Here is a 57,671-nt window from a genome sequence, read left to right as displayed (position 1 = left end):
GGGTGCGCTTCGCGGAACGTCTTGCTTGGCTTCCTTGAGGTTGCCACAGGCGTTCATCAGGTGCCCGAACGGGGGAGGGCGCGGCGGCTGGCATGTCTCATTGCAGGTGCCGTTGATGTTCCTGTGAACTCTGGCAGAGCAGGTGCTCGCTACGGATGACGCTTCAATCTGCGCTTGGGTGGCAGAACGAACATGAAATCGTCAGCGCGCTCGGTCAGGAGCGCCTCGACTTTGCTCCCGTAGGTCACATGATCGAGGGCAGTGCGGCGAACTTCCAGGGTCTCGGGGTCGAGGTAGTGAGCTTCCTCGACGGTTTGCCTTCCCTTGTGGCCAACGATCTGATTCCGCAGCAGCGTTTCGACGCCCGCTCGCTTCATCTGGGTGATGACGGTGCGGCGGAAGGAGTAGAGATCCAAGTCCTCGGACAGGTGCACGTCATCCTTGATCCGGTTGACGTGCTTGGAGATCGTTACCGAACGCTTTCCGTCCACGCCGGAAGCCTCAAGGCCGGGAACCAGCCACCCGTTTGTGGATGTCTCAAGTAGACGCTTCACGATCGGCTGCAGAGTGGGATGCACCGGCACAACGCGCCCGGTGCCAGCCTTGCTCTTCGACTTGACTACGGTGAACGACCAGCGGTTACGGTCCACATGCTCGCAGCGGAGCGCGGCTGCTTCGTTGTTGCGCATGCCGGTGAAGGCCATGATCGCGACGAACGGCCATGCGTTGTCTGTTGGCGGGATCGCCTGAAGTAGCTGATGGACTTCCTCAGGTTTCCAACTCCGTCGGTTCAGCGCCTTGCGACCCGCTGTCGTGTCTTGCACGAGCCGTCCGACGTTGGTGAAGGGATTAGTGTCGGCCTGTCCTCGCAGTTCGGCTGCGATGAAGAAGCCCTCGATTACCTGCAGCGCGCGTAGCTTCGTCTTCCGCGTGACCTCCCACGGCGTCAACACCCTGTCCACGAACTCGACTGCCTTCTGGCGGGTCACATCGACGAGCCGAGCGTCACTGCCGACGAAGTCGCGCAGCATGCTGAGGTAGCGGGTCTTGTCCTGCAGGTCTCCGCGGGTGATCTTCTTGGCGCCCTCAAGTTCCAGCCAACGCGAGACCGCCACGTCCAAGAGCGCCGCTTCGCTTCCACCTAGAATGGTGTGCGCGCGACGTACCTGAGACAGTTCTGCGGGCGGCAGGATGGGGTCGCCCTCCGCATCCTTGGGGAGCGCCTTCCCACGCCGGGTCAGGAAGCCTTCGAAGGTGGCGTCGAAGTCGATCTCTGCCTGATCGCGATCGACGGTGCCTGCACTGATGCCAGCAGCCAGCCGGCGAGCGTAAGCCTCAAGGTCCGCGGCTTCCCACCGAGGCTCGGGCTTGCCAGCACTCGCGATCTGTCCGTGGAACTCTGCAATGACGCTATGGCGCCCCCGGTGCGCAGTCTTCTCGCACCCGGTTCGTAGTGAGCGTTGAAGAGTCTTGGCGCCGATGACGGCTTGAGCATGCTTCGGCACTGGCACTTGAACGTACCAGGTGGAGCCGCGTTTCTTGAGATACGAAGGGGGCACGTTAGGTCACTTGCTGGGTCATCAGCTAGGCCATCGTGCCCACTGAAAGCCTTGATTTCAAGGCCTTCAAGGGGTTGCGACCTCTGGAAGGCCGCGGCATGCCGGAAGTGGGACTCGAACCCACACACTTTTAACGGTGGCGGATTTTGAGTCCGCTGCGTCTACCGATTCCGCCATTCCGGCGCGGCCGCGCAGTATAGCCGACGTCGCGCTCCGGTAGCAGGGGGCCGGCTCAGAGCCCGCCGTAGCGGGCCATGGCGGCGGCAAACACGAAGATCGCCGCGATCAGGATCAGCTCGAAGCGGACGATGCCGCGCAGCTTGCCGACCTCCGCGGCGTCCGGGAGGAACGACGGGTTGGCGGCCAGGGCCTTGCGCCAGCGCAGGAGGCGGACCGTCGGCAGGATCGACAGCAGGCCGACCAGCACGAAGGCGGTCATCTTGGCGTGGAACCAGGGGTTGTGCAGATAGAAGTCGTAGCCCTTGATGCCGAAGGTGATGCGGCAGATGCCAACCACGATCAGCAACATCGCGCAGATGCCGTAGCCCCGGTCGAGGCCGGCCAGTCGCTGCAGGGTCGTGCGGTCGACGCCTCCGCGCAGCAGCACCGATTCGCCGACGAGCATCGCGATCAGGGCATAGACCAGCAGGTGGTGCAGGGAGGCGAGGGCGAAGTCGGTCTGCATCGGGGGAGGCTCCGGCGGAAAGCGCTCACCCTAGGGGGTTTCAACCTGCAATGTAGTGCCAGAGGTCAGGTTGTGGGCGGCCGCGGGCGGGGAGGGGCCCAGGACTTATGCCGCTTCGTCGGTCTGCAGCGTCTTGGCGACGCGCGCGAACCATTCGCCTTCGTTCGGGACGAACATCGAGCACGCTTCCATCGGCGCCTTGTAGATGTGCAGCGAAACGGCGACCGACTCGCGGCTGGCGTTGCGGATGGTGTGGTACTCGTGCGGCGGGATCAGGCTGCCGGCGCTGCCGGGACCGGCGTGCATGCCGCCGGCGGCGCGGAACCGGAAATTCTCACCGTCGCGCTCGAGCAGTTCGTACTGGGTGATCTCCAGTTCGCCGTCCCAGACGCCTTCCACGCACCACAGGCCACAGTGGTCATGCACCGGCGTGCCCTGGCCGGGACCCCAGGTCATGGCGACGACGCTGTAGCCCAGGCGCGGGCTGCGGTAGATCTCGCGGCGCGCGTAGTGGTCGTCGATCGCGTCGTGCACGCACGAAGGCAACTGCACGTCGCGGTCGCGGATCATGCCGCACAGGGTCGTGCGCAGCGCCGCGGTGACGGCGTGCTCATCGCCCGCCACCACGGCAGCATCGATGGCGGCGACCAGCTTGTCGTGGCCGGGGAAATCGAGGTCGGGCAGTGCGTCGGTGATCGTCATGGCGCAATTCTATCGCGCGCCCGGCGCAGCGAATCTTGCGCCGCATCAATCTACGGCGGTACGGGCGCGCTGCGGCGTTCAGCCAAGCCCGTTCAGGAAGTCGGCGACGGCCGGTCCGAAACGCGCGATGTCCACCAGGAACGCGTCATGGCCCTGTGGCGACGGCAGCGGCAGGAACCGCGAGTCGGCGCCGCCGGCGCGCAGGCCTTCGGCGATCTCTTCCTGTTGCTGCAGGGGGAACAGGATGTCGGTGTGGACACCTATCGCCAGCGCCTTCTCCACGCGCAGGCTGGCCAGCCCGGTGCGGGTGTCGGCATCGCCGTTGCCGTGGCGGTCGGGGCAGTACTCGCCCAGATCGAACCAGTCCATCGAGCGGCTGAGGTAGAGGTAGCAGTTGGGGTCGAAACGCCGCACGAAACGGCGGGCGTGGCCTTCCAGGTAGCTTTCGACCTCGAACTCCAGGCCGAACGGCTCGTCGTCGCTGCGATCGGAGTCCAGCCGCACGCGGCCGAAGCGGCCGTCCCACTCCAGCGCGGAGCGGTAGGTGATCACGCCGAGCTTGCGCGCCATGCGCATGCCCGCTTCCGGGTAGCGCTCGTCGTCGTACTGGCCATGGTTCCAGTTCGGGTCCAGGCGGATGGCTTCGCGTTGCAGCGAGCGGATCGCGATGGAGAACGGCAGCGCCTTGGCCGCGCCGGAGATGTTGATGTGGCTGCGCGCCAGGCCAGGATGCAGGTGCAGGAACGCCAGCGCGGTCATGCCGCCCATCGAGTTACCGATGATGCAGGCGAGGTTGTCGATGCCCAGCTCGCGCACGACATGCGCGGCGGCGTGCGCGCCGTCCTCGACCGACAGGTCGGGAAACGCGAGCCGATAGGGCGCGCCGGTGTCGGGGTTGATCGATGCCGGGCCGGTCGAGCCTTTGCAACTGCCCAGCGAATTGACGCAGATGACGAACCAGCGATCGCTGTCGATCGGCTTGCCCGGGCCGAGCATCTGTTCCCACCAGCCCGGTTCGGCGTTGCCTCCGTTGCTGGCCGCGTGGGCATCGGGCGACAGGCCGGTGACGATCAGCACGGCGTTGTCGCGGGCGGCATTGAGCGTGCCCCAGGTTTCGTAGGCGACGCGGGCATGGTTGAGTGCACCGCCACGCTTCATCGGAAACGGCGTGGGCAGGTCGAACCAGCGGGTACCGGGCGGGATGAATTCCGTCATGGGCGAACCTGGTCGATCAGCAGTTCGATCGTGCCCGCATCCTTGCCGGCAGGCTTGGCGACGGCTTCGAAGTCGCCCGCCTGCGGAATCGCGTTGCCGCTGGCCGAGACGCGCGCCAGCACTTCGACGCGATCAAGCTGCGAAAGCTTCATCGTCGGCATCGGGCTGTCGCCGTCGTCGAGCGTGACCTCGACCGGGAACTTCGCCGCCGCCAGCTTTTCCACCGCAACCGGCATCGGCGGGCCGCCGGGCTGGCGCGCGATGACGAACAGGCTCGCGTTGGCCGGCAGTTTCGCCAGCAATGCCGGCGCCAGCGCCACCTTCACCTTGAGGCCGGCGCTGGCGGTCTGCGCCGAAGCGGCGGCAGGCGGCAACGGCGGCAGGCCGGCTTCACCGCGGGCGGCGTTGATCTGCTCGCGCAGGCTCTCGCCGGTGCGTCCGTCGACCAGGGCCAGCAACGGCTCCCAGGTGCGGGCCGCTTCCGCCGGTTGCTTGGCCTGGCGCTGGGCGATGCCGAGGAACCAGCGTGCGCGCTGGTGCATGGGCTGTTGTTGCAGCGCATGTTGCAGCATCGCCACGCCCTCGGCATCGAACTGTCGACCCAGTGCGGCGATCGCGCGCATTTCGGCGGCTTCGGCCAGCAGGTCGGGGTCGTCGGGCATCAGCTTGAGCGCGCGCATCAGCGCGTCGCGTGCCTTCACCGGTTCGCCTTCGGCGACGTGGGCGCGGGCCAGCAGGCGCCAGCCTTCGACCTGGTTGGGGTCGCGCTTGAGCTCGGCCTGCAGCTGGGTGATGGCGTCACCGAGCGTTTCGGGCGCGCGACGCTGCGCCACGTCCAGCGCGGCCGGCGTGCCGATGGCGAAATAGACCAGTCCGGTGGCCAGCGACAGGCCGGCAATCACCGCGAATCCGGCGATCGGTCGCGCCTGCCACAGGGGGCGAAGCACATAGGCCAGCACCAGCACGGCCAGCACGAGGCCGGCAATCACGAAACCGACCATTACCACTCCTGCTCTTCGTTGCCGTCGTTGCCTGTGGGCGGGGTTGGCGCCTGGCGGCGCTTGCGCACCGCGCCGGCCACGACCACGCCGCCGGCCAGCAGCACCAGCGCCGGGCCGAACCACAGCAACCATGTCTTGGATTCAACCTGCGGCCGGTAGAGCACGAACTCGCCGTAGCGGTCGACCAGGAACTGCTTGATCTGGTGGTCGTCCTTGCCCTGTCGCATCAGTTCCAGCACTTCGCGGCGCAGGTCGACGGCGATCTGCGCGTTGGAATCGGCCAGCGACTGGTTCTGGCACATCACGCAGCGCAGTTCGCTGACGAGCGCGTGGAAACGCTGCTCTTCCGTCGCGGACTGGAACTTGAGCGGGGCAGGGTCGGTGGCGGGCTGGGCGAATGCGCTGAAGGAGGAGAGCACCAGCGCGACGCACAGCAGCAGCGCGAGCTTAAAGTTCCCGCCATTGCCGCGAATGACGGCACGCTGCTGATCGCGCGTTCTGCTCATCGCGCGCCCTTTTCGATCTCGGCCAGCTTCGGCAGCAGCTCGTCGCGGATCACCTCATCGGTCAGCGGGCCGACGTACTTCCAGCGCACGATGCCCTTGCCGTCGACCAGGAACGTTTCCGGTGCGCCATAGATGCCCCAGTCAATGGCAACCTTGCCGTCGTAGTCGACCAGGACCATGAAATACGGATTGCCGAACTGCTCCAGCCAGCGCATCGCGTCGGCGTGTTCGTCTTTCCAGTTGAAGCCGATCACGCGCAGGCGCTTGCTTTCGGCGAAGCGCGTCAGCACCGGGTGCTCTTCGCGGCAGGCCGGGCACCAGCTGCCCCAGACATTGAGCAGGTACGGGGAACCGCGCAGTTCTTCCGACGACACGGCGCGGCCGGCTTCGTGCAGCACCGGCAGGCGGAAGGCGGGCGCGGGCTTGCCGATCAGCGGCGACGGCAGCGCCTCGCGGTTCGGGTTGCGGCTGAGCATGACACCTGCAAAGAGCAGTACGCCCAGCGCGGCGACGATCAGCAACGGCACCCAGCGCATCGTGGACCTGCGTGGCTGCGGTGACGGTTCGCTCATCGTGCGGGCTCCGGACTCGGGTGGGCGACGGTTGCAGCGGCGACCGCCGGATTTCCCGCAGCCGGGCGTGCGACGGCCGGATCAGTCGCGGTGCTGGTCCGGCGGAAACGCCTGTCCGTCGCCGTCACCAGGCCGCCGAGCATCATCAGCAGCGCGCCCGCCCAGATCCAGCGGACAAACGGCTTGACGTGCACGCGCACGGCCCAGGCGCCGTCGCCCAGCGGCTCGCCCAGCGCGACATAGAGATCGCGGGTGACGCCGTTGTCGATGGCCGCTTCGGTCATGACCTGGCCGCCGCTGGCGTACGTGCGCTTCTCCGGGTGCATCACGGTCAGCTGGCGCTGGTTCGCGAAGACGGTGACCGTGCCGCGGTCGGCTTCGTAGTTCGGGCCCTGCGAATGGGCGACGCCGTCGAAGCGGAACGCGTAGCGACCCAGCTCCACGGTCTGCCCCGGTGCGACGGCGAGTTCGCGCTGCTGGCTCAGCCCTTCGACCAGCAGGGCGCCGATCAGGAACACGGCGACGCCGAAGTGGGCCAGGGTCATGCCGAGCATCTCGGCGGTGAAGCGCGAGCCGCTGCCCTGGCTGCGCAGGCGCGTGACGACGAAACGGATCGTGCCGAACAGCACCCATGCCGCGCCGAACACGCCGGCAGCCACCTTCCACGGACCCTGCGGTGCGAAGAAGTAGGCGATCACGCCCAGCACCAGCGCCAACGCCGCCCACGGCAGCAGCATCGCCAGCGGCCTGGACACCTGCTCACGCTGCCAGCGCGTGACCGGACCAAACGGCAGCAGCGCCACCAGCGGCGCCATCAGCAGCGTGAACATCAGCGCAAAGTAGGGCGGGCCCACCGAAATCTTGCCCAGTTCCAGCGCATCGGCAAGCAGCGGATACAAGGTGCCGAGCAACACCATCGCGCAGGCGGTGGTCAGCAGCAGGTTGTTGGCCAGCAGCAACGTCTCGCGCGAATTGACCTCGAAGGGTTTGCTGCCGCCGTCTTCGGCCGAGGGCGCGCGCAGTGCATACAGCACCAGCGAGCCGCCGATGACGATGCCGAGGAATATCAGGATGAACAAGCCGCGCGCCGGATCGGCCGCGAACGCGTGCACGCTGGTCACCACGCCCGAACGCACCAGGAAGGTGCCCAGCAGCGACAGCGAGAACGTGGCGATGGCCAGCAGCAGCGTCCAGCCACGGAAGTTGCCGCGCTTCTCGGTCACCGCCTGCGAGTGCAGCAACGCAGCGCCGGCGAGCCACGGCATGAAGCTGGCGTTCTCGACCGGATCCCAGAACCACCAGCCACCCCAGCCAAGCTCGTAATAGGCCCACCACGAACCCAGCGCGATGCCGAAGGTCAGAAAGGCCCAGGCGACATTGGTCCACGGCCGCGTCCAGCGCAGCCAGCGTGCGTCGATGCGGCCGTCGAGCAGGGCCGCGATCGCGAACGCGAACGGCACCGCGAACCCCACGTAGCCCAGATACAGCATGGGCGGGTGGATGATCATGCCCGGGTCCTGCAGCAGCGGGTTGAGGTCGCGGCCTTCGGCGGCGGCAGGCAACAGGCGCTGGAACGGGTTGCTGGTGAAGATCAGGAAGGCGAGGAAGCCGGTGCTGACCAGGCCCATCACGCCGAGCACGCGCGCGATGACCTGCTCGGGCAATGCCTTGGAGAACAGCGCGACCGCGCCGGTCCACAACGCCAGGATCAGTGCCCACAACAGCAGCGAACCCTCGTGCGCGCCCCACACCGCGGTGTAGCGGTACATCAACGGCAGCAGCGAGTTGCTGTTCTCGGCGACGTAGAGCAGCGAGAAGTCCTGGGTGACGAAGGCGTGGCTGAGGATGACGAAGGCGATGGCGATGAGTACCAGCTGCGCGTACGCGGCCGGGCGCGCCACCGCCATCCAGCTGCCGATGCCGCGCTGCGCGCCGGCCAGCGGCAGTGCCGCCTGCAGCAGCGACACCAGCAGGGCGAGGATCAGGGTGATCTGGCCGATTTCAGCGAGCATGGCGTGCCCTCACCCGGCAATGCAGTGTCGTCGTCATTGCGCCGAACCTGCCGCAGGCGGCGGCACGTCGTGCTTCTTGTGCGCCATGCCCATCTTGTCGGCGACTTCCTTGGGCATGTAGGTCTCGTCGTGCTTGGCGAGGATCTGCTCGGCGACGAAGGTGTCGCCGCGCATGCGGCCGGTGGCGACCACGGCCTGCTTCTCGCGGAACAGGTCGGGCAGGATGCCGGTATAGACCACCGGCATCAGCGCGTCCCCATCGCTGACCTTGAAGTGCGCTTCCAGCGAACCGGGTGCGCGCGTGAAGGAATCGGCCGCGACCATGCCGCCAAGACGGAACCGCGCCTGCCCGCCGGCTTCGCCGCGAAGCACTTCGCTGGGCGTGTACAGGTAGGCGATGTTGCGCTGCAGGGCCATGGCCACCAGCGTGGCGGCGAGGCCTGCGGCCACGACCAGCGCGATGACCCAAAGCAGGCGGCGGCGACGTACAGGGTTCATGGATACGCTCTCATCGAACAGGCACTCATCGAATCAGTTCATTGGTCGCGCTGCCCTTGCCAGGGCGCGCGGCTTCGCGTTCGGCACGCAGGCGCGCGCCACGCAGTTCGCGGCGGATCTGCAGGTGCGTGGCGACGAAGTCCCAGCCCAGCACGATCACGAACACCGCGTAGGCGGCAATCACGTAGTTCAGGTAGCTCATCGCGCCTTCCCCCGGGCCAGTTCGGCGACCCAGCCCTTGCCGCTTTCGCGACGCAGGTTGTCGGCGCGGGCGCGCGTGAGCAGCGCACCGACGAACCACAGCTTGGTGCCCACGATCATCCAGATCAGCGGCGCGTACATGCTCGAGTCCATCTTGGACTGGCCGAAGATGCTGATGGTCTGGCCCTGGTGCAGCGAGTTCCACCACACCACCGAGTAGCGGATCACCGGCAGCAGCACCACGCCGACGATCGCCAGCAGGCCGGCGGCGCGCGCAGCGGCGCGGCGGTCGTCGATGGCGTTGTACAGGCCGATCACGCCCAGATACAGGAACAGCAGGATCAGTTCGGTGGTCAGGCGCGGGTCCCAGTCCCACCACGTGCCCCACATCGGCTTGCCCCAGATCGAACCGGTCAACAGCGTGATCAGGGTGAAGGCGGCGCCGATCGGCGCGCAGGCCATCGCCAGGACCTCGCACAGCTTGATCCGCCAGATCAGCGCGATCGCCGCGTAGATGGCCATGAGTCCAAACACGGCCATGCTCATCCAGGCGCTGGGCACGTGGATGTAGAGGATGCGGAAGCTGTCGCCCTGCTGGTAATCGGCCGGCACCTGGAACAGCGCGCCGTACAGGCCCCAGGCCATGACCAGCAGTCCCAGGCCGTAGCCCCAGGGTGCCCAGCGCGCGGCGAAGCGGTCGAAGTAGGGCGGTGAACCGAGTTTGTGGAACCAGCGGACGATCGGATTCATCGTGTTCTCGGCCTGCTTGCGGACCGCGGTCCGGTTGCTGGCGTGGGGGAGCAGTGGTTGCGGCGATGGTTGCGGCAGTGGGTCGCGGCGGACATTAAAGGACGGGGCCGGGGCGCGGCATTTGATCTGGCTCAACAGTCTGGTGACTAGCTGAGCGCAATCCGTATCGCCGCGGCGGCGGCAACCGGTGCCAGTACCAGCGCCACGGCCAGGCCCGCGCCCAGCAACAGCAGCGCGCCGACGGGATTGAGCCCCTGCGCCGCGGCAGCCACGCTGCCGGCGCCGAACACCAGTACGGGCACGTACAGCGGCAGCGCCAGCAACGCGACAAGTATACCGGAGCGCCGCATTCCGACCGTCAGCGCCGCCACCACCGCGCCCAGCAGGCTCAGCAGCGGCGTGCCCAGCGCGAGCGAGGCCAGCAGCACCGGCAACTGCTCGCGTGGCAGGTACAGCAGCTCGGCCAGGAACGGGGTGGCGATCAGCAGCGGCAGCGCGCTGGTGGCCCAGTGCATGAAGGTGCGCACCGCGACCAGCCAGGCCAGCGGCACCGGCGCGAGCATCCACTGTTCCAGCGAGCCGTCCTCGGCATCGCCGCGGAACAGGGTGTCGAGCGATAGCAGCCCGGCCAGCAGCATCGCCAGCCACAGCACCGCGCCGGCGACCTTGGCCAGCGCCAGTTTCTCGCCACCCAGGGCGAGGGCGAACAGCACGATCACGAGCAGGGCGAACAGCGCCGGCTGCAGCGCATCGCCGCGGCGCCGCCAGAGCAGGCGCAGGTCGCGCGCGAGCAGGGCGCGGGCGGCACCGGCGAGGGTGGCGGTCTGGGCGCTCATTGCATGCCTCCCTTGGCCATCACCAGCATCCGCGTGCGCACCGGCGGTGCGGCGTAGGCGCCGTGGGTGGTCACCAGGGCGGCCCCGCCCTCGCGCAGGTGCGCCTGGACCATGCGGTTGACCAGCTCGATGCCGTCCAGGTCCAGGTTGGCGTAGGGTTCGTCGAGCAGCCACAACGGCGCCGGGGACATCCACAGGCGCGCCAGGCTGAGGCGCTTCTTCTGCCCGGCCGAGAGCTGGCGGGCCAGAGTGTCCTGGAAGCCGGCGAGACCGACGATGGCCAGGGCATTGCCCGGCAACTGGGCGCGGCGGCGGCCGTGCAGGCCGCACAGGAAATTGAGGTTCTCCAGCGCGCTCAGGTCCGCCTTCAGCCCGGGCAGATGGCTGAGGTAGGCAATGGCGCGGGCGCGCCGGGCGGTGCCGGCCGGCTGGCCGTCGAGGTCGACTTCACCCTCGTCGGCGCGCAGCAGGCCCGCCAAGACCCGCAGCAAGGTGGTCTTGCCGGCGCCGTTGTCGCCCTGGACCAGCAGTGCCTCGCCGGCGTCGACACTGAAGTCGAGCGGGCCGAACACGGGCTCGTCGTTGCGCGCAAAGCGTAAGCCGCGGGCTGCGAGCAGCGGCGGAGCAGGTCGGTCGGTTGGCGTCATCGGCTGGGAGGCTGCGGCCCGGTGGCCGCGAAGGCGTCAGTTTATGCGAGTCGCCGGGGGACCGGTTTGTCGGCGTCGGGCGGGGGTAGCCGGCGGTCTTCCGCCCGGGATGGGCGGGCTGCGACTGTCAGCCCGGGGACTCAGCCGGTGACCCAGTCGGTATGGTCCACCGGCGCCGCCGAAGCAGGCGCGGGCGGCCTGGGCATCAGCATCCGCAGGCGAACCGGTTCGCCGGGCTGCCAGGCCAGGACCGCGGCCTGGCCGAACTCGAGCGCAAGGCGCAGCAGTTCGGCTTCGTCGATGCCGCCCAGCAGCCAGCCCGGTTCGCGCCAGTGCCCGGTCGGGTCCTGCGCCCAGGCGGGGTGGCGGACTGCGCCGGCGGCATCGAGCTGGTTCACCAATAGCGCGTCGGCGGCTTGGTTGGCCGACTCCGAACGCGGCTGCGAGGCCGGGTTCCAGGCGGTGATGAAGGCGTAGCGCGAGGCGGGCCAGTACGCTTCCAGGTCGCTGGCCGGCAGGCCGACCCGCAGCGGCAGGGCGTCTCCGTCGAGCACCACCACGTACTCCGCGGCAGCGTAGGCGATGGCCAGTTCGACGGCATTGACGATCCGCAGCTCGCGCATGGCGCGCAGTGTGAGTGTGGCCACGCGACAGTGCAATCGCATGGCAGCGCCAAGCCCGCCGGGCCGATGGGGTGATGACCACTCGTCATAACGCCGCCAGGCGCGCATCCTTACACTTGTCCGCCTCGACGGTTTCCCTGTTGTCCAGCCTCTTGCGAGCAAGCCCCCACCGATGACCCTGCAAACCAAGCTGCCGAAGGTCGGCACCACCATCTTTACCGTGATGTCCCAGCTCGCGGTCGAGCACAAGGCCGTGAACCTGGGCCAGGGCTTCCCTGACTTTGCCGTGCCCGAGCGCCTGATCGAGGCCCTGGACCGCGCCATGCGCGACGGCCACAACCAGTACGCGCCGATGACCGGCATCCCGGCCCTGCGCCAGGCCATCGCCGCCAAGACCGAGCGCTGCTACGGCCACCGGCCCGATGCCGATACCGAGGTCACGGTCGCTTCCGGCGCCAGCGAGGCGATCTTCGACGCGATTGCCGCCGTGGTGCGCCCCGGCGACGAAGTGATCGTGCTCGACCCCTGCTACGACTGCTACGAACCGGCGATCGACCTGGCCGGTGGCCGCGCCGTGCACGTGCCGCTGGATCCGGCCACGTTCGCCCCGGACTGGGCCCTGGTGCGCGCGGCGGTGACGGACAAGACGCGGCTGCTGATGATCAACTCGCCGCACAACCCGTCCGGCGCCATGTTCGACGGCGACGATATCGAGCAGCTGACCGCACTGCTGCGCGGCACCGACGTCCTGCTGCTGTCGGACGAGGTATACGAGCACATCGTCTTCGACGGCCGCGTCCACGAGTCGGTGCTGCGCTATCGCGAACTGCGCGAGCGCGCATTCGTCGTATCCAGCTTCGGCAAGACCTACCACTGCACCGGCTGGAAAGTCGGCTACTGCATCGCACCGCCGGCACTGTCGGCCGAGCTGCGCAAGGTGCACCAGTACAACACCTTCTGCACCTTCGCCCCGGCACAGTGGGCCTTCGCCGAAATGATCGAGGCCGAGCCGGAACACTACGAGCAGCTCGGCGCGTTCTACCAGGCCAAGCGCGACCGCTTCCGCGAGCAGCTGTTGACCACTCGCCTGAAGCCGTTGCCGGTGCCGGGTGGCTATTTCCAGCTGGTCGACTACTCGGCGGTGAGCGACCTGGACGATGCCGCGTTCTGCCGCTGGCTCACCACCGGGAAGGGCGTTGCCGCGATTCCGCTGTCGCCGTTCTACGAAACGCCGCCGCAGGGCCAGCGGCTTGCCCGCCTGTGCTTCGCCAAGAACGAGGCGACCCTGGACGCGGCAATCGAAAGGCTGCAGAAGCTATGAGCCAGGCACCGACGAACGACCTGCGGGTATCGCTGGTCCAGGGCGAAACCCGCTGGCACGACCCGGCCGGCAACCGTGACTATTACGGCCGCCTGATCGCACCACTGCACGGCACCACCGACCTGGTGATCCTTCCCGAAACCTTCACCAGCGGATTCTCCAACGATGCCATCGGCAATGCCGAAGGCATGGACGGCCCGACCGTGGCGTGGATCGGCGCACAGGCGCGCAAGCTCGACGCTGCAGTGATGGGCAGCGTGCAACTGCGCACGGACGAGGGCGTGTTCAACCGCCTGCTGTTCGCCACGCCCGACGGCGCACTGAGCACCTACGACAAGCGCCATCTGTTCCGTTATGCGCGCGAGCACGAGCGCTACGCCGCCGGCCGCGACCGGCTGGTGCTGGAGTGGAAGGGTTGGCGTATCTGCCCGCTGGTCTGCTACGACCTGCGCTTCCCGGTGTTCTCGCGCAACCGTTTCGATGTGGAGCGCCCTGGCCAGCTCGACTACGACCTGCTGACCTACGTCGCCAACTGGCCGTCGGCGCGCAGCTATCCGTGGAAGACGCTACTGCGGGCTCGCGCGATCGAGAACCTCAGCTATGTCGCCGCGGTCAACCGCGTCGGCACCGATGGCAACGGCCTGCACTACGCCGGCGACAGCGCGGTGATCGATTTCCTCGGCCATCCGCTCAGCGAATGCACCGACGAGGAAGTGGTGGTCACCACAACCTTGCTTGCCGCGGAACTTGCCGCGCACCGCGAGCGCTTCCCGGCCATGCTCGACGGCGATTCGTTCGAGCTGAGATGAACGGCTTGAGATGAACCGTCGCCGGCACGCGGAATCGCGCGCCGGCGAATGGCAATGCGTCGCGGCGTCGCGCGGTTTTTCGTGAACCGAGCTGATACGAAGGACCGCAGCGCAATATTGACATCGCTGAACTGTGCACACGTTCGCGATCGACGGCGCTCCATCGCGTGTTCAGGCAACGCCTCATTAACGTTGGCTATGACATTGATACAGCTCCACCATCAACGCTGACTAGCCACCACCGCGCGCCCCGCGCACAGAAAATCAAGAATCGTTCCATTCGGGCTGCAGCGACTTCCCCCGGTCCTGCACGCATTTCCCGTGCGCATGCATCGCGCATGGATATTGAAGGAGACATGTCATGGTTACCCGCACCTTCCGCAATGCCGGCCTCGTCGTCGCCCTGAGCGCCGCCACCCTGGCCGGTTGCTCCAGCTACATCAAGCGCGACGAGTTCGACAGCACTGTTGCCGACCTTCGCGCCACCGACCAGAAGCTGCAGTCGCAGATCGACTCGCTCTCGCAGAAGCACGATGCACTGGTCACCCAGCTCGCGGGACGCGTGCGTGTGGAAACCGGAGCGCACTTCGCCACTGGCGACGCCTCGCTCAATGAAGAAGACAAGCCGTTTCTCGACGACTTCGCCCGCGTGATCAAGGACAACCATTCCGACGCGCTGATCACCATCGAAGGCTTCACTGACCCGGCCGGTTCGGCGGTTGCGAACCGTCGCCTCGGCCTGCAGCGTGCGCAGGCGGTGCGTGACTACCTGGTCAGCTCCGGCCTGGGCGCCCAGCAGGTCCGCGCAGTCAGCTACGGCGAAGACCAGAACCGCCAGGTCCGCGCAGGCGCCATCGGCGATGCCGGCCGCGACAACCGCCGTGTCTCGCTGGTTGTCGACTACGCCGGCGTAGCGATGCAGAACACCGCTCCCCCGGCCGGCTGAGTCGCATCACCGCCCTCTCCCGGGAACGGGAGGGGGCGGCAGGGATTACACTGCGCCTGCCGCGCACGAGTGCGCGGTCTTCAGCTTCGACAAGGACGCCGGCGCGACGCGCCCGCTGCCACCGGACCAGCCGTGCCGGCTCCGCCATCAGGGAGCCCAGGCCATGTCATCGCCACGACTAGAACAGTTCCTGCATTCCAATCGCGTCCCGTACGACACGATGACGCACCCGCACGCATTCACTGCCCAGGCCACCGCGGCCAGCGCCCACATCGACCAGCGCGAAATGGCCAAGACGGTCATGGTCCGGCTCGACGGCAAGCTGGCGATGGCGGTGATTCCATCGAGCGAATGGCTCGACCTTGCCAGCCTGCGACAGGTAAGCGGCGCGCGTGAAGTCGCCCTCGCCAGCGAATCCGATTTCAAGGACCGCTTCCCCGAATGCGAGGTCGGCGCCATGCCGCCGTTCGGCAACCTCTATGGCATGGAGGTGTACGCCGCCGACACGCTTCCCGAGGACGCGCGTATCGCCTTCAACGCCGGCAATCACCGTGAGGTGATGCGGATGGGCTGGCAGGATTTCGAGCGGCTGGTGCACCCGCGGGTGGTTCACCTCACCCGGCACTAGTTGCGATCACTGCCGGTCGGCAGTCACGCATGCCCGCGTGATGCCGATTCTCACAGGCGCTTGGCTAAGCTCCGGCGCATGAACAGCGCCCCATGGAACAGCCAGATGCGCGCGTACTGGAATCGGCTCCCGGCGGGCGCGCGCCCGTGGATCAGGCGCATCGGCCTTGGCCTGCTGATCGTGTACGCCGCCTACGTACTGCTCGGCAACGTGTTCCTCAACACGCCGTTGGGGCCGTGGGTCGCCAATCGCAAACCGGAAAAGTTCGAGATCCATTGGGGGCCTGGCCTGACCCTGTGGCCGGGCAGGGTGACGGTGTGGGACGTCGCCATGAAAGGCCAGGTCGCGCGGACGAAGTGGGCCGTGCAGGCCGGCAAGGCGAAAGGCAGCGTGGACATCCTGCCGCTGCTGCACAAAGAGGTCCGCGTACCGGACGTCGAGGCGTTCGACGTCAGTGGTGGCGCCGACCTGCTCCAGGTGCGCAAGCCGCCGCCGCAACCGCGGCCCGGCGGCTGGGTGCTGCGCTTCGATCGCATCCACACCCGCTCGATCAAGTCCGGGCACTTCGCCGGCCTTGAGCTGCAGGGGCCGGGCAGCGCCGAAGTGGGCTTCTACAAGCAGCTGCGCGGCGGTGCGCTCGAGCTGATGCCATCGACCGCGCATTTCGACAAGGCGCGGCTGTCCTACAAGGGCGACACGATGCTGCACGATGCCCGCATCGACGCGAAGTTCGCGATCGCCCGGCATACGCGGGCGCAGGCGCCAGGCATTCGCAAACTGCTGATGACCGATGCCGAGCTCAACCTCGATGGCCTCACCGCGGCCCTGAAGACCGTCACAGACCCCAACGGAAAGACCACGGTCTCCACCGTGCCCGGGCAGGGGCGTGCGCATGCGAAGCTGGCGTTCGCGCGCGGTTCGCTCAAGCCCGGCAGCGAGCTTCGCTGGCACATGCCGGTCACCGGCACCGATATCGCCGGCCGGCCTCGCGAAAGCGCGATGGATTTCCTCATCGACGTCGATCGCGACATCGTGGTCAAGGCCAACGTACCGGCGCACGAGGGCAAGGCGCTGTATCTCGACGCCGATCTTCGCCTTCGCGGCACGCAGGTTCCCTTCCAGGACTTCAAGGCGGCGCTGCCACGCGCATCCGGCCATGTGGTGGGGCGCTGGGAATTCTCCTCGCTGCGCTGGCTGGGCAGCATGTTCAACGCACCGTGGCTGGTGCTGGACGGTTCCGGCGCGGTCGACGCCGACGTGCAGGTGGTCGAGGGCAAGGTTGCCGCAGGCAGCCGCATCGGCATCCCGGAAGTCGATGCCGTCGCGCACGTCATGGGCAGCCGCATCCAGGGCCGCGCGCGGGCCGACGGCCGACTTGATGCGGGCGACGGCGACGAGCTGCTGCCGCAGCTGGCGCTGGTCATGGAACACTTCAACATGGCAGCCGAAGACGCGCCCGACCGCCCCTACGTGGAAGGGCAGAACCTGCGCCTGGACCTGCAGACCGTTTCGGGGCTGGAGCGCGACAAGCTGAAGCAGCCCGGTGCGATGAAGGAAGTGCGCGATGCACTGCGGGCGCACCTGGTGTTCGTTGACGCGCGCGTTCCCGACCTGCGCACCTACAACCGCTACCTGCCCGTGGAGCACATGCGCTTCGATGGCGGCGCCGGTACGGTCAGCGGCGACCTGACACTCGACGGAGCCGGTGCGGTCGGCACCGGCGTGGTGCGGGTCAAGGGCAGCGGCACGCAACTGCACTTCGCCGGCATCGCCCTGCGCGGCAACGTCGACGTCAACACGCAACTGCGTCGCGCCGACCTGAGCGGCCACAACTTCAACATCGACGGCACGCGTGTGGCGTTGAACAACATGAGCTTCACCGAGCCCGGTGGCGAGTCGCGCAGCGGCTGGTGGGCGCGGATCGACCTGCAGCGGGCGCGCATGGACTGGGACAAACCGGCCACGGTCAGCGGCCGCGCCAACGTCGCCATGAAGGATGTCGGGTTCCTGCTGGCGCTGTTCTCGCGCAAGCGCGACTACCCGAAGTGGGTCTTCAAGATGATCGATTCCGGCCAGGCCCAGGTCAGCGCCAACGTGCAGTGGAAGGACGACGTGCTGGTGCTCGACCGGGTCGAAGCGAGCAACCAGCGCTACGAACTCAAGGCCCGGCTGCGCCTGAAGGGCAAGAGCCGTGTCGGCAGCCTCTATGCGAACTGGGGTGTGCTCAGCTGCGCGGTGGCGGTCAACAACGGTCAGCGCGATTTCCACATGATCAAGGCCAAGCAGTGGTACGAATCGCAGCCGAACCTGCTGCGCTGAGATCGCCGTCGCAGCGATTCCGTTTCCTTAACGCGCGGTGGAGTTAACTCGTACCACGGCGGGCGCCTGGCACGCCCTGCGGCGCACTCATGAACGTGCACTTCCGGATGTGGATGATTGCCTGCGCAGTACTGCTGGCGGCGCTGGCGGTGCATGCGCAGCCGGCACCGACGCCATCGGCAGGCGTGCTGCTGCTCGACATCAAGGGCGGTATAGGCCCGGCCACCCGCGACTACCTTCGCAGCGGGCTCAAGCGCGCCAGCGACGACGGTGCCCGCGCCGTGGTGCTGCGGATCGACACCCCAGGTGGGCTCGATGCGGCCACGCGCGACATCAACCAGGCGATCCTTGCATCGCCGGTGCCCGTGATCGCCTGGGTCGCACCGGAAGGCGCGCGCGCGGCGAGTGCCGGCACCTACATCCTCTATGCCTGCCATCTGGCAGCCATGGCGCCGGCGACGTCGCTCGGTGCGGCCACGCCGGTGTCGATGGGTGGAGGCGGACCCGCAGGCGCGCCGGAGAAGGAGCCGGACGAGGCGGCCGACCCGCGCAACCAGCCGCCAGGCGCACCCACGGCCACGCCGTCGCCACGGCGCGAGCCGCGCGACGCGATGTCGCGAAAGGTGATCAATGATGCCGCCGGCTACCTGCGCAGTCTTGCCGAACTGCGCGGACGCAACGGCGAGTTCGCCGAAGCCGCCGTGCGCGACGCCGCGACGCTGACGGCATCGCAGGCGCTGTCGCAGGGCGTGATCGAGATCGTTGCCGGCAACGTCGACGAGTTGCTGCGGCAGGCCCACGGTCGCAGGGTCCGGCTGGCGCAGCGCGAAGTGATGCTTGACCTTGCCGGGCAGCCGGTGACGGTGGTGACCCCGGACTGGCGCGCACGCTTGCTGGCGGTGCTGACCGAACCGACGGTGGCGTATGTGCTGCTGTTGATCGGTCTGTACGGGCTGGTGTTCGAGGGCTACAGCCCCGGCGCGATCCTGCCCGGCATGGTCGGTGCGATCTGCCTGCTGCTGGCCGCCTACGGGCTGCAGGTTCTGCCGGTCAATTACGCCGGGGTTGCATTGATCGTGCTCGGGGTTGCGCTGATCGCCATCGAGTTCGCGGTGCCCAGCCTGGGTGCGGCCGGCGTCGGTGGCGTGGTCGCGCTGGTGGCCGGCTCGCTGATCCTGTTCGACACACAGGTGCCCGGATTCGGCGTACCCGGCGGGCTCATTGCCGGGATAGCGATCGCCAGCGCGCTGGGGTTCATGGGCATGGTGTGGCTGGCCGCGCGTGCGCGACGACGGCCGGTGGTCAGCGGCCGCGAAGAAATGATCGGCCACCTGGCGGTAGCCATGCGTGACTTCGACGGACGCGGGCAAGTGCGCATCCGTGGCGAACAGTGGCAGGCGCGGTCGGCCGTGCCGGTGCGGGGCGGCCAGGCGGTGCGCGTGCTGGCGCTGGACGGACTGGTGCTGCAGGTCGCACCCGAGAACGACACACCTGCGTCTGACTGAAGGAGAGCTTGCATGTACATGGCCATGTACTTCCCGGTGGTCGTGCTGCTGGCGGTGATCCTGATCACCGCGGTCAAGGTGCTGCGTGAATACGAGCGCGGCGTCGTGTTCCAGCTCGGCCGCTTCTGGAAGGTCAAGGGACCCGGGTTGATCCTGCTGATACCGATCGTGCAACAGATGGTGCGCGTGGACCTGCGCACCGTGGTGATGGACGTGCCGCCACAGGACGTGATCTCGCGCGACAATGTCTCGGTGCAGGTCAACGCGGTGGTGTACTTCCGAGTGGTCGACCCGCAGAAGGCGATCATCAACGTCGAGCATTTCTACGAAGCCACCAGCCAGCTTGCGCAGACAACGTTGCGCTCGGTGCTGGGGCAGCATGAGCTCGACGAGATGCTGGCCGAGCGGGAGAAGCTCAACGACGACATCCGCAACATCCTCGACAGCCAGACCGATGCGTGGGGCATCAAGGTCGCCAATGTCGAGATCAAGCGGGTCGACCTCAACGAGACCATGGTCCGCGCGATCGCGCGCCAGGCCGAAGCCGAGCGCGTGCGTCGGGCGAAGGTGATCCATGCCGAAGGCGAGGCGCAGGCCGCCGCGATGCTGGTCGAAGCGGGGCGGCTGCTGGGCGGCGATCCGCGCGCGATCCAGTTGCGCTACCTGCAGACGTTGACCGAGATCGCCGGCGAGAAGAGCTCGACGATTGTTTTCCCGCTGCCCATGGATCTGCTGCAACAGTTGATGGACAAGGGCGGGCAAGGGCGGGCGTAGGCAGCCTTGCTCGTCAGGAAAAACAAAGGGCGCCGAAGCGCCCTTTGTCATTTCACTCGTTCAGTGCCGATTGCCGTCAAGCGCCGCCGCGCGGACCGCGACCGCCACCCGGGCGTCCGCCACCGCGCGGACCGCCAGGACGCGGGCCGCCGGCCGGACGGCCTGCGCCGCCGGGACGACCGCCGGGACCACCCGGACCGCCGCCACCCGGGCGACCACCGCCACCGGGGCGACCGCCAGCCGGACGCGGGGCGCGCGGCTTGTCGCCGTACGGATTGAAGCTGCCCGGATTGGCGTGGTCGGACGGGAAGCTCGGGGCGTTGCCCGGATGCCCGTACGGACGCGAGCTGCGCTGACCCTGGCCTTGACCCTGGCCGCCGCCACCGCCGCCTTCGCGACGCGGGCCGCGCTCGCCGAAGCCGCCGCGGCCTTCGCCGCCGAAGCCACCGGAACGCTCGCCGCCGTAGCCGCCTGCACCGCCACCCGGACGGCCACCGCCACCGGGACGGCCACCGCCGCCGCCGGGGCGACCGCCCTGCGGGCGACCCTGGCCGGGACCCTTGCCGCGACCGTCGGGATTGCGATGTCCACTCGGACCGGTGCTGACACCGTCCGGCACGTACCAGGTGCGGAACGCGGCCGGATTGCCATCGGGCAACGGCTTGGGACCCTTTTCCTTGCGCTGCTTGAACGGCTTCTGCGACTGGTTCGCTGCGGCTTCGCCGCTGACCGTCAGGCCGCCGTGCTTGCGCGGACCGCCGCGGCCACGACCGCCGCGATCCTCGCGGACGTGGTCGAAGCGACGCAGCTCGCGGCCTTCATCGGCGGTGTTGTGGCCGCCGACATAGCCATTGGAACGGGCGCGACCGGTGAGGTCGATGGTGGCCTTGGTCGCCTTGCGCTGGCCGATGACCGGCTGCAGCGTCAGCGACGACGGCGCGCCGTCCTCGAGGCCGAGCTTGCCGCGCAGCGCTTCGACCGCATCCGACGCGAGTTCGCGCGACTGGCCACGCAGCAGCTCGCGCGGCAGCGCGACGTCGCCGTAGCGCACGCGCTTGAGGCGGCTGACCTGGCAACCCTGCGATTCCCACAGGCGGCGCACTTCGCGGTTGCGGCCTTCCTTGACCACGACGCGGAACCAGTCGTGCGAATCGGTGCCGCCGATGCGTTCGATCTCGTCGAACTTGGCCGGACCGTCTTCCAGTGCGACGCCACGGGCGAGGCGGTCGACGATGTTGTCGGGAACCACGTCCTGGCCTTCCGGCGCGCGCACGCGGCAGACGTACTCGCGTTCGACTTCGAACGACGGGTGCATCAGCGCGTTGGCGAGTTCACCGTCGGTGCTCAGCAGAAGCAGGCCGGTGGTGTTGATGTCGAGGCGGCCGATCGCGATCCAGCGCGCGCCCTTGAGGGCGGGCAGGGCCTCGAAAATGGTCGGACGACCTTCGGGGTCTTCACGCGTGGTGACTTCGCCTTCGGGCTTGTTGTACATCAGCACGCGCGAGGGATCGGTCAGCGCGCTGGCGACGAACTGGCGTCCGTCGAGCTCGATCTTGTCGCCGCTCTTGACGCTCATCCCGACCTGCGCGGTCTCACCGTTGACCTTCACCAGGCCGTCGGCGATGCGCTGTTCCAGCGCCCGGCGCGAGCCCAGGCCGGCCTGGGCCAGGACCTTGTGCAGGCGCTCTTCCAGCCGCGGCGCTTCGCCGGTGGTGTCGGTGATGCGCTTGAGGGTGAGCTTGCGGCTCTTTTCTTCAGTCATGTCTGTATTGCTCCGACTCGGCCATCTCGGCCTCGTCTGTGTCTTCCGGAACGGTCGTCGTCTCGACGGCGTGTATGTCTTGCTCGGGATCGTTCACGTCCGCCGCGCGCATTCCCGGCGCGGCATCGGGGGTGCCCATGGGGGCGGTGTCTTGTTCGTTGGAATCTTCGAGGTCGGCGACTTCACTGCCGACTTCGGTTGTTTCGATGGCGGCGTCACCGGGCTCTTCAGCCAGATCGTCGTCGCCGTGTGCTGCGTCCATGTCGAGGTCGGAGTTGGAGGCCTCGTCCGCGCCGATGTCATCGCCGACGTGGTCGTCGACGTGATCGGCAATCCCGCCGGCCGCGATCGCCGGCGGCGCGCCATCGAACTGCAGCTGCGGTTCCAGCTCGCCGATGTCCTTGAGTTCCGACAGCGGCGGCAACTCGTCCAGTCGCTTGAGGCCGAAATAGTCGAGGAAGCCACGCGTGGTACCGAACAGTGCCGGCTTGCCGGGCACGTCGCGGTGGCCAACCACGCGGATCCACTCGCGCTCTTCCAGAGCCTTGATGATGTTGCTGTTGACCGCCACGCCGCGGACCTGCTCGATCTCGCCGCGCGTGATCGGCTGGCGGTAGGCGATCAGCGCCAGGGTCTCGAGGGTGGCGCGGGTGTAGCGGGTCTGGCGTTCGGTCCACAAGCGGGCCACCCAGGGGTGGACGTCGGCCTTGACCTGGAAGCGGAAGCCGGAGGCGACCTCGACCAGTTCCACGCCGCGATTCTCGTCGCCCGCGCGCAGCGCTTCGAGCGCCTGTTCGACGCTGTCGGCCGGCGCCGGCTGGTCCTCGGGGAACAGCGCCTGCAACTGGGCCAGCGTGACCGGCTGGTTGGAGGCCAGCAGGGCGGCTTCCACGATTCGGATGACTAGCTGTTGATCCATGCGGAGTAATTGCTCTGTGGGGCCCTTGTTACCCGTCATTCCCGCGAAGGCGGGAACCCAGTGTCTTTGCTTGCCACCGCTCGAAGGCGCTGGGTCCCCGCCTTCGCGGGGATGACGATCAAAACCTCAAACCCGGACGTCAATCGTCGTTCGCAGCCGGTTCGTCGAACTCGCTGCTCAACTCGATCTCTTCCCCGTCCTTCAGCAGCGCCAGCGACTTGACGTAGATCGGTGCGAACGGCGCGTCCTGCACGATCTCGACCAGTTGCTCCTTGGCCAGCGTCAGCAGGCCCAGGAAGGTCACCACCACGCCGAGCTTTCCTTCCTCGGCGGTGAACAGCGACTCGAAGCGGTAGAAGCTGCCGTCCTTGAGTCGTTCCAGCAGTTCGCCCATGCGCTGGCGGACACTGAGTGCATCGCGCCTGATCGCGTGCTGGGTGAACAGCTCGGCGCGCTTGAACACGTCGTGCAGCGCCAGCAGCATCTCCTTGAGCTCCACCGGCGGCGGCAGGCGGACCGAGGCGCGGTCGGGCACGAAGGCCTGCACCGGCGCCGTGTCGCGATCCTGACGGGGCAGGGAGTCGATGTCTTCGGCGGCCTTCTTGAAGCGTTCGTACTCCTGCAGCCTGCGCACCAGGTCGGCGCGCGGGTCGTCCTCCTCGCCTTCCTCGGCGACCGCGCGCGGCAGCAGCATGCGCGACTTGATCTCGGCCAGCATCGCGGCCATGACCAGGTAATCGGCGGCCAGCTCGAAGCGCATCTCGTGCATGGCCTGGATGTAGGCGACGTACTGGCGGGTGATGTCCGCCACGGGTATGTCGAGGATGTCCAGGTTCTGCCGGCGGATCAGGTACAGCAGCAGGTCGAGCGGTCCTTCGAACGCGTCCAGGATGATCTCCAGGGCGTCCGGCGGGATGTACAGGTCCTGCGGGATCTGCAGCACCGGCTGGCCATGCACCACCGCCAGCGGCATTTCCTGCTGCTGCGGGTGCGTGGGAGCCTGGGACTGGGCGACCACGATCTGCGGGTCGCTCGCGTCGGCTGCGCGTTCTTCGGTCATTCGGAACCGGCCCCTCCGGGCCGTGGGCACTGCTATCGCTTCGGTGCTGGCGGCCTGATGAGGCCACCAATGGGTGCAACGGACTGCTTGAAGTCGGTGCTGAGCCCGAACGGCTACGACCTGCGCACCAAGCGGGGGCGTGGCGGCGAAAGACGTTTAGGGTACGGGCGCAGGCCGTTGGGGGCAGCGGCGCACCACTGTGGGTGCGAGCGTGGCGACGGTGTGGGGAGCCAGTCGCGACGGCCGCTGCATCCGGCCTTGGGCTGTGGAAGCTAGGGTACGGCCTCGCTTTGGCCGTGTCCAGCGGCCCGGAGGCCGGCAGTGGCTACAATTCATGCAGACCAGATCAGGACGGCCGACCCATGTGGTACGTGATTGAAGGATATGACGGTTCCGAAGTGCTCGCCCAGCGCCTGCAGGCCCGGCCGGAGCATCTGGCGCGGCTGACCGCGCTGCGTGACCAGGGCCGGCTGCTGCTGGCCGGGCCATGCCCGGCCATCGACGCCGAGGACCCGGGTCCGGCCGGATTCAGCGGCAGCGTCGTCATCGCCGAGTTCGAATCGCTGGTGGCCGCCCGCGCCTGGGCCGATGCCGACCCCTATGTCGCCGCCGGCGTCTATCAGCGGGTCGAGGTGCGACCGTTCCGCAAGGTGCTGCCGTGACCATCGCCGCGCTGCCCCGCGAGCAGCGGGTCGCGGCCATCCGCGCCGCCCTGGAGGCGGCGCTGTCGCCCCTGTCGCTGGAGGTCGCCGACGACAGCCATCGCCATGCCGGCCACGTCGGGGCAGCCGACGGCCGCGGACATTTCAGTGTCGACATCGTCAGCCAGGCCTTCGCCGGGTTGAGCCCGATCGCCCGCCACCGGGCGGTGTACGCGGCAATGGGCGGCCTGATGGAGACCGACATCCACGCCCTGGCGATCCGCGCCAGGACGCCGGAAGAGGCGGCCTGACCCGTCCTGGCACGCGTTGGTGCATGCCGCGGCGCAGCATTTTATCGAGCACGCAAAGCCTTCTGGGACGGTCTTCTTAGGCAATGTCACAGGTTGCATAACAATCGCTTTACACTTGCGCTTGTAAACGTTTACAGTCGGCCCCGCATCAATCGCGGAGCCATGAATCTTGGCGAGCGTAACCATCAAAGATGTCGCACGCGTGGCCCAGGTATCGGTGGCCACCGTGTCCCGGGCGCTCAACGGCCACGGCAACGTCGCCGAGGAGGTTCGCAACCGGGTACTGGCCGCGGCCAACGAGCTGCGCTACACGCCGCATGCCGCCGCCCGCAGCCTCAGCAGCCGCCGCACCCAGACCTTGGGCGTGGTCCTGCCGGACCTGCACGGCGAATTCTTCTCGGAGCTGATGCGCGGCATCGACCAGGTGGCGCGCGCGGCGCGGCTGCACCTGCTGGTGTCGAGCTACCACGGCAATCCGGACGAGCAGGGCGCCGCCCTGCGCGCCATGCGCGGCCGGGTCGACGGCCTGCTGGTGATGTCGCCCTACGTCGCCGCGCCGACGATCCTGAGTGAACACCTGGAACCGTCACTGCCGGCGGTGCTGATCAACAGCCAGGCCGGCCTCGACGGAACGGCGGTGATCGGCGTCGACAACCACGGCGGCGCGTTGGCGATGGTTCGCCACCTGGCCGACCGCGGCCATCGACGCATCGCCTTCATCGCCGGCCCGCAGGACAACTTCGACGCGCACGAGCGATTGCGCGGCTACCGTGATGCGCTGGCGCGACTGCTGCCCGATGCGCAGCCGTGGGTGCTGCAGGGCGGATTCGACGAGGCGTCCGGGCACCGTGCCGGTCGCGAACTGCTGGCCGCCGCGCAACGCCCCGATGCGGTCTTCGCCGCCAACGACATGATGGCGTTGGGCTGCCTGTTCGCGTTCGCCCAGGCCGGCGTTCGCGTGCCGCAGGACATCGCCCTGGCCGGCTTCGACGACATTCCGCTTGCACGCTACGTGCACCCGACCCTGACCACGATGCGGGTCAACATCGCTGAACTGGGCGCGCGCGCCGCACGTGAACTGATGGCGCGCGTGGCCGGCGAGACGGTTGCCGATTCGACGCCGGTGGCGTTGCCTACGGAACTGATCGTGCGGGAGTCGAGCCTGGCCAACATCTGACTCACGGCCTGCAACGAATTCACGCAAAGCAACGATTCCATGCTTTTTGAGAGGGAAAGCATATGAAGCTTGAAGCGAACGTTCGCCGTGTACCGATGCCGCGCCTGCTGGCCTGTGCGCTCGCCAGTTGCCTGGCCGTGTCGGCGCCTGCAGCCCTGGCGCAGAGCACCGCCGCCACCGTCCGCGGTCAGGTCACGGTGGATTCCGCGCCTGCTGGCCAAGCCGAAGTCACCGCCACCAACACCGCCACCGGTCTGACGCGCAAGGTCCAGGCCAGCAACGGCAGCTACAACATCGGTGGCCTGCCGCCCGGCACGTACCGCATCGATGCGGTCGCCAACGGGCAGACGGTGTCGCGCACGATCGTGGTCCAGGTGGGGCAGGTGGCCACGCTGAACCTCGCCGCCGGCGGCGTCGCGGAGACGGCCACGGGTGGGCCCGCAACGACCGTCGACACCGTCACCGTGACGGCATCGGCCATGGTCGAGACCAAGACACCCGAAGTCGCGACCTACGTTTCGCAGGTGCAGATCGAATCGTTGCCGCAGGCCTCGCGCAACTTCCTTGCCTTCGCCGACATCGTGCCGGGCATGATCTTCGACCGCCGCGGCAACGGCACGACCCAGCTGCGCAGCGGCGCGCAAAGTTCCAATGGCATCAACGTGTTCATCGACGGCGTCGGCCAGAAGAACTACGTGCTCAAGGGCGGCATCGGCGGCCAGGACCAGAGCAAGGGCAACCCGTTCCCGCAGCTGGCGATCGGCGAGTACAAGGTCATCACGTCCAACTACAAGGCCGAGTACGACCAGATCAGCAGTGCCGCGGTGACTGCGGTGACCAAGTCGGGCACCAACGACTTCCACGGCAACTTCTTCTGGGACCGGGCCAATATCCCCGAATGGCGCGAACAGACGCCGGCCGAGGAGCGCGCCGGCACCGGCAAGAGCCCGTCGGGTGAGGACCAGTACGGCGCGGCCTTCGGAGGTCCGATCATCCGCGACCGCCTGTTCTTCTTCGTGACCTACGAAGGCAAGGAGTTCGAGACACCCGACACCATCGCGCCCGGCTCGCTCGACCCCGGATTCACCCTGACGCCGGAACTGCTGGCGCTGACCGGTCCGACGTCCGAGCCGTTCAACGAGGACCTGTGGTTCGGAAAGCTGACCTGGCAGGTCAACGACAACAACCTGGTCGAGCTCAGCGCAAAGGACCGCAAGGAGTCGGAGATCACCGACCTGGGTGGCCTCAACACCAACAGCTACGGCAAGACCAACAACAACGACAGCACCCGCATCGACCTGCGTTACCAGTGGAGCAATGCCGACTGGCTCAACGACATGCACATCACGCATGAGGAGGAGGAGTTCAATCCGCGCGCGATCGTGCTGGCGCCGGGCTACATCATCCAGAACTCGCAGCGCGGCACCGTGCTCAACGTCGGCGGTGGCCAGGATTTCCAGGACAAGGGCCAGGACGGCTGGGGCTTCCAGGATGACCTGACCTATACCGGCCTGGACGGGCACACCTTCAAGGCGGGCTTCAAGTACAAGTCGGTCGACATCAATTCGTTCGAGCAGCAGCCGATCAACGCGCAGTACTCGATCAACTATCCGGCCAACGTCTTCTTCCTGGGCAACTCGTCGCTGGCAACCTTCCAGCCCTACCAGGTGCGCTTCGGCGCGCCGTTGCCGGGCGTCGGCGACCGCGACATCACTTCAAGCAACAAGCAGTACGGCATCTATTTCCAGGACGACTGGGAGATCAACGACAAGCTGATCATCAACCTCGGCCTGCGCTACGACTACGAGAAGACGCCAAGCTACGAGGATTACGTGACGCCACCGGAGCTGGTCACGGCGCTGCGTGGCTGGAGCAACATCCATCAACCGGGCGTGGGCTACGACATCGAGGACTACATCAGCACCGGCAACAACCGCGATGCGTTCAAGGATGCCTGGCAGCCCCGCGTTGGCTTCTCCTATGACCTGTTTGCCGACCAGCGCCACGTGATCTTCGGCGGCGCCGGGCGCGCTTACGACCGCAACCTGTTCGACTACCTCGCGCTGGAGCAGTCCAAGAGCACGTTCCCGTCCTACACGCTGCTGTTCAACACCCCGGGCAACGCTTGTACGGTCGACAACGTCAACTGCTTCAACTGGGATCCCCGCTTCCTCAACCAGCAGGAGTTGTACGCCCTGGTTGCCGCCGACCCCGACCGGGGCGCGGAGGTGAACATGATCAACAACGACCTCAAGGTCCCGTATTCCGATCAGTTCAGCCTCGGCATGCGCAACACGCTGACCTTCGGCAACGTCGACTGGAATACCTCGGCGACCATCGTCCACATCGAAAGCCACGACGGCATCATCTTCACGCTGGGCAACCGCTACGACGACGGCACGTTCTACGGGCCCGGCCGGACCTTCGGCGGAGCGCCCTTCGGCGAGCCGATCCCGGGATTCGGCACGCTGATCAAGGCCGACAATGGCGTGGAGACGGACCTCAACCAGTTGCTGCTATGGGCCGAGAAGCCCCTCACCCACGAGTCGCCGTGGGGCGTCACGCTGGCCTACACCTATTCCGATGGCGAGGAGAACCGCGCCAACGCCGCCAACACCGACGAGCATTACGTCTTCGACTACGAGAGCCTGCGTGACCACCCGTGGGTCGCGTCGGTTGGCGTGCCCAAGCACCGTTTCGTCGGTACCGGCATCTACCAGCGCTGGGGATTCACGTTCTCCACCAAGATCACCTACAGCAGCTCGGTGGCCAAGGACACGCTCGATTGCACGACGCCGACTCCGGACCCGACCATGGACAACTGTTCCTTCGGCCGTGTCGATTCGGTGTACTTCGCCGATGCCAACTTCTACCAGTGGGACATCGCGGTGCAGAAGGAGTTCGATACCGGGGCCGGCTTGAAGTACATGGTCAGGGGTGACATCTTCAACATCACCAACGCGCAGAACTGGTCGGCGTTCCAGAACTTCAAGGGCGTCGACGGAACCATCAACCCCGTGTATGGCGACCATACCGACGAGATCACGCTGCCCACGCGCTCGTTCAAACTGTCGTTCGGCCTGTCCTGGTAGGACTGTCCTGGTAGTCCCCGCGGCCGGCGCCGGCGTCCGTCGGCCCCCGCGGGATCGGATTCACCTTTTTTCGACCATTGGCAACGTGATGCAACACAAATGGAAGCCGGTACTGGCACTGGCCCTGCTGGTTTTCCTCGCAGGGTGCGGGAAGGACACTACGCCAGCCTCCCAGACCTACCCGGTGGCCTCGGCGCCGCCGGTGGAAGTGGAGCCGCTCAAGCCAACCAAGCTTGAGCTGCCGCCACTGTTCGGGGACATCGAGAAGCGCACGTTCCAGTTCTTCTGGGATACCACCAACGAGAAAAACGGCCTCACCCCGGACCGCTACCCGTCGCGGCCGTTCGCCAGCATCGCTTCGGTCGGCTTCGCGCTGACGGCCTATCCCATTGGCGTGGAGAACGGCTGGATCAATCGCAACCAGGCGGTGGATCGCACGCTGACCACGCTGAAGTTCTTCCACGACATGCAGTCCGGCCCGCAGGACACCGGCAAGGGCGCCTACCAGGGCTTCTACTACCACTTCCTCGACATGGACACCGGCCACCGCTACCAGAGCTGGGTGGAGCTCTCCAGCGTCGACACCGCGCTGCTGATGATGGGCGTTCTGTTCGCGCAGAGTTACTACGACCGCGACGACGCGCGCGAGAAGCAGATCCGCGAGCTCGCCGACCAGCTCTACCGCCGCGTCGACTGGACCTGGCTGCAGCAGAACAAGCCGCTGATCTCGATGGGCTGGTTCCCCGAGAGCGGCTTCATCAAGCACGACTGGACCGGCTACAACGAAGCGATGATGCTGTACGTGCTGGCGCTGGCGTCGCCGACCCATCCGGTCGATGCCGATGCCTGGACGGTGTGGACGCGCACCTACAACGACGTCTGGGGCGTCTACCAGGGCGAGGAGTTCCTCGCGTTCGGGCCGATGTTCGGCCACCAGTACAGCCACGTCTGGATCGATTTCCGCGGCATCCAGGACGATTACACGCGCGAGCGCGGCATCGACTACTTCGAGAACAGCCGCCGCGCCGCCTACGCCCAGCGCGCCTACGCTATCGCCAATCCGATGAAGTGGGAGGACTACGGCCACGAGACCTGGGGCCTGACCGCCAGCGACGGCCCGCAGCAGACCCTGCAGGAGTATCGCGGCGAGCAGCGCCAGTTCCGCCATTACTCCGCGCGCGGCGCCGGCCTGCGCGACACCTTCGACGACGGCACGCTGGCGCCGACGGCGGTGATCGGTTCGCTGCCGTTCGCCCCGGAAATCGTGATCCCGACCACGGTGGCGCTGCACGAGCGCTACGGCGACTATCTCTATTCGAGCTATGGCTTCCTCGACTCGTTCAATCCCAGCTTCGGCTACGACATCCCGCTCAAGACCGGGCGGCTGGTGCCGGACAAGGGTTGGGTGGCCAGCGACTACATTGGCATCGACCAGGGCCCGATCCTTGCGATGATCGCCAACTACCGCAACGAGTTCGTCTGGAACGTCATGAAACGCAACCCCTACATCCGCGCCGGGCTGGAAAGGGCCGGCTTCAAGGGCGGATGGCTGGAGCCGCAGGGCGACACCGTCAGCACGCAGCCGCTGCCGCCGACCAAGGCCGGAACGGATGCGGCGACGGCGCGTGCGCTGGGCGAGGCCGAATCGCGCGCGGCGCAGGCGAACGACGCGCAGCCGGCGGCCAAGCCGGAAGCAGCGCCCAAGCCGGCCAAGCAGCAGTGAGCATGCCGTGACCGCGTTCGGGCGACCGGGAATGCGCGCAACGCTGCGAACGATCGCCGCGCTGGCGGCTATTGCCGGCGTCGCGTTGCTGTCGTCGTGCAAGCGCGACAATGACCGGCGCGAAGTGGTGCGCTTCTGGGCGATGGGTTACGAAGGCGAAGTGGTCGCGCAGCTGATTCCGGAGTTCGAGCGGCGCAACCCCGGCATCCGCGTCGAACTGCAGCAGCTTCCTATCATTTCCGCGCACGAGAAACTGCTGACGGCGTTCGCCGGCGATGCGCTGCCCGATGTCGGTGCGATCGGCAACACCTGGGTGTCGGAGTTCTCTCTGCTCGATGCACTGGCGCCGCTGGACGCCCGCCTGGCCGCGACGCCGACGCTGCAGGTGACGGACTATTTCCAGGGCGCTTGGGACACCGGCGTGATCGGCGCCACCGTCTACGCCGTGCCCTGGTACGTCGAAACGCGCCTGCCGTTCTACCGCCGCGACCTGCTCGCCGAGGCCGGCATCGCCCGGCCGCCGCGCACCTGGGCGGAATGGAAAGTTGCGATGGCCGCGATCAAGCGCGAGGTCGGCCCGAACCGCTACGCGGCGCTGTTCCCGCTCAACGAGGCCGAGCCGCTGCTGAACCTGGGCATCCAGTCGCCCGAGCCGCTGCTGCGCGACAATGGCCGCTATGGCAATTTCCGCAGCCCCGGGTTCAAGCGGGCGCTGACTTTCTACCGTGAAGTCTTCACCAACCATTGGGCGCCGGTGGCCAGCAATACCCAGATCGCCAACGTCTGGAACGAGTTCGGTCGCGGCTACTTCAGCTTCTACGTCAATGGCCCCTGGAACATCGCCGAGTTCCGTAACCGCTTGCCGCCGCAGTTGCAGTCGACCTGGATGACGATGCCGTTGCCGGGCGAGAACGGGCCGGGCGCCTCGGTCGCCGGCGGCGCCAGCTTCGTGGTGTTCCGCAAGTCGCCCCATGCCGATGCGTCGTGGAGACTGATCGCCTACCTGTCGGAACCGGATGTGCAGGTGCGTTTCCACGCCCTGACCGGCAACCTGCCGCCACGGCGCAGCGCCTGGAATGCGGCGTCGCTGGCCAACGACGTGTATGCGCGCGCCTTCCGCGACCAGCTCGAACGTGCTCGACCGGCGCCGAAGGTGCCGGAGTGGGAGCGCATCGCCAACGAGATCAAACTGGTCGGCGAGCAGCTGGCCAATGGCCGTGTCAGCGTGGACGAGGCGGCTGCCGAGCTCGATCGTCGCGCTGATGCAATCCTGGAGAAGCGCCGCTGGATGCTCGATCACCACACCGTCGGAGCCGCACCATGATGCGCGCCGGCACTGCGGGCTGGGTCTTTGCCGGGCCGGCACTGGTGGTGATCGGCGTGTTCTTCGGCCTGCCGGTGCTGGCGGCGTTCGTTCTCAGCCTGACCGACTTCGACATCTACTCCCTGTCCGATATCGCCAACCTGCGCTTTGTCGGCCTGGGCAACTATCTGGGACTGCTGCAGAACCCGCTGTTCTGGAAGGCCCTGGGCAACACGCTGTACTTCGTCGTGGTCGGCGTGCCGCTGTCGATCGCGGTGTCGCTGGCGGCCGCGTTGCTGCTGCATTCGCGCATGGCCCGGTTCAAGCCGTTGTTCCGCACCGCGTACTTCGCACCGGTGGTGACGACGGTGGTGGCAATGGCGGTCATCTGGCGCTACCTGTTCCATACCGGCTACGGGCTGGTGAACTGGGTGCTGTCGTGGGTCGGCATCGATGCGGTCGACTGGCTCGGCGACCCGAAGTGGGCGATGCCGACGATCATCCTGTTCGCCGTGTGGAAGAACTTCGGCTACAACATGATCATCTTCCTCGCCGGCCTGCAGTCGATTCCCGAGGACCTGTACGAGGCGGCGCGCATCGACGGTGCGTCGACGGCGCGGCAGTTCCGCCACGTGACCCTGCCAATGCTCGGCCCGGTGCTGCTGCTGGTGTCGATCCTGACCCTGTCCGGGTACTTCCAGCTGTTCGCCGAGCCCTACGTCATGACCCAGGGCGGGCCGCTGCAAAGCACGGTCAGCGTGCTGTACCTGATGTACGACGAGGGCTTCAAGTGGTGGAACCTGGGCAATGCGTCGGCGGTGGCGTTCATGCTGTTCGCGCTGATGACGGCGGTGACGAGCGCGATGTTCTGGTTTGCGCGGCGCAAGGGTGCCGAGTGAGCAGGCCACGCCCATGACCCCGCGCCTGGCCAAAGCCATCATCAACGGCCTGCTGATCGCCCTGGGCGTGATCGCGGTGGCGCCGCTGCTGTGGATGCTGTCGGTGTCGTTCATGCAGGCGGGCGAGGCCAGCCAGTTTCCGCCGCCGCTGCTGCCGGCCAGCGCGACGCTGCACAACTACCACGAACTGTTCGCACGCGCGGGCATGGGCCGCTACCTGCTCAACAGTTTCCTGATCGCCACGCTGGCCACGCTGATCGGCGTGCTGCTCAATACCATGGCCGGTTACGCATTCGCCAAGCTGCGCTTTGCCGGCCGCGAGCGGATCTTCCGGGTGCTGCTGGCGGCGCTGGTGATCCCGGCGCAGGTGACGATGATGCCGCTTTTCCTGATGCTCAAGCAGCTGGGTCTGGTCAACAGCTACGCCGGTGCGATCGTGCCGGGCATGGCTACCGTGTTCGGCATCTTCCTGGTGCGCCAGTACGCGCGGTCGATCCCCGATGAGCTGCTGGAGGCGGCGCGGATCGACGGGGCCGGCGAGGTGCGGATCTTCTTCCAGATCGTGCTGCCGGTGCTCAAGCCGATCCTGGTGACGCTGGCGATCTTCGTGTTCCTGGCATCGTGGAACGACTTCATGTGGCCGCTGATCGTGCTCAGCGACAAGGACCTGCAGACGCTGCCGGTCGCGCTGGCAACGCTGTCGCGCGAGCACGTGCAGGACAACGAGATGATGATGGCCGGCTCGGTGGTGACGGTGCTGCCGGTGCTGGTGCTGTTCCTGGCGTTGCAGCGCTACTACCTGCAGGGGCTGCTGGTCGGGAGCGTGAAGGGATGAGGGCGTGGGTGGTCGCGGTTGCCGTCGCTGTCCTGGCGGCCCTGCCGACTGCGGTATCGGCAACGGATGCACCCCGCCTGCTCGACGGTTTCCAATCGGCTGACGCCTGGACCGTGGTGACCAGCGACCAGGTCAGCGGCAAGCTGCGCGGCGTCGAAGGCACGGCCGGCAAGGCGCTGTGCCTGGACTACGACTTCAACGGCGTGTCCGGCTATGCGGGCATCACCCGCGAACTGCCGTTGGACTACCCGGACAACTACGCGTTCTCGTTCCAGCTGCGCGGCGATTCACCCGCCAACGATCTGCAGTTCAAGCTGGTCGACGACAGCGGCGACAACGTGTGGTGGGTCAATCGCACGCGTTACGCGTTTCCTTCGACGTGGACGCCGGTGCAGTACAAGCGCCGGCATATCACCCGCGCCTGGGGGCCTGCGCCGGACCCGGCGCTGCGTCACAGCCGGCGCATCGAGTTCACGATCTACAACAGCGCAGGTGGCAGGGGCTCGGTCTGTTTCGACCAGCTGACGCTGCGGACCTTGCCGCCACAGGACGATTCGCCGTTGCTCGGGTGGGCCAGCGCCACGAACGACGACGCGCTGGCTGCCCGAGCCGTCGACGGCAGACTGGACACGGCGTGGCGTGCGGCGCTCGACCCGGCGCGTCCGCCGCAGTTCCGGCTCGACCTGCAGCGCATGCGCGAGTTCGGCGGCGTCGTGCTGCGCTGGCTGCCCGGGCAGGCGGCCACGGACTACCGCGTCGAACTGTCCGATGACGGCCGCCATTGGCGGCTGGCCCGCGACGTCACCGGCGCCGACGGCGGCAGCGACTATCTGGCATTGCCCGAGTCCGAGGCGCGCTATCTGCAACTGACTCCGCTGAAGGCGGCCACGGCCACGGTCGCACTGGCGGAGTTCGCCGTGCAGCCGCTCGCGTTTGCCGCCACCCCGAATGACTTCGTGCGCTCGGTAGCCGCGCAGGCGCCCCGGGGCGCCTGGCCGCGGGGCTTCAGCGGCGAGCAGCCGTACTGGACCATCCTCGGCATCGACGGCGGCCTGGAGCAGGGGCTGATCGGAGAAGACGGTGCGATCGAGATCGGCAAGGGCGGCTTCAGCGTCGAGCCGCAGGTAACCACCGCCAGTGGCGTCGCCAACTGGGCTGGAGTCGAGACCTCGCAATCGTTGCAGGACGGCTACCTGCCGATTCCGACCGTGCATTGGCGGCACACCGATTTCAGCCTCGACATCACCGCCTTCGCCCAGGGCACGCAGCCGCAGTCGCAGCTGGTTGGGCGCTATCGGCTGGTCAACACGTCGAACAAGACGCAGGACTATGTGCTGGCATTGCGGATGCGACCGCTGCAGGTCAATCCGCCAACACAATTCCTCAACACCGTGGGCGGCGTCAGCCAGATCCATGCCTTGGCGCTCGACGCGGACCGGGTGACCGTCGACGGACGTGCGCGGTTGCGGTTGTCGCGCCCGGCGAGCAGCGCATACGCCACGGCGTTCGATGCAGAAGATGCGGCGACAAGCGTTTCGCCACCGGTCTCGGTCGAAGACCCGACCGGCCTGGCCAGTGGCGCGATGAACCACGCCGTACGGCTCGCACCAGGCGAATCCTTCCAGCTCGACTGGATCGCGCCGCTCACCGGAGACCTGCCGCCGGCGCTGACCGCCGCCGACGCCCAGGCCATGCAGCAGCGCGCCGCCGTGCAGTGGCGCGACAAGCTCGACCGCGTGCAGCTGCGTGTACCGCAGCAGGGCCGGCGCGTCGTCGACACGCTGCGTACCGCGCTGGCGCACATGCTGATCAGCCGGATCGGACCACGGCTGCAGCCAGGCACGCGCTCGTACTCGCGGGCCTGGATCCGCGACGGCGCGATGATCGGGGAAGGCCTGCTGCGCATGGGGCGCGAGGACGTGGCCACGGAGTTCCTGCGCTGGTATGCGCCGTACCAGTTCGACAACGGCAAGGTGCCGTGCTGTGTCGACGACCGCGGCAGCGATCCGGTGCCGGAGAACGACAGCCATGGCGAACTGATCTTCACCGTCGCCGAGGTCTACCGCTACACTCGCGATCGCGACATGCTCGAAGCGATGTGGCCACATGTGCAGGGCGCGGTGCGCTACATGGACCAGCTGCGGCTGAGCGAGCGCACGCAGGCCAATCGCGATCGCAACCCGGCGTTCTACGGGATGATGCCGGCCTCGATCAGCCACGAGGGCTACTCGGCCAAGCCGATGCACTCGTACTGGGACAACTTCTGGGCGCTGCGCGGCTACAAGGACGCGGTGGAGATAGCGCAGTGGCTCGGCCACGACGAGGAGGCCGCGCGCTTCGCCGCTGCGCGCGACGAGTTCCGCGGCGACCTGTACGCATCGCTGCGCTCGGCAACCTCGCAGCACGGCATCGACTTCCTGCCCGGCGCGGCCGAGCTGGGCGACTTCGACGCCACCTCGACCACCATCGCGCTCGCTCCGGGTGGCGAACAGGCCAACCTGCCGCAGGACCAGCTGCACAACACGTTCGAGCGCTACTGGCGCGAGTTCGCCGCGCGCCGCGACGGCACCCGCGAATGGAAGGACTACACACCCTACGAGCTGCGCACGATCGGCAGCTTCGTGCGCCTGGGATGGCGCGAGCGCGCGCACGAGGCGCTGGACTTCTTCTTTGCCGACCAGCAACCGCGCGCCTGGAACCAGTGGGCCGAAGTGGTCTCGCGCACGCCGCGGAAACCCTTCTTCCTTGGCGATCTGCCGCACGCCTGGGTCGCCTCGGACTATGTCCGTTCGGCGCTGGACATGTTCGCCTACAGCCGCGACGACGATGCGCTGGTGGTGGCTGCCGGCATACCGGCCAACTGGCTGCAGGGCGAGGGTGTCAGCGTGGCAAACCTGCGCACGCCGATGGGAATGCTCGGTTACTCGCTCCGGCAGTCCGGCGACCGCGTGGTCTTCAGGCTCGCGCCGGGGCTTGCGCCGCCGCCGGGTGGCGTCGTGCTGATCTGGCCGTACCCGCAGCCGCCTGGCGCCACGCGCATCGACGGACGACCGGCGACGTGGAAGGACGGCGAGCTGCGCATCGACCGCGCCGGCGCCACGGTCGATATCAGGCTCGCGCAGCCGCGCTGAGGCGGGCATCAACGCCGCGTGACGACGTCAGGCCGGTGGCTGCGCTATCTAGGTCGCCTGCATGGGTGCCCAAGGAGAGCACATGGAAACGATGGAACTTCATCGCGGTCGCCTGATCGACCACATCCAGCTGGTGGTGCGTGATCTGCCCGCGAGCCAGGCGTTCTACACCGCGGTATTCGACGTGCTGGACGTGCCAATGGGTGGGGCCGCCGCCGACTATTTCTGGGCGGACGAACTGTTCGTCTCCACCGTGGACAGCGAAGCGGCGCAGGGCAAGCTGACGGGCCGTCATCACCTTGCGTTCCAGGCGAAGGACCGCGAGACGGTCGATGCGTTCCACAAGGCGGCCCTGGCCAGCGGCGGCAAGGACAACGGCAAGCCCGGCGAGCGCGAATACCATCCGGGCTACTACGCTGCGTTCGTGCTCGATCCCGACGGCAACAACATCGAGGCGGTCTTCCACGGCGAGGCAAAGCGCAGCGCGGACTCGGTGAAGGTCACGTTCTGACGCGAAGGCCCGTCGCTGGCGGTTACTTCTTTTCCGTCGCCTTTTCCGTCGCCATCTCGCGCGCTTTCACCCGCGTGCCCGGCGTCAGCAGGGCATTGGGCGCCAGCACCACGACGTCATCGGCATTGATGCCCGACAACACCTCGATCTCGTTGCCCAGGTTGCGGCCCAGGGTCACGTCGCGGTAGTCCAGCGTGGAGTCGCGCAGGGTCGCCACCTGCGCGCCGGTGGCGCGCTGGATGATCGCCGACAACGGCAGCACGGTGGCCGGCGCCGGTCGCGCCAGGTGCATGCGGACGCTGCCGACCATGCCGGCGGGGATGCGGCTGTCCGGATTGGGCAGGCGCAGTTCCGTGCGCATCACACCCGAGTCGCGCGACAACGACTGCGCGCTGCGCATCACCTGCGCCTTGAACGTCTGCCCGGGCAACTCCGGGAACCCGACGTCGGCTTCCACGCCAGGCTGGATCTGCAGCGCCACGTTCTGCGGCACGTCGACCACGACGCGCAACGGATCGAGCGCGCTGACTTCGAACAGCGGTGTGGCCGTGGTCGAATCTCCGACCACGCGGTCGCCTCGTTCGATGTTGCGCGCGACGACCACGCCGGCAAACGGCGCGCGGACGGTCTGGAAGCCCTGGCGCTCGCGCGAGGAGGTCAGGCGCGCCTCGGCCGCGGAAACGGCGGCGACGGCGACGTCGTGGTTGGCCTTGCGGTCGCTGTAGAGCTCCTTGGAGATGGCGCCGGAGCCGATCAGCACATTGGCGCGGTCGAAGTTGACCTTGGCCAGCACTTCGTCGGCGCGGGCGCGTGCCAGGTCGGCCTGCGCTTCGCGTACGGCCTGGTCGGCTTCCGGGGCGGAGATCACGGCGAGAACCTGGCCGGCTTCGACCTTGTCGCCAAGCTCGGCGCGGCGCTCACTGATGAAGCCGGTGGCGCGGGCGTAGATCTGCGCCGATTCGCCGGCCATGGCGCGCGCGGGCAGGCTCAGGTCGTAGGCGGCGTCGGCGGCCCTGGCGCGCACGGTCAGCACTTCCGGAACGGTGGTCGCCGGCGTCGGCTCAGCCGATCCGTTTCCGCAGGCGGTCAGCACCGTCAGGACGGCCATGGCCATCGCGCTGCGCACGACGGGATTGAGACGGATCATGGAGTGGCTCCTGCTTCGGCACCGGGGGCGTCCCCGTCGATGCTGTTGGTGTCGCTGGGCGAGTCGGGGAGGGCGGCATGGCGGGCCGCTGCCGGCATGCGCCGGCCCAGCACCGCGAGAATGGAAGGCACCAGGATCAGCGTGGCCGGGGTGCCGAACAGCAGGCCGCCGATCACCGCGCGGCCGAGCGGTGCGTTCTGTTCGCCGCCTTCGCCCAGGCCGATGGCCATCGGGATGATGCCCAGGATCATCGCGCTGGCGGTCATCAGCACCGGCCGCAGGCGCACGGCCGCAGATTCATAGGCGGCCAGTTCCGGATCATGGCCGGCGGCGACCAGGCCGCGGGCGAAGCTGGTGACCAGCACGCTGTTGGCGGTGGATACGCCGATCACCATCATCACGCCCATCAATGCCGGCACGCTCAGCGGCGTGCCGGTGACGAACAGGCCGAAGGCCGCGCCGGCGATCGCCAGCGGCAGGCCCGACATCGCCACCAGCGGCTGGATCCACGACTGGAAATTCACCACCAGCACCAGGAATACGAGAGCCGCCGACATCATCAATCCGGCAGCGAGCTCGCTGTAGGCGCTCTTCATTTCACCGGCCTGGCCGGCGATCTCGATGCGGTTGCCGGGCTTGAGCTTGCCCTGCAGATCGTTGGTGATCGCAGTGAGGCGATCCTGCACGGAGCCCAGGTCGGTGCCTTCGACATTGGCCAGCACGCTGATGGTCGGTGCCAGCGTGGTGCGCGCCAGGCTCGCCGGAACGCTGCGCGGGGTGACCGTGGCGATGTTGCGCAACAGCACCGCCTGGCCATCGCTGCCGATGCGCACGGGGGCGTTGAGCAGTTCGTCGATGCTGGTCATGTTCACCGGCGGCGCCTGCACCTGCACGGTGTAGGCAATCGCGTTGACGGTGTCGGTCCAGTAGACCGGGGTGACCGTGCCCGAGGAACCCAGCACCGCCAGCACGGCACGGCTGGCCTGCTGCGCGTCGAGACCGAGCTGGGCGGCGCGGGTGCGATCGATGCGCACCTGGTACTCGGGCAGGTCGAGCACCTGGCGCAAGGCGACGTCCACTGCCCCTTGAACCTGCTTGAGGCGCTGTTCGATCTCGCGGGCGAGGGCGAGGTTGCCGGTGCTGTCGCGGCCGATCACGCGCACTTCGAATGCGGCCGCGGCCGAACCGGCCAGCGTGCGGCTGGTTGCATCGGGTGGCCGCTCGAACACTTTCGCGTCGGGGAAGCGCTCGGCGATGCGGCGGCGGATCTGCACCAGATAGTCGTGGCTGGACGCATGCGGCGTGCGCAGCTGCAGCATCACTTCGGCTTCGAATGAACCCACCACGGCGCTGTCGACCAGCGACAGGTTGACCGCGTCGGGCATGCCGATCTGTTCGTAGACCGTCTCCAGCTCGGAGGCCGGGATGATCTTGCGGATCTCGCGCTGGATCTCGGTCAGGCGCGCGGCGGTTTCTTCCAGGCGGGTGCCCGTGGGCAGGCGCACCTGCAGGCGCAGCTGCCCGGCATCGACCTGCGGGAAATACTCGCGCCCCAGCGACACCGCCGACACCGCACCGATGGCGATGACCACCAGTGCCGACAACGCCAGCACGCCGCCGTGGTGGCCCAGCCTGACCAGCAGCGCGTGGTGGCGATCACGCAGCGAATCGAGCGTGTGTTCGACCTTGTGGTTGACCTTGAGGAGGGCGCGCTCGGCCTTCCATTGCGGGTTCTTGCGGCTGCGGATGTCGGCCGGCAGCATCAGGTAGCACAGCACCGGGATCAGCGTGCGCGACAGCAGGAAGGACGCCATCATCGCGAAGATCACTGCCAGCGCCAGCGGCGTGAACACCCAGGCCGACAGGCCGGTCATCAGCAGGATGGGGGTGAGCACGATGCAGATGGAGATGGTCGATACCATCTCCGGGAACACCACTTCGCGGGCGCTGTCGAGGATCGCGGTACGCACGTCCTTGCCCATGGCGATGTTGCGGTTGGTGTTCTCCACGTCGACCACGGCGTTGTCGACCAGGATGCCGATCGCCAGCGCCAGTCCGCCCAGCGTCATCACGTTGAAGGTGTAGCCGAGCAGGTTGAGCATCGCCACCGATGCCAGCAGCGCAAGCGGGATCGCCGACAGCACGATCAGGCTCGAGCGCCAGGAGCCGATGAACACCAGCACCACCAGCGCGACCAGCAGGCCTACCAGCAGCACTTCGTGGCGGATCGAATCGATCGCGTGGTCGACGAACACCGACTGGTCGAAGATCGGACGGATGCGCGTGCCGGTCGGCGCGGAGGCTTCGATCTCGGGCAGGCGCTCGCGCACCGCGTGCACGATCTCCACCGCCGAGGCGCCGCCGAGCTTGATCAGCGCCACCGCGACCGCGCTGGAGCCGTCCATGCGCGCGACGTTGGTCTGCAGCGCGCCACCATCGCGGACCGAGGCGACGTCGCGGATGTAGATGACCGTGCCGTTGCGCGATGCCACCGGGATCTCGAGGAACTCGGCCGCGCTGGCCGGGCTGGTGTCGAGCGAGATCTGCATTTCGCGCGCGTTCTCGCGGATCGAACCGGAGGGCAGGGTGGGGCTGCCGCGTTCCAGCGCGGTGGTCACGTCCGACGGCGTCAGGCCGTAGGTCTGCAATGCCGCCGGGTTGAGATCGACCATGATCTGCCGCGCCGCGCCGCCGTAGGGCAGCGACATGCGGATGCCGGGAATGGTCTGGATCTGCGAGCGCAGTTGCAGGCGCGCGTAGTCGTAGAGCTGGGCTTCGGTCAGCGAGTCCGACGACAGCACCAGCATCAGCACCGGCGTGCTGGAGACATTGTTGCGGATCACCAGCGGCGGCGAAGTGCCGGGCGGCATGCGCCGCAGGATGGTCTGCGATACCGCGGTGATCTGCCCCAGCGCACGGTCCAGGCTCACTGTGGGCTGGAAGTCGATGCGCACGATGCTGGCGCCGGTCAGCGATTCTGAACGCACCTCCTTGAGGTCGTCCACGGTGTTCATGATCGCGACCTCGGAGAACGAGGTCAGCTTGGCGGCCATGTCCGCCGCCGGCAGGCCGTTATAGGTCCAGACCAGGTTGACCGAGGGAATGCCGACCTCGGGCAGGATGTCGGTCGGCATCCGCCGCGCCGCCAGCGTGCCGAACAGCAGGATCAGGATTGCGAGCACGCCGATCGTGTATCGGCGGCTCAGGGCGTATTGGACAATCCACATCGCGCGCGTCCGGTCAGGGGTGGGGGCAGGCTTACCCTCCAATTAAGTTAGGCGCTCAAGCCCCGCCAGCGGTAGTACATTGCTGCTCGAAAGTTGCCTGATCCTGCAATTCGACCAGATCGGCACATTATGCGCCCGCAATGCCCCGATAATCCCCCGGTCAAGCTGGGACACGGGAAAACCATGAATCTCATTGCTTCCATGACAAGCGTCCCCCACCACGCCGGTTGCGCCAGGCTCACCGAGCTGGCGGCCCGGATTGCCCGATCGACGCCTGGCGACGGCATCCACGCCACCGCGATCGCGCCGCTGAGCCTGGTCCGGATCAGCGCCCCCACGGCCTGCACCCCGGCGGTCTATGAGCCGCGCCTGTGCATCGTCGCCCAGGGCAGCAAGATCGCGACGCTGGACGGGCAGACCTACCACTACAACCCGCTCAACTACCTGGTCGTGTCGGTGACCCTGCCGGTGTTCGGGCAGGTGGTGGAGGCCACCCCGGAGCATCCGTACCTGTGCCTGCGCCTGGACATCGATCCGGAAGAAGTCGCCGCGCTGATCGCCGACACGGCCGACAACGCCGCGGCGCATGCAGGCGTCGATCCGGGCCTGTATGCCGCCCGCGTCAACACGCCGCTGATGGATGCGGTGCTGCGCCTGATGAGCCTGCTCGACACACCGCAGGACCTGCCGGTGCTGGCGCCGATGGCGAAGCGCGAAATCCTCTACCGCGTTCTCACGGGCGACCTGGGCCATCGCCTGCGGGCGATCGCGGCCACCGATGGCCGCTCCAGTCGCATTGCCCGCGCGGTCTCGGCGCTGCGGCAGCACTACCTGCAGCCGTTGAGCATCGACGAGCTGGCCAGCAGCGTGCACATGAGCACGTCGTCGTTCCACCATCAGTTCAAGGCGGTCACGACGATGTCGCCGTTGCAGTTCCAGAAGCAGCTGCGCCTGCACGAAGCGCGCCGGCTGATGATGGCCGGCGGCATGGAGGCAATGAGCGCGGCGCGGCACGTGGGCTACGAAAGCCCCTCGCAGTTCAGTCGCGAGTACAAGCGCCTGTTTGGCGCGCCGCCGCGTTTTGAAGCCGGGCGCGCCAGGGCAGTGCCCCAGGTCTGAGAACCTGCGGCCGGCCTGGCGGCTGGCTTACACGTGCATCGACACCAGCGATGCACGCAGTCCCGATTCGTCGAACAGATGGCGCAGCCGCCGCTCGACCTGCGACAGGTCCTCGAGCCCGGGCTGTGCGTACAGCGAATAGATCGGACGGTTGCTGTCGGGATAACCGCCAGCCTTGCGGCCCACGCTCACGTCCGGCGACTGGCACGCCCTGACCCACATTGACTGCAGTGCCGTCGGGCTGATGCTCTGCCCGTTGCCGAGGGTGAAGCGGAAGATCGCGACCTGATGCTTCATGGGGTCCGCCTCGATATGGGTATGCCCCAGTATGCGCTGTTGGCCGAAGTCTGCGCGTGAATCGACCCCTCCCTTTCAAGCGCGTCCGTTCAAGCGCGGGGTCGTGAAGGGGCGTACCATGTCGCTGCAATTCGTTGCCCCCTCGCGTCCCGCTCGACCGCTCTCCAGTCGCCCGCTGCGCTCCCGCCATGCGACATCGCCCGCCACGCACCGGTCGGCGCCTTCCTGAGAGTTCCCCCTTTGCGCTTGAGCTTCGCCAATCTCACGGTCGTCGTGGGCCGGCAGCAATTCTGCCTGCCTGCAGTGGCCGCGCGGCCGCCATCTCCGCCGTGCGCGGCGGGACGTGCCTGATGGGCGAGAAGCGCTCGGAAGTCTCGTGCAGTCATTGCGACGCAGTGTGCTGTCGCCTGACGGTGGTGCTGATGCCCGAGGACGACGTGCCCAGGCACATGGTTGAACGCCTTGCCGACGGCCCTGAGGTAATGGCGCGCGACGAAGAGGGCTGGTGCGTCGCCGTCGACCACAGTCGCATGTGCTGCAGCATCTACGATCAGCGCCCCGGGGTCTGCCGCAAGTTCGCGATGGGCAGCGCGTACTGCAGATCCGAACGGGCGGCCTATCGGGAAATGCAGGCGCAGGCCATTCCCTTGACGCTGATCGAAGAGCGCAGGCGCTGAGCTTCGCGCGCGATCACGCGCACCAGTGCACCTGCAGGCCGATGCCGTGGATGCTGTCCAGCGCGGTCAGCACCGGCCAGCGGTTGCGGTTGCCATCGGCCAGCGCCTGGGTGAACACATCGCGCTTGCGCGCGCCCTTGATCAACAGCACCCGCGTGGGAACGCGCGCCAGGCCCCGCGGCGTCAGGCTGATGCGGCGCGTCCAGCGGCGCGCGCCGGCACAGCCGCTGGCATCGACCGCGGCGTAGTCGTGGCGGCTGGCCAATATCCGTTCGGCGTCGGCCATGCCCGGGAAGAGCGATGCGACATGGCCGTCTTCGCCCATTCCGAGCACCGCCACGCAGGCCTGGAAACGGGCATAGGCATTGGCGCCGGCAACGGCTTCCTCGATGGTGCGGCCCGGACGCGTCATCGGTTCGAAATGCGCGGCCGCGGCCTGGTGCTGCAGCAGGTGCGTGCGCACGGCATGGGCATTGCTGTCGAGGTCCTGCGGGTGCAGCCAGCGTTCGTCCACCAGGCCGACATTGACCCGGTCCCAGTCCAGCGGCGCCTTGGACAGTGCGCGATAGACCGCCACCGGCGTGGCGCCGCCCGACAGCAGCAGCCGGGCGCGTGGGTGCGAGGTCAGGTCCCGGCGCAGGTCGGCCGCAATGGAAACCGCGGCCGCCCACGTCCAGACGTCCTCGTTGGCGTGGACGTGAAGGTCATGCGGCGGTTGCGACAGGTTCGCTTCGGTGGTCTGGTGCGAGCGATCGGTGGCCATCCACCGATACTGGCACGGCCGACTTCAAGAGCGCGTGTGCTGCGCCAGTGCCGCTGCGCCAAGCAGGCCGGGCTGCGGGTGGATCACCGCCAGCGTCGGAATGCGCGCCATCACCGCCGAGAAACGGCCCTTGTGCTCGAAGCGTTGGCGGAAGCCGGAGTGGGCAATCGACGGCAGCAGCTTGGGGACCAGGCCGCCGGTCAGGAACACGCCGTCCCACGCACCCAGAGTCAGCACCAGGTCGCCGGCGGCGGCGCCGAACACGGCGCAGAAGATGTCGATCGTGCGCAGGCTGCGCGGATCGCCCTCGCGGGCACGCGCGGTGATGTCGGCCGGCTTGAGCGGGCCCGGATCCTCGCCGGCGATGGCGCTGAGCGCCCGGTGCAGGTTCACCAGCCCCATGCCGCTGACCAGGCGCTCGTTCGACACCCGGCCGAACTCACCCGACAGGTGCTGCAGGATCTCGATCTCTTCCGGCGTGCTGGGCGCGAAGCTGACGTGGCCGCCTTCGGTCTGCAGCGGGTAGTAGCGGCCGTCGCGCCGCAGCAGGCCACCCACGCCGAGTCCGGTGCCTGCGCCGATCACGGCGAACGTGCGGTCGGCCTCGTCGTGTCCGCTCCAGCCGGCAGCGCCCAGTGCAACGACGTCCTCCACCTGGAGCAGGGAAGCGCCCATCGCCTGGGCGGCGAAATCGTTGACCAGTTCCACCGACTCCAGGCCGAGTGCGTCGCGCGTGCGCGCCGCCGAGATCACCCACGGATGGTTGGTGATGCGGGCCTCATCGCCATCGACGCGGCCGGCCACGGCGAACACGCCCCTGCGCGGATTCGCGCCGGTGCTGTCGAGGTAGTGGCGGGCGGCATCGGACAGCGACGGAAAATCGGCGACCGCGAACTCCAGCACGCTCTCCAACAACAGCGGCGTCCGCTTGTCCTGGCGGGCCAGGGCGAAACGGGCATTGGTGCCGCCGATATCGGCGAGCAGGGCATCGGCTGCCGGGGTTGTCGGGGATTGGGAAACACTCAAGGATCACCACCGCACGATCGGATCGCAGACAGACGGACGCAGCGCGCGCCCGGGCTGCCGGCAGGGTAAAGCAGTCCACGGACGTTGTCTCGCGGTTACCACGGCTGCGCTCGCCTCGTGACAGGTGAAAACGAAATCAGCGCGACGGCGCCGCTCCACCGTTCCAACCCGTATTGAACCGCCGGGGCATGCGGTGGTCAGTACGGCAATGGCTCGGCCAGCTTGCGCCCATGCGTGGCGATCACCTTCGAGTACCACAGCGCGCTGTCCTTGGGCGTGCGCTCCTGCGTGCCGTAGTTGACGTGGATCATGCCAAAGCGCTTGGAGTAGCCCAGTGACCATTCCAGGTTGTCCATCAACGACCACAGCATGTAGCCGCGGATGTCGACGCCGGCCTGGATGGCGTCATGGATGGCGCTGATGTGCTTGCGCAGGTAGTCCATGCGCAACGGGTCGCGTACGCGGCGCTCGCCGGACACCGGATCGACGTCGGCGGTGGGCGGGTCGAAGAATGCCGCGCCGTTTTCGGTGATGTAGACCGGGATGTCGCCGTAGGTCTGCTTGAACCACAGCAGCAGGTCGGTCAGGCCCTGCGGGAAGACTTCCCAGCCGGTCTCGGTGTAGGTGCCCAGCGGCTGCCGGACCACGCCGGTGTTGAGCGGGTAGCTGGGCGCGTCCCGGGTGACGCTGCGGGTGTAGTAGTTGATGCCGACGAAATCGAGCGGCTGCCTGATCAGCTCGAAATCCTCGGCCGGCCAGTCCGGCCAGGCCTCGCCGAAGATCTCCTTGAGCTCGGGCGGGTAGTGGCCGAGCAGGGCGGGGTGCAGGTACTGCTCGTTCATGTAGGCGTGGGCGCGACGCACCGCCGCCTGGTCCGCGGCCGAATCGCTGGCCGCGTACTTGGGCTCGATGTTCACCACCAGGCCGATCTCGTGCTTGCCGATCTCGCGGTACGCCTTGACCGCCGCGCCGTGCGCGCGCATCAGGTTGTGCGAGGCGATCGGCGCTTCGAACTTGCTGCGATGTCCCGGAGCCAGCGCGCCGTGCAGGTAGCCGCCATCGGTGACCACCCACGGCTCGTTGTGCGTCACCCACTTCTTTACCCGGCCGTCGAGCGCGCGGTACATCACCGAGGCGTACTCGGCGAACCAGTCGGCGATCTCGCGGTTGAGCCAGCCGCCACGGTCATCGAGCGCGGCGGGCAGGTCCCAATGGAAAAGGGTCAGCAGTGGCTCGATGTCGTTGGCGAGCAACTCGTCGACCAGGTTCGAATAGAAATCCAGGCCCTTCTGGTTCACCCGGCCGGTGCCGTCGGGCAGGATCCGTGACCACGACACGCTGAAGCGGTACGCCTGCAGCCCGAGCTTGCGCATCAGCTTCACGTCGTCGCGCCAGCGGTTGTAGTGGTCGCACGCGACATCGCCGGTGTCGCCGTTGAGCATCATCCCCGGGGTGTGGGCGAAGCGGGTCCAGATGCTTGGGCCGGCGCCGTCGGCCAGCGGCGAGCCTTCGATCTGGTGCGCGGCCGTGGCGGCGCCCCACAGGAAGCCATCGGGGAATACGAACTGGTCGGCGCCAGGTGCTCGGCTCATGGGCTCGGCCTCGGGGGATATTGACGGTGGATAGGCGTGAAAACGCTTACATGGCAGGATAGCCGACGGCGGTGCCCATTGGGAACCACCGGTCGCATTCCATCAACTGGCAAAGCGACCGTCGAAGGTGAAACGATCCTCGTGCCACGGGGACGGCTCTGGAGAATTCATGGCGAAGGTCACGCTGGATCGTCTGCGCAAGGTCTACCCGAACGGGTTTGTCGGTGTCGACGATGCCAGCTTCGAAATTGCCGACGGCGAACTGCTGGTGCTGGTCGGGCCTTCGGGCTGCGGCAAGTCGACGCTGTTGCGGATGATCGCCGGACTGGAGCAGATCAGCAGCGGTGAGCTGCGCATTGGCGAGCGTCTTGTCAACGACGTCGCGCCGAAGGACCGCGACATCGCGATGGTGTTCCAGAGCTACGCGTTGTATCCGCACATGAGCGTGGCCGAGAACCTCGGTTTCGGCCTGATGTTGCGCGGTGCGGGCAAGGACGAGATCGGCCGCCGCGTGCGCGAGGCGGCGGCGATGCTGGAGCTGGAATCGCTGCTCGATCGCAAGCCGGCGGCGCTTTCTGGCGGCCAGCGCCAGCGTGTCGCCCTTGGCCGGGCACTGGTGCGGCAACCGCAGGTGTTCCTGCTCGACGAACCGCTCTCCAACCTCGACGCCAAGCTGCGCGCATCCACGCGCGTGGAGATCGCGCGGCTGCACCGGCAATTGGGTACAACCATGGTCTACGTCACCCACGACCAGATCGAGGCGATGACGCTGGGCCAGCGCATCGTCGTGCTCGACAAGGGCCGCATCCAGCAGATCGATACGCCGATGGGCCTGTACAACCGGCCGGCCAACCTGTTCGTGGCGACGTTCCTGGGCAGCCCGAAGATGAACCTGCTCCAGGGCGAGGTCGTGGAAAGCGACGGCCTGAAGCTGCGGTTGGGCGACGGCGTCGAACTGCCGCTGCAGCCCGAAGTGGAACTGGCCGGGCGCGTGCGCGCTTACCTGGGCAAGCGACTGACGGTCGGGCTGCGTCCGGAGGACATGCACCTGGGCGAGCCCGGTCCCGGGCACCTGACCGCAACGGTCGAGGCGGTCGAGCCGGTCGGCAACGAGGCCTTCCTCGACCTGGACTGCGCTGGCAGCGACCTGATCCTGCGGGTGCCGCCGCGCGACCTGCCCCGGCATGGCGACACCGTGCACCTGGGGTACGTGGCCGGGCAGATGCACTATTTCGACCCGGATACCGGGGTCAGCCTGCGAGCCTGAGGGCCGCTATACTGCCCGTGAAGACCCGGCTTACGAGCCGTGGCGCCTCCTATGAGAATCAATGACTTGGGAGGCGAACTGTAATCAAGATAGTAACTCCCAGTCGGTAATCACGGCCGCGTCCCGCCACGCCGCCAAGAGGCAACCCAGCCGCATGCGTCTGTCCACGATCAAGCTCTCCGGTTTCAAATCCTTCGTCGATCCGACCACGCTGCACCTGCCGAACAACATGACCGGCATCGTCGGTCCCAACGGCTGCGGCAAGTCCAACATCATCGATGCCGTGCGCTGGGTGATGGGCGAAAGCTCGGCCAGCCGCCTGCGCGGCGATTCGCTGACCGACGTGATCTTTGCTGGCTCCTCGGCGCGCAAGCCGGTGTCGCAGGCGATGGTCGAGCTGATCTTCGACAACTCCGACCACACCATCACCGGTGAGTACGCGGCGTTCAACGAGATCTCGGTCAAGCGTACGGTCAACCGCGACGGTTCCAGCCAGTACTACCTCAACGGCGCCAAGTGCCGCCGCCGCGACATCACCGACCTGTTCCTCGGCACCGGCCTGGGCCCGCGCAGCTACTCGATCATCGAGCAGGGCATGATCAGCAACATCATCGAGGCCAAGCCCGAAGAGTTGCGCGTCTACCTGGAAGAGGCCGCCGGCATCTCCAAGTACAAGGAGCGCCGCAAGGAAACCGAGACCCGCATCCGCCATACGCGCGAGAACCTCGATCGCCTCAGCGATCTGCGCGAGGAAGTGGGCAAGCAGCTCGAGCACCTCAAGCGCCAGGCTCGCCAGGCCGAGCAGTACCAGGCCATCCAGGCCGAGCGCCGGGTCAAGGACGCCGAGTGGAAGGCGCTCGAACACCGCGCCCTCGACCAGAAACTGCAGGGCCAGCGCGAGAAGCTGGGCCAGCAGGAAACCCGACTGCAGCAGCTCATCGCCGAGCAGCGCGAAGCCGAGCGCGAGATCGAGGTCGGCCGTGTCCGCCGCGAGGAATCCGCCGAGGCACTGAACAAGGCCCAGGCCGCCAGCTACGAAGTCGGCGGCACGCTGGCCCGCATCGAACAGCAGATCCAGCACCAGCGCGAGATGTCCACGCGCCTGCAGAAGGCGCGCGACGAGGCACTGTCGGCGTTGGCGGAGCTGGGCCAGCACATCGGCAGCGATCAGTCGCGCCTGGACGTGCTGCGCGCCGCCGTGGCCGAATCCGAGCCGCGCCTGGAGCAGTTGCGCGACGAAGACGGCATGCGCCAGGAAGCCCTGCGCGACGCCGAAACCGGTTTGACCCAATGGCAGCAGCGCTGGGACGAGCACAGCCGTGCCCAGTCCGAAGCTGCGCGCGCAGCCGACGTCGAACGCACCCGCATCGAGCACCTCGATCGCCAGGTGCTCGACGCCGACCGTCGCCGCGAAGCCCTCAACAACGAACGCGCCGGGCTCGACCTGGGCGCGCTGTCGGAATCGTTCGCCGCGCTGCAGGAGCAGCACGAGACGCAGAAGTTCTCGATCGACAGCCTCAGCGAGGAACTGGAGAATCGGAAGGGCGCGCTTGGCCAGTTGCAGGACCAGCAGCGCGGCACCCAGTCCGAACTGGCCGAGGCGCGCAAGCAGGTGCAGGCTGCGCGCGGCCGTCTGTCGTCGCTGGAGACGCTGCAGCATGCCGCGCTGGGCCAGGAACAAGGCGCCGCGCTGAGCTGGCTGAAGGCGCGCGGCCTGGATTCGGCGACGCGCGTCGGCGAGGCACTGCAGGTCGAATCGGGCTGGGAGAACGCCGTCGAAGGCGCGCTCGGCCAGATGATCGAAGGCGTGCTGGTCGACGCACCCGAAGCGCTGGTGGACGCACTCGGCGAGCTCGGTGAGGGCCGTCTGGTACTGGTCGACCCGCAAAATGATCCGGTCGAGTTCGCAGCGACCTCGCTGGCCTCCAAAGTCCGCGGACCGATCGCGATCCGTCGCATCCTCGCCAAGCTTCACGGCGCCGAAGACCTCAGCCAGGCGCGTTCGATGCTGCCGATGCTGGGCGAGGGCGAGTCGATCATTACCCGCAACGGCGAGCGCCTCGGCGCCGGCTGGGTGCGGATCCTGCGCTCCGGCGCGGCCAAGCAGGGCGCACTGCTGCGCGAGCGCGAGATCCAGTCGCTGCGCACGCAGATCGACAACCTGCAGGCACGCGAGCGCGAACTCGAATCGCTGCTGATGCAACTGCGCGACCGCCTGCTCGCCGCCGAGCAGCATCGCGAAGACGCGCAGCGCACGCTGTACATGGCGCACCGCAGCGTCTCCGAACTTGCCGGCCAGCTGCAGAGCCAGCAGGGTCGCCTGGATTCGGCGCGCGGCCGCATCGAGAAGATCGACACCGAACTGGCGCAGCTCGCCGAAACCCTGGAGAGCGCCCGCGAGCAGTCACGCGATTCGCGCACGCTGCAGGAAGAGGCGGTCATGCGCATGGGCGAGCTGGAGGACGCGCGCCAGGCGTTGGAGTCCGAACGCCGCGCCCTTGGCGAAGCCCGCGACCAGGCCCGCAACATCGCCCGCGAATCGCGCGACACCGCGCACGCGCTGGCCTTGACGCTGGAGTCCCAGCGCACCCAGATCACCGCACTGGCGCAGGCCCTGGACCGCATGGGCGGCCAGCGCGGCCAGCTCGATTCGCGCCTGGGCGAACTGTCGGCGCAGCTGGCCGACGGCGACGAGCCGGTCAACACGCTGGAAGAGCAGCGCCAGGTCGCGCTCGAGCAGCGGGTGATCACCGAACAGGCGCTGACCGCCGCACGAACGACCGTGGACGGCATCGATCACGACCTGCGCCGCTTCGAACAGGTCCGCCACCAGCGCGACGAGCAGGCGATCCAGCAGCGCGAGGCCATCGGCCAGCGCCGCCTCGAGCAGCAGGCACTCGTGCTCAAGGCCGAACAGCTGTCGGCGGCGATTGTCGAAGCCGGTTTCGTGCTCGAGGACGTGGTCAACACCCTCACCGACGACATGGATGCGCAGGTCTGGGAGCGCAGCGTCAACGAGCTCGACGGCAAGCTGCGCCGGCTCGAGCCGGTCAATCTGGCCGCGATCGCCGAACACGCCGAGGCCGCCCAGCGCAAGGAATACCTGGACGCCCAGGACACCGACCTCACCACCGCACTGGAAACGCTCGAGGACGCCATCAAGAAGATCGACCGCGAGACCCGCGGCCGCTTCAAGGACACCTTCGACCGCGTCAACAGCGGCGTGCAGGAGCTGTACCCGCGCCTGTTCGGCGGTGGCCATGCCTACCTGGAACTGACCGGCGAAGACCTGCTCGACACCGGCGTGTCGATCATGGCGCGCCCGCCCGGCAAGCGTGTGTCGAACATCTCGCTGCTGTCCGGTGGCGAGAAGGCGATGACCGCAGTGGCCCTGGTGTTCGCGATCTTCCGCCTCAACCCGGCGCCGTTCTGCCTGCTCGACGAGGTCGACGCGCCACTCGACGAAGCCAACGTCGGCCGCCTGGCCGCGATGGTCAGGGAGATGAGCGAACAGGTACAGTTCCTGTTCGTGACCCACAACAAGGCGACGATGGAAGCCGCGCAACAGCTTTCCGGCGTCACCATGCGCGAGCCCGGCGTCAGCCGACTGGTCTCGGTCGACCTGGCAGAGGCTTCGCGCCTGGCCGGAGTGGCCTGAGCCGTTCGGACTTCCCCCATCCCCCGCCTGCCGTAAGGAACCCCTTCGATGTCAGACGTGACCATGCTGCGGATCGGAATCCTGATCGCAGGCCTGATCCTGATCGCCGCGATCGTGTTCTTCGGTCGCCCGCGCAAACCGGGGCAGGGCAAGCGCGTATCGCGTGAGGCGGCGTCCGACAGCGGCCGGCGCGAGCCGACCCTGGGCGAGCAGCTGGAGCGTGAGCTCGGCGGCGAAGGCCCGGCATCGGGCGAGACCACCGCCCAGGCGGAGCTGGAACTGTTCGACCGCACCCTCGAAGGCGCCGCGAGCAGCGAGCTGGGCCGTCGCGCCACCGAGGAGTTCGACAAGATCGTCACCCTGTACCTGGCCGCGCGGGCGGGGCAGAAGCTGCAGGGCTCCGACATCGTCGTTGCCGCCGAGAAGGCCGGCCTTGCCTACGGCCACATGGGCGTGTTCCACCGCCTGGTCGAGAACCATCCCGAGCGCGGCCCGGTGTTCAGCGTCGCCAACATCATGAAGCCCGGCAGTTTCGACATGGCGCAGATCCAGACGCTGGAGACCCCGGCGATCGCGTTCTTCCTGACCCTGCCGGCGCCGGTCAATGCCCTGGACGCATGGGAAACCATGCTGCCGACCGCGCAGCGCATGGCCGAACTGCTGGACGGCGTGGTCCTGGACGAACAACGCAATGCACTGGGCCGCCAGCGCATCGCCCACATCCGCGACGAATTGCGTGCCTACGACCGCCAGCGCGAAGCGCCGCCGCTGACCAAGCCGGCGCGCTGGTAGTCCCACGCTTCCTTCGACTTCGCTGCGCTACGCTTCCTTCGACTTCGCTGCGCTACGCTTCCTTCGACTTCGCTGCGCTACGCTCAGGACGAACGGTTGTTTTGACGGAGTGCGCCGTTCGGGCCGAAGTCGAAGGACTGCCTGCGAGCCATTGACCATGCCGAAGACCGACATCGCCACCCGCATCGCCCAGCTGCGCGCCGAACTCAACGACGCCAACTACCGCTACCACGTCCTCGACGACCCCGCGATCCCGGACGTCGACTACGACCGCATGCTGCGCGAACTCGACGAACTCGAATCCGCGCACCCGGAACTGATCGCGCCCGATTCGCCGACCCAGCGCGTCGGCGCCGTGCCCTCGGGCAGTTTCGACCAGGTCCGCCACGCCATCCCGATGCTGTCGCTGGGCAATGCTTTCAGCGATGACGAAGTGGCCGTGTTCGTGCGCAAGATCCAAGAGCGTCTCGGCCGCGATGCGCTGGCGTTTTCCGTCGAACCCAAGCTCGATGGCCTGGCGATCAGCCTGCGCTACGAGAACGGGCGTTTCGTCCAGGGCGCCACCCGCGGCGACGGCGCCACCGGCGAGGACGTCACCGCCAACCTGCGCACGATCAAGGCGATCCCGTTGCAGCTGCGCGGCAAGGGTTGGCCGCGCGTGCTGGAAGTGCGCGGCGAGGTCTACATGCCGCTGGCCGCCTTCAAGGCCTACATCGAGCGTGCGCTGGCCGAGGGCGGCAAGGTCCTGGCCAATCCGCGCAATGGCGCGGCCGGCTCGTTGCGCCAGCTCGATCCGCGCATGACCGCGCAGCGGCCGTTGTCGTTCTATGCCTATGGCGTCGGCCTGGTGGAGGGCGGCGAACTGCCCGAGACCCATTCGCAGACCCTGGCGCGCCTGCGCGACTGGGGTTTCCCGGTCAGTGGCGAAAGCAACGTGGTGGAAGGCCTGCAGGGCCTGCTCGACTACTACCAGTCGATTGGCGCCAGGCGCGAGCGTCTGCCATTCGACATCGACGGAGTCGTCTACAAGCTCGACGACTACGAAGGCCAGGCCGAGATGGGTTTCGTCTCGCGCGCGCCACGCTGGGCGATCGCGCACAAGTTCCCGGCGCAGGAACAGATGACCGTGGTCGAATCGATCGAGGTCAATGTCGGCCGCACCGGCGCGGTCACGCCGTGGGTGCTGATGCAGCCGGTGCAGGTGGGTGGCGTCACCGTCACCCGGGCCACGTTGCACAACGCCGACCAGGTCGCGCGACTGGACGTTCGCAACGGCGACACGGTGATCATCCGCCGCGCCGGGGATGTCATTCCGGAGGTCGTCCGCGTCGTTGTCGAGAAGCGGCCCGCGGGAACAAAGCCCTGGTCGATGCCCAGCCATTGCCCGGTGTGCGGGTCGGAGCTGGTGCGCGAGGAAGGCGAGGCGGTATGGCGCTGCTCGGGCGAGCTGACCTGCGCGGCACAGCGCAAGGAGGCCATCGGCCACTTCGCCTCGCGCCGTGCGATGGACATCGAAGGCCTCGGCGAGCGTTTCATCGAGAGCCTGTCCGACCTGGGCTACGTGCAGTCGGTCGCCGACCTCTACAAGCTCACGCTCGATGACCTGCTGGAGATGAAGCGACGCGCGGACGCCCTGAAAGAAGTCCCCTTGGGGGACGAGCGCGACGACACCACGCCGGAGACGGTCAAGGCCGGCAAGGTCGCCACGCGCTGGGCCGAGAACCTGCTCGAAGCCATCGACCGCAGCCGCAACACCACGCTGGAACGCTTCCTCTACGGACTGGGCATCCAGCACGTCGGCGAGAGCACGGCCAAGGCGTTGGCGAACTGGTTCGGCGACCTCGAACTGATTCGCCACCTGCCGTGGCCGCTGTTCAAGCGCGTGCCGGATGTCGGCGGCGAAGTCGCCCGTTCGATCGGCCATTTCCTCGACCAGGCCGGCAACCAGCAGGTCATCGACGAACTGCTCGCGCGCGGCGTCACCATCACCGATACCCATCCGCCGACGGCGAAGCTTCGCGACGGCCTGAACCTGGCCACGCTGCTGGTCGATCTGGAAATCCCCAAGGTCACCCGCGTGCGCGCCGAACAGCTGGCCAGTGCGTTCCCCAGCGTGCAGGCGCTGCTCGATGCGCCCGCACACAACTTCATCAGCGCCGGCCTGCCTGCCGACACCGCGCAGGCATTGTCGGACTGGCTTGAAGACGAAACCCATGCCGGGCAACTGGTCGCCAGCGGCGATGCCCTGGCGCGCCTGGATGCGGTGACGCCGGTCGCCGCGGAAGTCGTGCAGGGACCGCTCGACGGCCAGACGGCGGTGCTGACCGGCACGCTGTCCGGGCTCAGTCGCGACGAAGCCAAGGCGAAACTGGAAGCACTCGGCGCCAAGGTGTCGGGCAGTGTCTCGAAGAAGACCAGCTTCGTCGTCGCCGGCGAAGCGGCCGGCTCCAAGCTCGACAAGGCGCAGGAACTGGGCGTGGAAATCTGGGACGAGGACAAGCTGATGGCGTTCCTTGCCGGGCACGGGCAGTGAGCACGCCGATGCCTGCCGCGAGCTGGCGACCTTCGGCCAGTTTCGAGACGCTGCGGCTGCGGGCGCGCCTCAATGCGCTCATTCGCCACTTCTTCGCCGAGCGCGACGTCGTTGAAGTCGAGACACCGGTGATGTCGGTGGCGGGCAACACCGATCCGAACATCGCGTCGTTCCAACTGCAGTTCAGTGGACGCACCGACGGCGCACCGCGCACGCGCTGGTTGCGCACCTCGCCGGAATACCCGCTCAAGCGGTTGCTGGCGGCGGGCTTTGGCGATTGCTACGAACTGGGCCGCGTGTTCCGCGACGGCGAAGCCGGCGGGCGCCACAACCCCGAGTTCACCATGCTCGAGTGGTATCGCCTGGGCTGGGACCACCAGCGCCTGATCGATGAGACCGCGCAACTGGTGCAGGCGGCATTGGCCCTGGTCGGTCGCAGCGCAACACTCACGCGCGTGGGTTATCACGATCTGTATCGCCGGCAACTGGGCATCGACCCGCAAACAGCCGAGGTCGAGCAGTTGCAGGCCGCGCTTGGTGTGGTGATCGATCCCGCCGGTCTGACGCGCGACGATTGGCTCGACCTGTTGATGACCCATCGCCTGCAACCGGCATTCGCGCGCGACCAGTTGCTGGCGGTGCACGACTATCCGGCCTCGCAATGCGCACTGGCTCGATTGGGGACTCGCGACGGCGTACCGGTGGCCGAGCGCTTCGAGCTCTACCTGGGGCCGCTGGAACTGGCCAACGGCTATCACGAGCTGGCCGACGCGAGCGAGCAGGGGCAACGCTTCGACCGCGATCTGGCGCTGCGCGGGGTGCGCGGCGACGCATTGCCACCGCGCGACGAAAACCTGCTGGAGGCCCTGGCGGCGGGGTTCCCGCATTGCGCCGGCGTGGCATTGGGCGTTGACCGCCTGCTGATGGCCCTGCTCGGCAGCGATCGCATTGCCGATGTGATGGCCTTCGACTTCGCCCGCGCCTGACCATCGCCCGATACGAAAATTTAAGGAAGTCCCGGATGTTTGTTTTCACCGGGACGGTTTAGAGTGGCTGCGTGAACTCAGGGGTGCACGATGCGCGGCTGGGCGTTTTCGACTTGTTTCTACGCACTGCTACTGCTGGCCGCGCCTGAGACGAGGGCACAGGACACGGGCGGCCGTTTCTACGGCGACCGTGTCGTGCGTTGCGAGTCCAAGGGCGGGCAGGCGCACCTTTGTCCGGTGGACGTCCGCGGCGGCGTGCGCATGCTGCGCAGCCTGTCCAAGTCCGATTGCACCGAGGGAAGCACCTGGGGCCTCAACGACACGGGCATCTGGGTCCGGGACGGATGCCGCGCCGAGTTCGTCCTCGGCTACGGCGGCAGCGTCGGCAGCGCCTACGGTAGCCGCACGGTCCGTTGCGAATCGCGCGGCAACCGCTGGCAGCATTGCGATGCCGACACCAGCGCCGGCGCCGAGCTGGTGCGGCAGTTGTCGAAAAACCCGTGCATCAAGGGCGACAACTGGGGCGCCGACAACCGCGGCGTCTGGGTGTCGGGTGGTTGCCGCGCCGAGTTCCGGATGATGGCGGCGGTGGCGACCCAGACCACGCCCGGCAAGATCGTCCGCTGCGATTCGAACGACAAGCTGCCGCGGCACTGCCCGGCCGATACCGAGGGTGGGGCGGTGAAGGTGTTCCGCCAGTTGTCGCGCGCGGCCTGTGTCGAGGGGCGCAGCTGGGGCGTGGACAAGAACGGGATCTGGGTCGAGGACGGCTGCCGCGCCGAATTCGAAGTCCGCCGCAAGGACGACCTCAGCGGCGGCTGAATGGCTGCCATCGCCGGCCGCGGGGTGAGGCAATCGTTAAGCCGGCCTCGTTAGAGTAGGGCCCATCTCAAACGACGGAGCGGTCATGACCCGATATTTGTCCAGGGGCCTCGGGATTCTGGCTGTGCTTGCGGCTTCAACGGTGGCCACGCCGGCCATGGCGCAATACACCAACGTGCAGACCGTTCGCTGCGAATCCAACGACAACCACTATCGCCAGTGTGCGGCCGATACCCGTTACGGCGCGCAACTGTTCCGGCAGTTCTCCAAGAATGCCTGCATCGAAGGGCGT

The 57,671-nt window shown here is 67.5% G+C and carries 48 protein-coding genes, 1 tRNA gene and 1 pseudogene (1 of these 50 cut by a window edge); 26 read left to right on the top strand and 24 right to left on the bottom strand.

Annotated features, from left to right (window positions below):
• Positions 1-149 precede the first annotated feature (149 nt).
• The 15 genes from AB4Y64_RS01540 to AB4Y64_RS01470 form a co-directional block, all read right to left on the bottom strand.
• Complete coding sequence (locus tag AB4Y64_RS01540; RefSeq protein WP_441814696.1) at positions 150-1,559, bottom strand: DUF6538 domain-containing protein; 1,410 nt, start codon at positions 1,557-1,559, stop codon at positions 150-152.
• A 99-nt stretch (positions 1,560-1,658) separates the two neighbouring features.
• Positions 1,659-1,742 (bottom strand) — tRNA-Leu (locus AB4Y64_RS01535).
• Between the two features lie 49 nt (positions 1,743-1,791).
• Entirely contained in the window at positions 1,792-2,244 is a 453-nt protein-coding gene (locus AB4Y64_RS01530; protein WP_441814695.1) for a DUF2214 family protein, read from the bottom strand.
• A 105-nt stretch (positions 2,245-2,349) separates the two neighbouring features.
• Positions 2,350-2,946, bottom strand: a complete 597-nt coding sequence (locus tag AB4Y64_RS01525; RefSeq protein ID WP_441814694.1) for a cysteine dioxygenase — start codon at positions 2,944-2,946, stop codon at positions 2,350-2,352.
• Positions 2,947-3,024: 78 nt separating this feature from the next.
• Complete coding sequence (gene metX / locus AB4Y64_RS01520) at positions 3,025-4,161, bottom strand: homoserine O-acetyltransferase MetX (protein ID WP_441814693.1); 1,137 nt, start codon at positions 4,159-4,161, stop codon at positions 3,025-3,027.
• Positions 4,158-5,162, bottom strand: a complete 1,005-nt coding sequence (locus AB4Y64_RS01515) for a tetratricopeptide repeat protein (RefSeq protein WP_441814692.1) — start codon at positions 5,160-5,162, stop codon at positions 4,158-4,160. Before AB4Y64_RS01515 ends, metX begins: the two co-directional genes overlap by 4 nt.
• Positions 5,162-5,584, bottom strand: coding sequence for a cytochrome c-type biogenesis protein (locus tag AB4Y64_RS01510; RefSeq protein ID WP_441815204.1), 423 nt, complete (start codon positions 5,582-5,584; stop codon positions 5,162-5,164). Before AB4Y64_RS01510 ends, AB4Y64_RS01515 begins: the two co-directional genes overlap by 1 nt.
• An 80-nt stretch (positions 5,585-5,664) precedes the next feature.
• The gene (locus tag AB4Y64_RS01505) at positions 5,665-6,240 is read right to left on the bottom strand and encodes a DsbE family thiol:disulfide interchange protein (protein ID WP_441814691.1); all 576 of its coding nucleotides are present in this window, start codon (positions 6,238-6,240) and stop codon (positions 5,665-5,667) included.
• Entirely contained in the window at positions 6,237-8,252 is a 2,016-nt protein-coding gene (locus tag AB4Y64_RS01500) for a heme lyase CcmF/NrfE family subunit (RefSeq protein WP_441814690.1), read from the bottom strand. Before AB4Y64_RS01500 ends, AB4Y64_RS01505 begins: the two co-directional genes overlap by 4 nt.
• A 33-nt stretch (positions 8,253-8,285) precedes the next feature.
• Positions 8,286-8,750: a cytochrome c maturation protein CcmE gene (ccmE, locus tag AB4Y64_RS01495; RefSeq protein WP_441814689.1), complete on the bottom strand. Its 465-nt coding sequence runs from the start codon at positions 8,748-8,750 to the stop codon at positions 8,286-8,288.
• A gap of 25 nt (positions 8,751-8,775) precedes the next feature.
• Entirely contained in the window at positions 8,776-8,952 is a 177-nt protein-coding gene (locus AB4Y64_RS01490) for a heme exporter protein CcmD (protein ID WP_441814688.1), read from the bottom strand.
• Positions 8,949-9,701: a heme ABC transporter permease CcmC gene (gene ccmC, locus AB4Y64_RS01485; protein WP_441814687.1), complete on the bottom strand. Its 753-nt coding sequence runs from the start codon at positions 9,699-9,701 to the stop codon at positions 8,949-8,951. Before ccmC ends, AB4Y64_RS01490 begins: the two co-directional genes overlap by 4 nt.
• A gap of 146 nt (positions 9,702-9,847) precedes the next feature.
• Positions 9,848-10,537 carry a heme exporter protein CcmB gene (gene ccmB / locus AB4Y64_RS01480; protein WP_441814686.1) on the bottom strand — a complete coding sequence of 230 codons (690 nt, stop codon included), beginning with the start codon at positions 10,535-10,537 and terminating at the stop codon, positions 9,848-9,850.
• Positions 10,534-11,184 carry a heme ABC exporter ATP-binding protein CcmA gene (ccmA, locus tag AB4Y64_RS01475; RefSeq protein WP_441814685.1) on the bottom strand — a complete coding sequence of 217 codons (651 nt, stop codon included), beginning with the start codon at positions 11,182-11,184 and terminating at the stop codon, positions 10,534-10,536. Before ccmA ends, ccmB begins: the two co-directional genes overlap by 4 nt.
• A gap of 140 nt (positions 11,185-11,324) precedes the next feature.
• On the bottom strand, positions 11,325-11,831 hold the full coding sequence (locus AB4Y64_RS01470; protein WP_441814684.1) for a DUF3293 domain-containing protein: 507 nt from the start codon (positions 11,829-11,831) through the stop codon (positions 11,325-11,327).
• A 148-nt stretch (positions 11,832-11,979) separates the two neighbouring features.
• Here AB4Y64_RS01470 and AB4Y64_RS01465 point away from each other — a divergent pair, with 148 nt between their 5' ends.
• The 7 genes from AB4Y64_RS01465 (at position 11,980) to AB4Y64_RS01435 (ending at position 20,109) form a co-directional block, all read left to right on the top strand.
• Complete coding sequence (locus tag AB4Y64_RS01465; protein ID WP_441814683.1) at positions 11,980-13,128, top strand: pyridoxal phosphate-dependent aminotransferase; 1,149 nt, start codon at positions 11,980-11,982, stop codon at positions 13,126-13,128.
• Entirely contained in the window at positions 13,125-13,937 is an 813-nt protein-coding gene (locus AB4Y64_RS01460; RefSeq protein ID WP_441814682.1) for an amidohydrolase, read from the top strand. The genes AB4Y64_RS01465 and AB4Y64_RS01460 overlap by 4 nt, the downstream gene beginning before the upstream one ends.
• 361 nt (positions 13,938-14,298) lie before the next feature.
• On the top strand, positions 14,299-14,883 hold the full coding sequence (locus AB4Y64_RS01455; protein WP_441814681.1) for an OmpA family protein: 585 nt from the start codon (positions 14,299-14,301) through the stop codon (positions 14,881-14,883).
• A 163-nt stretch (positions 14,884-15,046) separates the two neighbouring features.
• A complete protein-coding gene (locus AB4Y64_RS01450) occupies positions 15,047-15,511 on the top strand; it encodes an aminoacyl-tRNA deacylase (RefSeq protein WP_441814680.1) in 465 nt (154 codons plus the stop codon).
• Positions 15,512-15,589: 78 nt separating this feature from the next.
• Positions 15,590-17,830 carry a hypothetical protein gene (locus tag AB4Y64_RS01445; protein WP_441814679.1) on the top strand — a complete coding sequence of 747 codons (2,241 nt, stop codon included), beginning with the start codon at positions 15,590-15,592 and terminating at the stop codon, positions 17,828-17,830.
• A gap of 89 nt (positions 17,831-17,919) precedes the next feature.
• The gene (locus AB4Y64_RS01440) at positions 17,920-19,335 is read left to right on the top strand and encodes an NfeD family protein (protein ID WP_441814678.1); all 1,416 of its coding nucleotides are present in this window, start codon (positions 17,920-17,922) and stop codon (positions 19,333-19,335) included.
• Positions 19,336-19,347: 12 nt separating this feature from the next.
• Positions 19,348-20,109, top strand: a complete 762-nt coding sequence (locus tag AB4Y64_RS01435) for a slipin family protein (protein ID WP_441814677.1) — start codon at positions 19,348-19,350, stop codon at positions 20,107-20,109.
• A 76-nt stretch (positions 20,110-20,185) separates the two neighbouring features.
• Here AB4Y64_RS01435 and AB4Y64_RS01430 read toward each other — a convergent pair whose 3' ends face one another.
• The 3 genes and pseudogenes from AB4Y64_RS01430 to AB4Y64_RS01420 form a co-directional block, all read right to left on the bottom strand.
• Positions 20,186-21,871, bottom strand: a complete 1,686-nt coding sequence (locus AB4Y64_RS01430; protein WP_441814676.1) for a pseudouridine synthase — start codon at positions 21,869-21,871, stop codon at positions 20,186-20,188.
• Positions 21,867-22,790, bottom strand: a pseudogene (gene scpB, locus AB4Y64_RS01425) (SMC-Scp complex subunit ScpB); the annotation flags it as partial. The pseudogene scpB and the gene AB4Y64_RS01430, both read right to left, overlap by 5 nt.
• Before the next feature lie 139 nt (positions 22,791-22,929).
• On the bottom strand, positions 22,930-23,850 hold the full coding sequence (locus AB4Y64_RS01420) for a segregation and condensation protein A (RefSeq protein ID WP_441814675.1): 921 nt from the start codon (positions 23,848-23,850) through the stop codon (positions 22,930-22,932).
• A gap of 362 nt (positions 23,851-24,212) precedes the next feature.
• Between AB4Y64_RS01420 and AB4Y64_RS01415 the strand changes: the two genes are divergently transcribed.
• The 10 genes from AB4Y64_RS01415 (at position 24,213) to AB4Y64_RS01370 (ending at position 37,473) form a co-directional block, all read left to right on the top strand.
• Positions 24,213-24,512 (top strand): YciI family protein, encoded by a 300-nt coding sequence (locus AB4Y64_RS01415; protein WP_441814674.1) that lies wholly within the window; start codon positions 24,213-24,215, stop codon positions 24,510-24,512.
• A gap of 2 nt (positions 24,513-24,514) precedes the next feature.
• The gene (locus AB4Y64_RS01410) at positions 24,515-24,802 is read left to right on the top strand and encodes a BolA family protein (protein ID WP_441815203.1); all 288 of its coding nucleotides are present in this window, start codon (positions 24,515-24,517) and stop codon (positions 24,800-24,802) included.
• A 169-nt stretch (positions 24,803-24,971) separates the two neighbouring features.
• Positions 24,972-25,979, top strand: coding sequence for a LacI family DNA-binding transcriptional regulator (locus AB4Y64_RS01405; RefSeq protein ID WP_441814673.1), 1,008 nt, complete (start codon positions 24,972-24,974; stop codon positions 25,977-25,979).
• 62 nt (positions 25,980-26,041) lie between these two features.
• The gene (locus tag AB4Y64_RS01400; protein ID WP_441814672.1) at positions 26,042-29,071 is read left to right on the top strand and encodes a TonB-dependent receptor domain-containing protein; all 3,030 of its coding nucleotides are present in this window, start codon (positions 26,042-26,044) and stop codon (positions 29,069-29,071) included.
• A gap of 88 nt (positions 29,072-29,159) precedes the next feature.
• Complete coding sequence (locus AB4Y64_RS01395) at positions 29,160-30,794, top strand: glucoamylase family protein (RefSeq protein WP_441814671.1); 1,635 nt, start codon at positions 29,160-29,162, stop codon at positions 30,792-30,794.
• A 31-nt stretch (positions 30,795-30,825) separates the two neighbouring features.
• Positions 30,826-32,118, top strand: coding sequence for a sugar ABC transporter substrate-binding protein (locus AB4Y64_RS01390; protein ID WP_441814670.1), 1,293 nt, complete (start codon positions 30,826-30,828; stop codon positions 32,116-32,118).
• Complete coding sequence (locus AB4Y64_RS01385; RefSeq protein WP_441814669.1) at positions 32,115-32,996, top strand: carbohydrate ABC transporter permease; 882 nt, start codon at positions 32,115-32,117, stop codon at positions 32,994-32,996. Before AB4Y64_RS01390 ends, AB4Y64_RS01385 begins: the two co-directional genes overlap by 4 nt.
• Before the next feature lie 13 nt (positions 32,997-33,009).
• The gene (locus AB4Y64_RS01380) at positions 33,010-33,831 is read left to right on the top strand and encodes a carbohydrate ABC transporter permease (RefSeq protein WP_441814668.1); all 822 of its coding nucleotides are present in this window, start codon (positions 33,010-33,012) and stop codon (positions 33,829-33,831) included.
• Positions 33,832-33,863: 32 nt separating this feature from the next.
• Entirely contained in the window at positions 33,864-36,962 is a 3,099-nt protein-coding gene (locus AB4Y64_RS01375) for a discoidin domain-containing protein (protein WP_441815202.1), read from the top strand.
• Between the two features lie 82 nt (positions 36,963-37,044).
• The gene (locus tag AB4Y64_RS01370) at positions 37,045-37,473 is read left to right on the top strand and encodes a VOC family protein (protein WP_441814667.1); all 429 of its coding nucleotides are present in this window, start codon (positions 37,045-37,047) and stop codon (positions 37,471-37,473) included.
• A 22-nt stretch (positions 37,474-37,495) separates the two neighbouring features.
• Here the strand turns inward: AB4Y64_RS01370 and AB4Y64_RS01365 are convergent, their stop codons facing one another.
• Both AB4Y64_RS01365 and AB4Y64_RS01360 read right to left on the bottom strand, forming a co-directional pair.
• Positions 37,496-38,620: an efflux RND transporter periplasmic adaptor subunit gene (locus AB4Y64_RS01365; RefSeq protein ID WP_441814666.1), complete on the bottom strand. Its 1,125-nt coding sequence runs from the start codon at positions 38,618-38,620 to the stop codon at positions 37,496-37,498.
• The gene (locus AB4Y64_RS01360; RefSeq protein WP_441814665.1) at positions 38,617-41,847 is read right to left on the bottom strand and encodes an efflux RND transporter permease subunit; all 3,231 of its coding nucleotides are present in this window, start codon (positions 41,845-41,847) and stop codon (positions 38,617-38,619) included. Before AB4Y64_RS01360 ends, AB4Y64_RS01365 begins: the two co-directional genes overlap by 4 nt.
• A 201-nt stretch (positions 41,848-42,048) precedes the next feature.
• Between AB4Y64_RS01360 and AB4Y64_RS01355 the strand changes: the two genes are divergently transcribed.
• A complete protein-coding gene (locus AB4Y64_RS01355) occupies positions 42,049-42,966 on the top strand; it encodes an AraC family transcriptional regulator (protein WP_441814664.1) in 918 nt (305 codons plus the stop codon).
• Between the two features lie 27 nt (positions 42,967-42,993).
• On the opposite strand, the gene AB4Y64_RS01350 is transcribed toward AB4Y64_RS01355, so the two are convergent.
• Positions 42,994-43,263 carry a hypothetical protein gene (locus tag AB4Y64_RS01350; protein ID WP_441814663.1) on the bottom strand — a complete coding sequence of 90 codons (270 nt, stop codon included), beginning with the start codon at positions 43,261-43,263 and terminating at the stop codon, positions 42,994-42,996.
• Between the two features lie 350 nt (positions 43,264-43,613).
• On the opposite strand from AB4Y64_RS01350, the gene AB4Y64_RS01345 reads away from it, so the two are divergent.
• Positions 43,614-43,940 (top strand): YkgJ family cysteine cluster protein, encoded by a 327-nt coding sequence (locus AB4Y64_RS01345; RefSeq protein WP_441814662.1) that lies wholly within the window; start codon positions 43,614-43,616, stop codon positions 43,938-43,940.
• Positions 43,941-43,953: 13 nt separating this feature from the next.
• Here AB4Y64_RS01345 and pgl read toward each other — a convergent pair whose 3' ends face one another.
• The 3 genes from pgl to AB4Y64_RS01330 all read right to left on the bottom strand — a co-directional run bounded on the left by pgl (position 43,954) and on the right by AB4Y64_RS01330 (position 47,321).
• A complete protein-coding gene (pgl, locus tag AB4Y64_RS01340) occupies positions 43,954-44,703 on the bottom strand; it encodes a 6-phosphogluconolactonase (protein WP_441814661.1) in 750 nt (249 codons plus the stop codon).
• A gap of 24 nt (positions 44,704-44,727) precedes the next feature.
• Complete coding sequence (gene glk, locus AB4Y64_RS01335; protein WP_441814660.1) at positions 44,728-45,729, bottom strand: glucokinase; 1,002 nt, start codon at positions 45,727-45,729, stop codon at positions 44,728-44,730.
• 197 nt (positions 45,730-45,926) lie between these two features.
• Positions 45,927-47,321: a GH1 family beta-glucosidase gene (locus tag AB4Y64_RS01330; RefSeq protein WP_441814659.1), complete on the bottom strand. Its 1,395-nt coding sequence runs from the start codon at positions 47,319-47,321 to the stop codon at positions 45,927-45,929.
• Positions 47,322-47,490: 169 nt separating this feature from the next.
• Here AB4Y64_RS01330 and AB4Y64_RS01325 point away from each other — a divergent pair, with 169 nt between their 5' ends.
• The 7 genes from AB4Y64_RS01325 to AB4Y64_RS01295 all read left to right on the top strand — a co-directional run.
• Entirely contained in the window at positions 47,491-48,588 is a 1,098-nt protein-coding gene (locus AB4Y64_RS01325; RefSeq protein ID WP_441814658.1) for an ABC transporter ATP-binding protein, read from the top strand.
• A 154-nt stretch (positions 48,589-48,742) separates the two neighbouring features.
• Positions 48,743-52,246 carry a chromosome segregation protein SMC gene (gene smc, locus AB4Y64_RS01320; RefSeq protein WP_441814657.1) on the top strand — a complete coding sequence of 1,168 codons (3,504 nt, stop codon included), beginning with the start codon at positions 48,743-48,745 and terminating at the stop codon, positions 52,244-52,246.
• 48 nt (positions 52,247-52,294) lie between these two features.
• Positions 52,295-53,038 (top strand): cell division protein ZipA, encoded by a 744-nt coding sequence (zipA, locus tag AB4Y64_RS01315; RefSeq protein WP_441814656.1) that lies wholly within the window; start codon positions 52,295-52,297, stop codon positions 53,036-53,038.
• A 157-nt stretch (positions 53,039-53,195) separates the two neighbouring features.
• Positions 53,196-55,571 carry an NAD-dependent DNA ligase LigA gene (gene ligA, locus AB4Y64_RS01310; protein ID WP_441814655.1) on the top strand — a complete coding sequence of 792 codons (2,376 nt, stop codon included), beginning with the start codon at positions 53,196-53,198 and terminating at the stop codon, positions 55,569-55,571.
• A gap of 8 nt (positions 55,572-55,579) precedes the next feature.
• On the top strand, positions 55,580-56,557 hold the full coding sequence (epmA, locus tag AB4Y64_RS01305; protein ID WP_441815201.1) for an EF-P lysine aminoacylase EpmA: 978 nt from the start codon (positions 55,580-55,582) through the stop codon (positions 56,555-56,557).
• A 90-nt stretch (positions 56,558-56,647) separates the two neighbouring features.
• Positions 56,648-57,379: a DUF3011 domain-containing protein gene (locus tag AB4Y64_RS01300; protein ID WP_441814654.1), complete on the top strand. Its 732-nt coding sequence runs from the start codon at positions 56,648-56,650 to the stop codon at positions 57,377-57,379.
• 124 nt (positions 57,380-57,503) lie between these two features.
• On the top strand, positions 57,504-57,671 hold the 5' end (the start) of the coding sequence (locus AB4Y64_RS01295) for a DUF3011 domain-containing protein (protein ID WP_441814653.1). Its footprint extends 600 nt past the window's final position; only the first 168 of its 768 coding nucleotides appear in the window; its start codon is at positions 57,504-57,506; its stop codon lies off the right edge, out of view.

It is taken from the genome of Lysobacter sp. TAF61, from assembly GCF_052113485.1.
In the GTDB taxonomy this organism is placed as follows: Bacteria; Pseudomonadota; Gammaproteobacteria; order Xanthomonadales; family Xanthomonadaceae; genus Lysobacter_J.
Note: the sequence above shows the minus strand (reverse complement) of the source record. Positions and strands in the feature narration are given on the sequence as shown.

Excerpts from the sequence above, each read along its gene's own strand:
- AB4Y64_RS01530 (WP_441814695.1), bottom strand. The coding sequence starts at position 2,244 with ATGCAGACCGACTTCGCCCTCGCCTCCCTGCACCACCTGCTGGTCTAT.
- AB4Y64_RS01525 (WP_441814694.1), bottom strand. The coding sequence starts at position 2,946 with ATGACGATCACCGACGCACTGCCCGACCTCGATTTCCCCGGCCACGAC.
- metX (WP_441814693.1), bottom strand. The coding sequence starts at position 4,161 with ATGACGGAATTCATCCCGCCCGGTACCCGCTGGTTCGACCTGCCCACG.
- AB4Y64_RS01515 (WP_441814692.1), bottom strand. The coding sequence starts at position 5,162 with ATGGTCGGTTTCGTGATTGCCGGCCTCGTGCTGGCCGTGCTGGTGCTG.
- AB4Y64_RS01505 (WP_441814691.1), bottom strand. The coding sequence starts at position 6,240 with ATGAGCGAACCGTCACCGCAGCCACGCAGGTCCACGATGCGCTGGGTG.
- AB4Y64_RS01500 (WP_441814690.1), bottom strand. The coding sequence starts at position 8,252 with ATGCTCGCTGAAATCGGCCAGATCACCCTGATCCTCGCCCTGCTGGTG.
- ccmE (WP_441814689.1), bottom strand. The coding sequence starts at position 8,750 with ATGAACCCTGTACGTCGCCGCCGCCTGCTTTGGGTCATCGCGCTGGTC.
- AB4Y64_RS01490 (WP_441814688.1), bottom strand. The coding sequence starts at position 8,952 with ATGAGCTACCTGAACTACGTGATTGCCGCCTACGCGGTGTTCGTGATC.
- ccmC (WP_441814687.1), bottom strand. The coding sequence starts at position 9,701 with ATGAATCCGATCGTCCGCTGGTTCCACAAACTCGGTTCACCGCCCTAC.
- ccmB (WP_441814686.1), bottom strand. The coding sequence starts at position 10,537 with ATGAGCGCCCAGACCGCCACCCTCGCCGGTGCCGCCCGCGCCCTGCTC.
- ccmA (WP_441814685.1), bottom strand. The coding sequence starts at position 11,184 with ATGACGCCAACCGACCGACCTGCTCCGCCGCTGCTCGCAGCCCGCGGC.
- AB4Y64_RS01465 (WP_441814683.1), top strand. The coding sequence starts at position 11,980 with ATGACCCTGCAAACCAAGCTGCCGAAGGTCGGCACCACCATCTTTACC.
- AB4Y64_RS01460 (WP_441814682.1), top strand. The coding sequence starts at position 13,125 with ATGAGCCAGGCACCGACGAACGACCTGCGGGTATCGCTGGTCCAGGGC.
- AB4Y64_RS01455 (WP_441814681.1), top strand. The coding sequence starts at position 14,299 with ATGGTTACCCGCACCTTCCGCAATGCCGGCCTCGTCGTCGCCCTGAGC.
- AB4Y64_RS01450 (WP_441814680.1), top strand. The coding sequence starts at position 15,047 with ATGTCATCGCCACGACTAGAACAGTTCCTGCATTCCAATCGCGTCCCG.
- AB4Y64_RS01445 (WP_441814679.1), top strand. The coding sequence starts at position 15,590 with ATGAACAGCGCCCCATGGAACAGCCAGATGCGCGCGTACTGGAATCGG.
- AB4Y64_RS01440 (WP_441814678.1), top strand. The coding sequence starts at position 17,920 with ATGAACGTGCACTTCCGGATGTGGATGATTGCCTGCGCAGTACTGCTG.
- AB4Y64_RS01435 (WP_441814677.1), top strand. The coding sequence starts at position 19,348 with ATGTACATGGCCATGTACTTCCCGGTGGTCGTGCTGCTGGCGGTGATC.
- AB4Y64_RS01430 (WP_441814676.1), bottom strand. The coding sequence starts at position 21,871 with ATGACTGAAGAAAAGAGCCGCAAGCTCACCCTCAAGCGCATCACCGAC.
- AB4Y64_RS01420 (WP_441814675.1), bottom strand. The coding sequence starts at position 23,850 with ATGACCGAAGAACGCGCAGCCGACGCGAGCGACCCGCAGATCGTGGTC.
- AB4Y64_RS01415 (WP_441814674.1), top strand. The coding sequence starts at position 24,213 with ATGTGGTACGTGATTGAAGGATATGACGGTTCCGAAGTGCTCGCCCAG.
- AB4Y64_RS01400 (WP_441814672.1), top strand. The coding sequence starts at position 26,042 with ATGAAGCTTGAAGCGAACGTTCGCCGTGTACCGATGCCGCGCCTGCTG.
- AB4Y64_RS01395 (WP_441814671.1), top strand. The coding sequence starts at position 29,160 with ATGCAACACAAATGGAAGCCGGTACTGGCACTGGCCCTGCTGGTTTTC.
- AB4Y64_RS01390 (WP_441814670.1), top strand. The coding sequence starts at position 30,826 with ATGCGCGCAACGCTGCGAACGATCGCCGCGCTGGCGGCTATTGCCGGC.
- AB4Y64_RS01385 (WP_441814669.1), top strand. The coding sequence starts at position 32,115 with ATGATGCGCGCCGGCACTGCGGGCTGGGTCTTTGCCGGGCCGGCACTG.
- AB4Y64_RS01380 (WP_441814668.1), top strand. The coding sequence starts at position 33,010 with ATGACCCCGCGCCTGGCCAAAGCCATCATCAACGGCCTGCTGATCGCC.
- AB4Y64_RS01370 (WP_441814667.1), top strand. The coding sequence starts at position 37,045 with ATGGAAACGATGGAACTTCATCGCGGTCGCCTGATCGACCACATCCAG.
- AB4Y64_RS01365 (WP_441814666.1), bottom strand. The coding sequence starts at position 38,620 with ATGATCCGTCTCAATCCCGTCGTGCGCAGCGCGATGGCCATGGCCGTC.
- AB4Y64_RS01360 (WP_441814665.1), bottom strand. The coding sequence starts at position 41,847 with ATGTGGATTGTCCAATACGCCCTGAGCCGCCGATACACGATCGGCGTG.
- AB4Y64_RS01355 (WP_441814664.1), top strand. The coding sequence starts at position 42,049 with ATGACAAGCGTCCCCCACCACGCCGGTTGCGCCAGGCTCACCGAGCTG.
- AB4Y64_RS01350 (WP_441814663.1), bottom strand. The coding sequence starts at position 43,263 with ATGAAGCATCAGGTCGCGATCTTCCGCTTCACCCTCGGCAACGGGCAG.
- AB4Y64_RS01345 (WP_441814662.1), top strand. The coding sequence starts at position 43,614 with ATGGGCGAGAAGCGCTCGGAAGTCTCGTGCAGTCATTGCGACGCAGTG.
- pgl (WP_441814661.1), bottom strand. The coding sequence starts at position 44,703 with ATGGCCACCGATCGCTCGCACCAGACCACCGAAGCGAACCTGTCGCAA.
- AB4Y64_RS01330 (WP_441814659.1), bottom strand. The coding sequence starts at position 47,321 with ATGAGCCGAGCACCTGGCGCCGACCAGTTCGTATTCCCCGATGGCTTC.
- AB4Y64_RS01325 (WP_441814658.1), top strand. The coding sequence starts at position 47,491 with ATGGCGAAGGTCACGCTGGATCGTCTGCGCAAGGTCTACCCGAACGGG.
- smc (WP_441814657.1), top strand. The coding sequence starts at position 48,743 with ATGCGTCTGTCCACGATCAAGCTCTCCGGTTTCAAATCCTTCGTCGAT.
- zipA (WP_441814656.1), top strand. The coding sequence starts at position 52,295 with ATGTCAGACGTGACCATGCTGCGGATCGGAATCCTGATCGCAGGCCTG.
- ligA (WP_441814655.1), top strand. The coding sequence starts at position 53,196 with ATGCCGAAGACCGACATCGCCACCCGCATCGCCCAGCTGCGCGCCGAA.
- epmA (WP_441815201.1), top strand. The coding sequence starts at position 55,580 with ATGCCTGCCGCGAGCTGGCGACCTTCGGCCAGTTTCGAGACGCTGCGG.
- AB4Y64_RS01300 (WP_441814654.1), top strand. The coding sequence starts at position 56,648 with ATGCGCGGCTGGGCGTTTTCGACTTGTTTCTACGCACTGCTACTGCTG.